Source organism: Nostoc sp. (assembly GCF_036917635.1).
Classification (GTDB): Bacteria; Cyanobacteriota; Cyanobacteriia; order Cyanobacteriales; family Nostocaceae; genus Nostoc.
The window spans coordinates 1-57,671 of record NZ_JBALCW010000070.1; the positions used below are offsets into that span (position 1 = coordinate 1).

A 57,671-nucleotide genomic window follows, 5' to 3' on the forward strand; every position below is an offset into this window, starting at 1 on the left:
TGAAAATGCCTGAATTCCTTTATGAACTGGAACTTAGGCTCTGTAAGACATAATTCCTCCTCGCAAGGTCAAAATCAGCGAACGTACAGTAATTACGCCTACCTACTTATGCCCAAACTAAGTGAGTTATTTGGGTTAGATATATTTATCAGTTAGTGGGTAAGTCTTCTTCAGGCAATAGTTCATCTATGCTGAGTACCCACGGTATACCTTTATCACCTGGAGAACTAACAGTAATTTGACCTCTGTTAGTAAATATTTTTAACATATTGGTGAATTGAGTAACAGTTCTTATGATGTTCTGATAACTTTCTATATCAGGGCAAATCATGATTAACATCAGAATTCCACTATTAATTTTGAAATACCAATGGCAAATTGACAACAAAATCCGTGTGATGCGTAGATGTAGAGCGGCTTGTTGTCAGACATCGCCCGCCAAGAAAAAGTTTTTTTTCGTTGGTTCTTCAAGTTGTCTGAACAGTATTTCACTCAATTTAATTGTCCGATGGGAAGGCAAATCATCGGGAGATAAGTACGGGTGATTTATAAGAGTTTTATGCGTTTTCAGAAATTAGGGACTTCCAAATAAAAAAATACTCAACTACTTCTTGTGGGGTAATTTATTTCTTGGAAGTCCCTTAATATTAGACAAGATTCAAATTTTCATAATTCTTGCTTTTGCGTAACAATCCACTGCAAATCTAACCACAATTGAGGATAATTTTTTTTAATTTGCGATTTAGGATCGTGTAACAATTTTGTAGCATTTACGCAAACAACTTCAACTAGCCCCAGATATTCTGCCACTTCTATCAGTAATTTTTTTTCTGCCACTACAGCAGCAATCAGTCTATCAGGACAGTAAATCCTTATATATTTGGCATGAGCGATATAGGCTCCTTTTGATTTAGAATTTAGCACTTTTACATAGCAGTAGCGGAGTAATTTCCACGCTCTTGGGTGAGCTTGTTCAATAATAAGGGTAAACTGTTGGGCTAAGTCTTCTTCGGTAATCATTACTCTCTCCATTATTATTGTTCTAAAAACTGTAATTTTATCCCATATATGCACAGTAAATGTGACATCCAATTGGGACATTGTGTGTTATGGATACCACTGCTCATCAGCTAAGTTACCAGCAGTTAGATGCACTGCGCCGCATAAGTTGGCAGGCGATCGCTCAGATGCAACTTGTTCAAGAAGTTCGCAACCGCAAACAAGCAGAAATCGAAGGAAGGCAGTTATCCCTAACCGATGAACTAACAGGCTTGCATAACCGACGTGGCTTCTTTCTGATGGCTGAACAACAGTTAAAAATTGCTCACCGGACGAAACTATTGTGCTGGGTTATCTTCATTGATTTAGATGGGCTAAAACAGATTAACGACACCCTTGGTCACGACATAGGAGATACCTTGATTGTTGATGCTACTCAATTACTCAAGCAAAGTTTTCGGAACTCGGATATTGTCGCTCGCTTGGGTGGAGATGAGTTTGTTGTTTTCATCTCTAGCTACTTTAAGGACGCTGACAGCATCCAAGCATGTTTGCAAGCAAATATCGCCAACTTTAATCAACAGCAAAACCGTAGCTATGAACTTTCGATGAGTATCGGCATAGAGCGTTACTCACCAGAAAGCAATATGTCGCTAGAACAATTAATCGCCAAGTCTGATAAATTAATGTACGCTCATAAGCGTCTCAAGCAGCAATCTATTGCCTGAAGGTAACTGCTAATTTACCACTTGGCTGCCATGACTGCGAGGATCGTCTTGATTAGCCGTTGGTGCTACTGGGGCTGAAAATTTAGAAACTTTCCCGCTAGCTTGAGCATAAGGGAGAGACGAACCAGTAACTAAAGCTTCTAAGTTGCTAGCCATAATCGTCCGGGGTTGATCGCCGATCGCTTGGGCTATGGTTTCCCCTTGCTGGCTCAAAAATACAAAATGGGGAATCCCATCTACCCGATATTTCAACATCTCTGGTAGCCACTTAGTATTATCCACATTCAGCATCACAAAATTCATCTTCTCAGCATACTTTGTTTCTAGTTGAGTGATATCTGGTGCCATTTTCTGGCAGACAGTACACCAATCAGCATAAAACTCTACTAAAGATGGTTTGCCGTTGCTGATTGCTACATCTAGCGGTGTGGACGTATCACTTAACTTGGCTAGAGTTGCTGAGGTTGTTTCAGTTCGCAATCCGAAGACGAGGGCAACGCTAAGGGCGATCGCTACCATTACAATTAAAAAGTTTCTCAAACGCTTCCCTAAGTTGGATTCAGACTTATCGGCAGAATTAACAGGTGAATCAGTACTCATAACAAAATTATTAAAACTTATTAAGCAATTTCTTCTTTAGTCTAGCTGACTCCAGCCGCTCTTAAATACGTAATTTCATCTTGTAAATGGGTATTACAAATAAGTACTTTAGATGAAATAGGTTTTCAAAGATGATTTTAAGCTTCAGAAATATCAGTGCGGTGTGTGCCGTATTTTTATTAGTCAGCTTTAGCAGCTTTCACAAGTCAGCCATCGCCACTGTAAATAAGCAGTCTCAATTGATAGCACAGCAGAGTAAAACCCAGCCACACCCAATTTTTAAATCTCTTTTGCCCAAATTAAACCAGAAAACTCAGATTCGTATTTTATTGCCGAGGTTTATTCCTGAATCAGATAGTGAAAATTCAATTTACGCGATTATAGAAGCTGCTACACAAAAAAAGTACGAAATTTTACTGGGTTTCACTCCCGACTGTAATGGTGCTTCTGCCTGTCGTTTGGGCGTTGTTACGGCTGAAGCCATAACCCGCAAAACACCCCGTCTGACTGGGAAAAGTGTATCCTTAGCTAAGGGAATCACTGGCTATTTTGTAGATTTTACTTGTGGTGCTGGTTGCTCAGATGCTACTTTGACTTGGAGACAACAGGGTGTGCAATATGTTGTTGGTTTAAAAGCAGGCGATCGCACTTCTTTGGTAAAAATGGCTAATTCTGCGATTAACTAATTCTGGAAGTTTCAGTAAAAAGATTTTCTAGGAACAGATAGAGGTTGATATTTAAGGAAATCATCATGGTAATATCAACTTTTGTTTGCTCTATTATCTTGTATTAGATGAATAATTGATGGCACTAAAGAAACAACTATAATTAATCCAATAATCGGTAATAAATACTTATCTACCTGTTCAGGTGGCAGAGATTTTCCTAAGAAAAACCCTAAGATGGTGATGCCGAATGTCCAAAGAAAGCCACCGATTAAGTTGTAAGACATAAATGTGCGATAATGCATCGCCCCAATCCCAGCCACAATCGGTGCAAAAGTCCGTACAATAGGTAAGAAACGTGCTAAAACAACCGTCTTTTTACCGTGCTGCTCATAAAAGTTTTGGGTTTTAACAATATGTTTTTTGTGAAATAACCATGAATCTTCCTTATTAAATAGTCTTCTGCCAAATTTATGCCCAGTAAAATAGCCAACATTGTCACCTAAGACTGCACAAACAAAAGCACCAAAAATCAGAACCCAAATGTTCAGTAAATTCTGAGATGCGACAAATCCAGCAGTGAACAATAAACTATCCCCCGGTAGGAAAAAACCAATTAACAAGCCAGATTCAGCAAAGACAATCGCCCAGACTCCAAAATAGCCGAGTGATTTAATCAGTTGTGGTAAATCCAGATGCATAGAATTTTTTACATTTCAACAATAGATCCACAACATCTTAACGTTTAGCAATTTTCCTGAATAAAAAGTAATATTAAATTAACGTAAAGTTATTGTGTAATCTGGGGAAATGTAATTATAGATGGCATATTTTATGTTATATGTGCAGGATGCAAAGGTATTTGAAAGTACTAAGACTATTTTGGAGTGCTGCGATCGCAGCTGAGTTAGAATATCGGATTAACTTTTTCATAGCTACCCTCAGCAGCTTGGGAAATCTTGCGGGCAGCCTCTTTGGACTATTCTTGTTTTACCGGACTGGTTATACTTTTAGGGGCTGGTCATGGGAAGCAGCTTTAGTAGTTCTAGGAATTTTTACCTTACTACAAGGATTTTCTGCTACTTTTCTGGCGTCGAACTTGAATCGCATTGTCCGCCATGTCCAAGAAGGCACTTTGGACTTTATATTATTAAAACCTATCCGCAGTCAGTTTTGGCTTTCCACCCATACCCTTTCACCTTGGGGGCTGCCGGATCTAATTTTTGGTAGTATTATTATTGGCTACGCAGGTAAACGCCTTGGTGTAGGCATAGACGACTATCTACTTGCTGCGCTGCCGTTATTCTTCAGCTTGGTGATTCTCTACAGCCTGTGGTTTATGCTGGGAGCGATGAGTATCTGGTTCGTCAAAATATACAACGCTACCGAAGTATTACGTGGTTTGTTAGAAGCTGGAAGATATCCGATCGCAGCATATCCTACAGCTTACCGTTTTTTCTTCACCTTTATAATGCCAGTAGCCTTTTTAACTACTATACCAGCCCAAGCGCTACTGGGACGGAGTGAAATAAGCTGGTTGATAGGTGCGGCAATATTGGCAGTAGCATTATTTTTCGCTTCCACTTGGTTTTGGCGATTTGCGTTACGGTTTTATACCAGTGCTTCGAGTTAAAAAGCTACAGCAGCGCCTTTCGACTAATGTCGAATAACTAATTATTTGTCGTTATAACTAATTTGGGTATTCTAATTGATTTAAAGTATTAAATATAATAGTTGAAGCAGCCCGAAGCATTAATTCTGATCGAGTCTGCTTAAATGTCAGCTTTAACATAAGTTAGACTTGATTAATAATGGCGCTTCAACCAAATTATTATCGGGGCAATTCATGAATTGCCCCGACGGATATGTTGAAGAAACTTTAATATTATTTCTCTTGGTTTCTCGTCAGAAATAACAAAACTTGCCAAGACGTTTAAATCTAAATTTGGTAGAAATTCACTTTTTGATATGGACTCATATTTATCACCACGCAGAGAATATAATGAAAACTGATTATTCTGCCAAAACCAAACCTCCGGTACTCCTAAACCTTGATAAATAACTAAATCATCAATTCCCCCACTTGTTACAATCACCTCAATAGCAAGATCGAGAACAGGTTTTTCCGAATCAAAACAATAACACTCATCTGGCTCTATTCCTCTAGCGGCTGTTTGTTTTCTAAAAGTAGTCGAGCCTAAAGGATAAAAATCAATACCAGTCTCTAAAAAATAGGCTTCTAGTAATAAAGCAATAATCTTTTTATTAAACTGATGACGACGGCTAGGGGACATTATTTCTAAAGTACCTTCTAAATATTTCAAGCGATAATGAGAATTATTTGGAACCCCTTGTAATAGTGTCTCATATATATCCCAGCTAATCCCATTCATCAGTAAGATTTGGTCAGAATCAAGATTTTTTAATGCTGACTGACTAATTAATTCTTCTAAGCGGCTAAACTTTTCTAGTAAACCTAACATTATCACTGCTCCAAAATTGCCTTAATCTCTGCCATGATTTCAGCTACACGCCTATCTTTCTCTAAGATATCAGCCACTAATTGTTCTGCGGGTAAATGCTCAAAATCTTGCTGATTATTTGGGTTTTTGCGGTCAAGATTATAAATCGCCCAGTAAATTGAAGAGGTGGTTGCTGTCAGCAACCACCTCTTCCGCCTTCATAATGATTATCATTATTGCTTAAATATGTACTCTTGATTTTTGTTGAGTAATTTATTCCTTGGAAGTCCCTAAAGTCATTCACAAACTTGCTAGTTTTGTCAACTCTGTTTGCCAATCTTCATCATGCCGTAGAGTAAGGATATGGTAACTGGTGTTGTGCTTGAGATTATCCCGTTCAATTTGGTCTTGCTTGCGTTTTTCAGGTCTATCATGAACTGAACCGTCGCAGAAAACAGCAATGCCATCTTCTTTATAAAGAAAATCTGGCTTACAATTTGACTCTGGAATCAATTTTTGTGCAGTATCGGGTAATTTATATCCCCCGTGATAAATTTCATCTAAAACTACGCGCTCAAATTCCGAATTTGGATCTGTTTGTTGCAGAAGTTCTTGATACTGTTCATCACGACATATTCCTTCTATCTGCACTGTACTGTTTTGCAGTTCCTCAAGTAAGGGTTTGATGAAATGGCGATTTATCAAAGCATGGTCGAACTGGTTGCGGTAAGAAAGCAAGCATTCATAGCAAGCTTGAACACAGCTATCTTTAGTTACTTGGAAATGACAAATATCTAAAGCTGCATCGGCTATTTTTTGAAAAGAATCAGGTTTTTCTAATAGTTGAGAAAGGATACCTGTACCGCCTTCCGTAGCCTCCGAGAACAGCAAATATTTTCCGTCTCCCAGGCGTTCGGAGTCGAGTTCATCGGCTTCTAATTTGTACACTGCTTGGATGGCAGTTTCCAAGACATATTGCAGAGTGGCAATAAAAGCTTCTCTTTCGTCTGCGGGTAGACCTAATGGTTCAACAACCAGAATATTGCAGGTGTTTTTCACCATTAAATTAACGTCAGTGTGAATGCTATCTTTTGCTGAGTCGTTTTTGGCATCACCCCAAATACCAGTTTTGATATCAAGTTTAAATCCTCGTTCCTCGCTTTTTTTCTTGTTCAGTCCGCGATTAATATGCCAGATATCTGCTGTAGCACCGTAAGTTAAACGCAATAATTCTGTGCCATCGGCGGTTTTTACTGTTGCTGATTGGCATTTTTGCTTATCGTAACGGAAGTGGGTGGTGATGTTGTAACCGTACTTGAGGCGTTCTTCTTCGTCGCAGGTAATGTCCACCACTTCGGCTTTAGCGGTGTAAACAGGGCTATATCCAAGACTTCGTACCAGCGTCACCCACAATTCGCGGGTGACGCTGGTAGCGGTATCATCTGCATCCAACCTATCTAATTGCCGTTGAAATGCTGCCCAATAAGCTTTAGCATCACCCCAAGCGATCGCAATTTCATCTGCTAGTTTGTCGCTTTTACTAAAACCAAAATCCTCTGGTGCTTGCCGTTTCAGATTACCCGCCAGTAATTCAGCAGTCATATCTGCTGCTAACAAATTACCTTCAATCTGAACGCCTGTTAAAGTAATCCTTGCTACACTCATCTCTCACACCTAATCTTCAATATTTTCTAAAAAATTACGAATTACGAATTACGAACTACGAATTTTTCCAGGCTGGAGAATATAAACGCCTAGAATGTCCATCGGTAGCTGGGGTTTAACCTGAATCTGCCCTTCTTGGGTGATGGCTCTGACTCGTCGATGTGATTGGGAGAGAGAATGCGATCGCTCTCTAGCAAATAGTTCTAAATCAGACTCAAACTCTGTAATTTTACTGATTAAGTCTTCAATTTCCGCCTGTTTGATGCCTGGAGGCGCATCACCCACTGGGTTAGCGGTTTCCAGCAAAGATTTTGCTTCCTCTGGTGTCAACCAGATGGGATTAGATGGAGGGCTAGTAAATCCAACTACTGCACACTCTTCCGCCAGCAAACTTTGGTGTTTTGGGCTGTTTAATAAATGCCGTAGCCGCAATAACAGCAAAGTCGTGCGCTTGGTGACAGTATCCGTCGTAGTAAAACCACACCGTGCTGCTATAGGGTCTTGATTATTTGAGAGCGCATCTTCAATAATGTGACGCGCTAACCCTTCTACCAATGGGTGATTCCGTCCTACATATTCCACCCCTTCTGGTGCAGGGGTTGTAAAGCTAAACAAGCGCGGCTTATCCCCTAGTGCTGGCTGGAGAAAATCAGGAATTGTGGACAGTAACCAACCTTGTTTTTTCTTGGTTAACGAACAAGATAGACGATTAGCGGCCGACAACACGAACCGTTGCACATCCTGTTCACTACCTAGAATTTGCTCAGATTCAATTAATTCTTGCTCAACTTCCGCAGGTTTGATTGAGCGTTGAGCGAAGCGAGTACGGCTAATCTTTTCTCGCTCTACTGCTTTGTCCCAATTTTTATGGACTTGCTCAACAGCAGATTCCTGTTCATCTAACAAATCCAATAGAGAGAATTACACCGCATCGTTAGCGCGGTCAAATAAAGATTTAAAAACAGCTTCCGACACCGTAGTGCTGTCCATTGGTACGGGAACAGTAATTCCCAAAGTCTTGTGAATTTGTACAGCTTTGCGAATTAGCACCTCCAAAACTGCGCCATCCACCGGATTATCTGAACCGTAAAGTAACAAGGTTTTTACTTGACTTGCAGTTTGACCATAGCGGTCAATACGTCCTTCCCGTTGTTCCAAACGATTGGGATTCCAGGGTAAATCGTAGTGAATCACCGCACTGAAGTGAGATTGCAGATTTACCCCTTCACTTAAGCAGTCAGTAGCTACTAAGACTCTTTGAGGATATGACTTTAACTCTTGCAGGCGAATTTCTCGTTCATCTTCTGAAAGTTCCCCAGTAATAGCAATGACTCGAATTTGACTGCCTTTCTTCTCTAGCTTTTGCTTGAGAGCATCAGCAACATAATTTGCTGTAGCAATATAGCGACACCAGATAATCGGGTTAAAACCTTCTGAAAGCAGCGTTTGTATGGAAGCAATACATGATTGTAATTTCTCTGTAAAAAATGGGTTGATATGTCCGGGGGTACAGAAAAGCCTGCATAGCCTCTCTCTCCGAAGCAACTGGGCTAAGTCCAAGGACTATAGGTAATTGGGGTTCCAACTTTCAGAAACGCCCAAATTATGTAGCGCATATTTTACGAATGGCGGATAAACTCAACCAAATCAAAAAAATAGTCTTACCTCCTGACTTCCCTCAAGAATAATTTACTCGTGATTCGTGACTAAAATACTTGTGCTAAGAGCAGATATTTCTTAAGTTAAGGTCAATCAAAAAATGCCTCGACCCAGAGTGCGATCGCACTGTTGCCAAGTTTACCCAGGATAAAAATCAGCAATCCAAAATAAAAAAAGGCAAGAAGACCAAAAAAAAGAAAGAAGATTCTTTAGATACTACAGATAAAACACTTTTTGATGGATTATTTGATGCTTACGATAAAACGGATGACTGCCTATCTAAGTGTGCTTTTGCCTATCTGCTAAAAAATAACTGTCAGGTCAATCAAGATGATGAAGACCTCGATAAATATACTAAATTGACTCTAAAAAAGAGCCAACGCGACATTAATTTGCGAATGTACACTATTCGACAACTAAAAATCGGGATGACTGGATTCGAACCAGCGGCCCCTTCGTCCCGAACGAAGTGCGCTACCAAGCTGCGCCACATCCCGGCATAAAAATGCCATTATTTAAGAATATCACAACCCGTGCCAAATTACAGAATTACATCTAAACCGCGTCTATCTTGAAACCTGTAGTTCTTCAGTGATGAAAAGGATTTGCCCTCATCCCCCAACCCCGAATCCCAAAATTGGGATTCGGGGAGCCAGAATTTCAAAGTCCCTCTCCCATATCTGGGAGAGGGATTTAGGGTGAGGGCAAAAACTACGGTTCTCAACTTAGATGAGGTTTATATCTATCCGATCGCTTCACCCAAGGCTTTGCTTGCTACGATTAAATTTGTATAACTCTAGTGATAAAAGCAGATTGTGACTGTAAAACCAGACTGGTTGCGGGTAAAAGCACCTGGGCGTGAGCGCATCGGTAACGTTAAAGATATTTTGCGGGATTTAGCCCTCAATACAGTTTGTGAGGAAGCATCCTGTCCGAATATTGGTGAATGCTTCAATGCTGGGACTGCCACATTTTTAATTATGGGGCCGGCTTGTACACGCGCTTGTCCCTACTGCGATATTGATTTTGAGAAAAAACCCAAACCACTAGACCCCACAGAACCTGAACGACTAGCAGAAGCTGTTCGCCGCATGAAACTTAATCATGTTGTGATCACTTCTGTAAACCGAGATGACTTGCTTGATGGTGGTGCGTCTCAGTTTATAGCGTGTATTAATGCGGTTCGCACTGTTTCACCAAACACCACAATTGAGGTACTAATTCCTGACTTGTGCGGTAGTTGGAATGCTCTAGAGTTGATTCTACAAGCTGCGCCAGAGGTATTAAACCACAATACAGAAACGGTTCCCCGCCTCTATCGCCGGGTGCGTCCCCAAGGAAGCTACGATCGCACATTAGAATTATTGCACCGCTCTCGCCAAGTTTCTCCTAACATATACACTAAATCCGGTATTATGGTTGGACTCGGTGAAACTGATGCCGAAATTCGCCAGGTTATGCAAGACTTGCGAACTGTCGATTGCGACATTTTGACAATTGGGCAATACCTCCAACCCAGTCAAAAACACTTGCAAGTAAATGAATTTATCAACCCAGAACAATTTGCTGCTTGGAAGGCATTCGGCGAAGAAGTCGGATTTTTACAAGTTGTTTCTTCACCATTGACAAGAAGCTCATATCATGCAGAACAAGTCAGAGAATTAATGGAACGTTATCCCCGCACCCAATTTTAGATTTTAGATTTGTTCTTGCGTTTAAATTCGGGCAAAACTCTTGGAGATGCTGTTCGCATTCAGACCTTTTTAAATTTTGGATTTTGAATTATTCAATTCTAAAATCCAAAATTTAAAATCTAAAATTCGGTGAATTAAGACGATGGGGCGATGGGAGACTGTTGATTAATGACTAATCCAAAAATTGTAGCAATTCTTGGTGCAGGTGCTTGGGGTGCATCTCTAGCAAATCTCGCCGCAGCAAATGGTCATCAGGTGCGCGTGTGGTCGCGTCAAGGTTCCCAAATAGAAGCAGTTTTAAAAGATGTCCAAATAGTTTTGTCCGCTATCTCAATGATTGGTGTGAGGGATGTTGCTTCCCAAGTCCAGTCTTTTCCCCTTTCTCCAGAGACAATTTTTGTCACAGCCACGAAAGGCTTAGACCCCCAAACCACCTGTACACCTTCGCAAATTTGGCAAACAGTATTCCCTAACCATGCAGTGGTTGTTTTGTCTGGGCCTAATTTATCTAAAGAAATTCAAATGGAATTACCCGCAGCCACGGTGGTAGCGAGTAATATTCCCACGGCTGCGGAAATAGTGCAGTTAGTATTTTCTTCTGGGCGTTTCCGGGTATATACCAATCCCGATCCTTTGGGGGTGGAATTGGGGGGAACACTGAAAAATGTGATTGCGATCGCAGCCGGTGTGTGCGATGGTTTACAACTAGGAACCAATGCCAAAGCTGCTTTAGTCACCCGTGGGCTTACAGAAATGGTTCGCATCGGTAACAACTGGGGTGCAAAGACAGAAACATTTTATGGTTTATCAGGTCTAGGAGATTTGTTAGCAACATGCAATAGTCCCTTAAGTCGCAATTACCAAGTCGGCTATCAGCTAGCTGGTGGTAAGTCACTTACAGAAACTCTCGAAAATTTACAAGGAACTGCTGAAGGAGTGAACACTTGTCGGGTTTTGATGCAACGAGCCAAGCAACAAAGCATTCCGGTTCCAATTACTGAGCAAGTTTATCGTTTACTTCAGGGTGAAGTCACACCTCGACAAGCGCTTGATGAACTGATGCTGCGAGATATCAAGCCAGAGTACAACTACTAGTAGTCTGTCAAGTTGAAATTGCCAGGTTAAGCCTACTATGCAAGAGGACGCGGGGACACGAGAGAGTATTTAATATACTTCTTTGCGTTTTCTATCTCCGTGTCAAGAGAATTTTTGCCGTTAATACTAATCACTTTCCCAATATCTATTAGCTCTACTTATACCTGAATAATCCTGAGAAAAAATTAGGAAATCGTCAGGATATTACTTTTATAGCCATGTAAATGTGACTATGCCAATTATAAAGATGACATTCACTGAAGGATGTTTATACTGTGTTATAAAAATCACCTTTAAAACCTATCAAGGTTGAAATGTTAACTAAGTAGTTGAAATATTGAAAACCTAGCTGCCGATTTGAATAGCTATTGGTTCAATCAAAAGTTTATCAGCCGATTAACTTCAGTAATGCTGTATCCAATCAAACCCTTACAGTTAATTTCCAAAAAAATTGTAATGGAACGTTCAACCATGTTAGTTCATCGTAAATCACGGGAACAATAGCAACAGTTGAATAGCTGACCGTAATCTAAGCTGACCGTAATCTATTGTTACCTGGAGCCATTGAGACGATCTTTATGCCAGCAACATCTTTTTATGCAGACGCCCCCTACAACACCAAAAAGTCTAGCCAGGCTTTGGACTCGGATCTCACGGTTGATGACAGTGAGTTATCGGTAGATGATTTACAGGAGCTAGAGATGGCTTCTGCTGACAATGCTAACTTTGCTGCTAACACTAACCGTCGGAGTACAGACCTAGTACGTCTATATCTTCAAGAAATTGGTCGGGTTCGCTTGTTAGGGCGGGATGAAGAGGTTTCAGAAGCTCAAAAAGTCCAGCGTTACTTGCGGATGCGGATAGTGCTTGCTAACGCCGCAAAGCAAGGAGATGAAATAATTACGCCCTATCAGAGGTTAATTGAAGTTCAAGAACGTCTGACCTCAGAACTAGGACATCGCCCGTCTTTGGAAAGATGGGCTACGACTGCTGGCGTAATGATATCTGATCTCAGACCGACTTTGGCAGAAGGCAAACGTCGCTGGGCTGAAATTGCCAAGTTGACTGTAGAAGAGTTGGAGCAAGTTCAGTCCCAAGGACTCCAAGCAAAAGAACACATGATTAAGGCTAATCTTCGCCTAGTTGTGTCTGTTGCCAAGAAGTATCAAAATCGCGGTTTGGAATTGTTGGATTTAGTCCAAGAAGGCACACTTGGTTTGGAGCGAGCTGTAGAAAAATTTGACCCCACTAAGGGTTATCGCTTCAGTACTTATGCTTACTGGTGGATTCGTCAGGGAATTACCCGGGCGATCGCTACTTCTAGTCGCACGATCCGCCTCCCTGTCCATATTACCGAAAAGTTAAACAAAATCAAAAAGGCTCAACGCAAAATTGCTCAAGAAAAAGGTCGCACCCCAACTCTAGAAGATTTAGCAACTGAGTTAGAGATGACACCGACCCAAGTTCGAGAAGTTTTGTTGCGGGTGCCTCGCTCCGTTTCTTTGGAAACCAAAGTAGGCAAAGATAAAGACACTGAGTTAGGCGAATTACTCGAAACTGACTGTGTAACCCCAGAAGAAATGTTAATGCGCGAATCTTTACAAAGAGATTTGCATCATCTTTTATCAGATTTGACTAGCCGGGAACGCGATGTAATTTTGATGCGGTTTGGCTTGGCTGATGGTCATCCTTACTCTTTAGCAGAAATTGGCCGCGCTCTCGATTTATCACGCGAACGAGTTCGACAAATTGAATCCAAGGCTTTGCAAAAGCTACGTCAACCCAAACGCCGCAACCTCATCCGCGACTATTTGGAATCTCTAAGTTAACGTGAGCTTTCAACGAAGGGCATTCGTTATGCTTTAAGAGAAACAATCTAGTTTCCTAAAAGTTTGACGAACCTCTTCCTGCTTTGAAGAACAAAAACCTCACCCTGTCCTGACGGACATCCCTCTCCAAAGCATCGGAGAGGGAAAGGTTTTGCATAGCAGAACCAGGGTGAGGTTTCTTTAGGCTATTTGATCCCACATTCCGCACTTCAAAATGTATTATCTATCTTTTCAATAAAAATTCCTAATAATGTTCAAATTATTAAGTATTAATATTGAATACCATTGGCGATTTATGTTGTTGATTTAACCATTTTTTTCCACCTATGGGAAATCTACGCATATTACACGATGAAGTGCGGAAAGTCGGTTTGATAACCTGTAAATTGCCTCAAGAGAGACTTGTAGCAAATTATTTGCATTTAATTGGAGAAAAGTTTCCCTAGACCTTTGCTCAAATATCTTGAAGGCGGGGATCAACTAAGCAATTCAAAATTAACTTATGTAAAATTCAAAGTCAAGGGATGCAATCGTTACAAATATCCTAACTATTAGCTGTATGCAAATTAAATGCAATACAGCTTATTACTTGATTTTTGCTTAACATTTGATGAATTGTTCTTAAATATTTAGGATATATTCTCAATAGACAATGATTGTTGCAAATTGCTCCCAAGATTTGTTATATTCTCAATTAACGAGCTTTGTTGAGAAATATTAGTATGACTGTCTACACAACTACTTCACTCAAGGCAGAACTGAATGAACGAGGCTGGCGATTAACTCCCCAGCGCGAAACAATTTTACACATTTTTCAAGAACTTCCGCAAGGTGAACATCTAAGTGCGGAGGATCTTTATCATCGGCTAGAAACTGATGGTGAAGGGATCAGTCTGTCAACTATTTATCGGACTTTGAAGTTGATGGCAAGAATGGGAATTTTACGGGAACTAGAACTGGGCGAGGGACATAAGCATTATGAAATCAACCAGCCCTATCCCCATCATCACCATCACTTAATTTGTGTTAGATGCAACTCTACTATTGAGTTTAAAAATGACTCAATTTTAAAAATTGGCTCAAAAACCGCTCAAAAAGAAGGTTTTCACCTGCTGGACTGTCAAATGACCATCCATGCAGTGTGTCCCAAGTGCCAACGGGCGCTGATGCCGCTTTAGCACTTGGGTGGGTAATTAAGACGAAACTACTCAAATTAACCAAATAAGGGGAATTTTGAGCAGTTCGTAATTTGTTGTTACTGGAGGCAAGCAACCAGTTGAGGCCTGATACTAACAATGCCAAAGCGGATGTTAAAAGCGTCCGCTCTTAAGATCCTTGAGGCTGATGCCGTAGAATTCTTGGGCTTGTTTAATTGCTTTTTTGGTGTCATCTGCCATCACACCGTTCAGCTTGCCTTTATAAAAACCCCGCTCCCGTAGTCGCGTTTGGATTTCTAAGGTATTAAATTCGCTTTTGCTAGTAGTATTAACTGAGTTATATAACTTAGCTCGGGTAGTTGGGCCAGCAACACCACTTGCTGACAAGTAATTAGCTGCCTGGAATCTCCCTACAGCATCGGCAGTGTAAGGGCCATAGTAGCCATTTGGCTCTCCCTCTAAATATCCTGCCCGGATTAATTGTTCTTGAAGTACTCTAACTGGTTCACCGCGATCGCCTACACGGAATTTATCTCGATTGACCACCTTTGTGGGAGCCTCTTCTCCATCACCAATGCCAGTTCCTGGCAATTTCGCTAATGTTGCTGGGCCAACAACTCCATCAACACTTAATTTGTAAGAATCTTGGAAGCGCTTGACAGATTCTTCGGTAATTGGGCCAAATATTCCTGTGGCGTTCCCGTAATAAAAGCCTGCGACTCTTAAGCGTTCTTGCAAACCTCTGACATCTTGACCTTCATCCCCCTTAGCAAGGTAATTAGGATTGCGGCGCTTGCTGGTGGCTGAACTAGCTGAACTAGTAGTGCTAGGCTTTTTGGCTTGTGTATTTACAGCAGTGGACTTTTTAGTTTGTGTAGCTGTAGTTGTGGGCTTGTTCGCTTGCCAACTTTCTAATTTTTGCAGGGTGTTTGCGCCAACAATGCCGTCCACTGGTAAACCAGCGGCCTTTTGGAAGCGCTGCACAGCTTCTTGTGTGGATGCGTCATATACTTGGGTAACAGAAGATTGGTAAAAACCTGCTGTTTTCAACTTTTGTTGTAGACTTCTGACAGAAGGGCCTTGATCGCCTTTTTCTAGTGCCATGACGCTGCTGACGGCGCCAAGAATAGATAAAGAGAGAGCAAGGGGCAACATATACTTCCAAGCCCTACCTGAAAGCCGTTTCCAGTCTGGTGCAGCTGCGTCCTTAAACAAGGAACTGAGGGAGACCAATTGACTGGGTGTGCTGTCTTCGTAGGCGAAAGCTAGGTGCAAATACGCAAGATTTTCCATATTTGTTTCCTACACCATTGATTTTTCTTCGATCACTGCTTCAGCTTGATGTACTAGGTTCCTCAAAGCTTCTAATGTTCCTATATTTACATCCTCCCACAAATTGCGCTTGTGTGCTTCTAATAATTTTTCTGCAATATCACGCAGTGCATAAGGGTTCTTTTCTTGAATAAATTCCGAGACTACCGGATCGAGCAAGTAAGCTTCTACTATGCCTTGATACATATAATCTTCGACACATTTAGCTGTTGCATCGTAGGCGAATAAAAAATCTACCGTCGCCGCCATTTCAAAGGCTCCTTTATATCCGTGGCGCATGACTCCTGCAATCCACTTGGGATTAACTACGCGAGAACGATACACCCGGGCGATTTCTTCTTTGAGTTGGCGGACTCGTGGTTTAGCGGGTATGGAATTATCACCAAAATAAGTTTCGGGATTTTTCCCCTGTAGAGAACGCACCGCCGCAGTTAAGCCGCCCTGAAATTGGTAATAATCATCAGAATCTAGTAAGTCGTGTTCACGGTTGTCTTGATTATGTAGGACAACTTGCATTTGGGATAAGCGTTGCTTGAAGGCTTCGGGGGATGAGGGAGTAATGGGAGCAATATCTCCCCCTGCTCCCCCTGCTCCCCCTGCTCCCCCTGCTTCTGCTCCCGATGAGTAGGCGTAAGAACTCCAGTTGATGTAGGCGCGGGCTAAATCTTCGTCATCTGCCCAGTTTTGCGATTCGATTAAACCTTGGAGTCCTGCGCCGTAAGCACCTGGGCGAGAACCAAAGATGCGATAGCGCGATCGCACCACGGCTTGTTCTAAAGTTAATCCTTGGCTTGTCCACAAATCAGTTTCTTGGCGAACTGCATCGGCGAGGGGATTTTGTTCTGGCGGTTCATCTAAGTCTGCTACTGCTGACACTGCTTGAGCGAATAAGTCAATTAAGTTAGGAAAAGCATCCCGGAAGAATCCCGAAATTCGCAAGGTAACATCTACACGAGGACGCCCCAAAATCGCTAGGGGCAAAATTTCAAAATCCACTACTCGCCGCGCTGCACCATCCCAGACTGGTTGGACTCCTAGTAAAGCTAAGGCTTCGGCTATATCATCACCGCCTGTTCTCATGGTGGCTGTTCCCCACAATGACAAACCTAGTGTTTTGGGGTACTCACCATGTTCTTGAGTGTAATATTCTACCAGGGTTTCGGCGGCTTTTCTGCCGATATCCCAAGCTGTTTCTGTGGGAATGGCGCGAATATCGACAGAATAAAAGTTTCTCCCTGTTGGTAGAACTTCCGGGCGGCCGCGTGTGGGTGCGCCAGATGGGGCGCTTGGGACGTAACCGCCATCGAGTCCATGTAATAAGTGAGTGATTTCTTGGGGGGTTTGTTGTAAGGCGGGAAGGAGGCGATCGCGTATCCAGTTAAGGACAATGGGGAGTGGGGAGTTGGGAGTTGGGAGTGGGGAGTTAGGAGTTATAAGTTGTTCTACTAGGAGGGCGGCGTGTTCTTCTAGGACTTCGACGATATCACCAAGGGTACGGCATTCTGTGCCATTGACGATTGAGTATTCACCGCTAGGCATTGACAAATCGGCTGTGAGGGGGTCGAAATCTAGTCCCCAATGTTGAGCTATGGCGCGGGTGATACCTGAAGAATGGCGATTGGGGATGCGAGCGATCGCTACTATTAAATCCCTCAATTGCCTTCCTTGGGGACATTGCCCAAAAATATGCAAACCATCGCGGATTTGGGCTTCTTTCAATTCACATAGATAGCCACCGATGGAATTCAAGATTAAAGATTCAGAATTAAAAATTTCTGTTTCATTTTGGATTCCTAAATCTAAATGGAGATTTTCTTTGATTACCAATTCGTGGATGCGATCGCGAATAACTGGTAAACGCGAAGGATCTAAACTATCGGCTTCATAATATTCATCAATTAAATTTTCTAATTGTTGCAAAGAACCGTAGAGTTCCGCACGAGTCATCGGCGGGGTGAGATGATCTATAATCACCGCTTGAGCGCGACGTTTAGCTTGGGAACCTTCCCCAGGATCATTCACAATAAACGGGTATAAGTGGGGAAGTGCGCCGAAAGCCACTTCTGGATAACAATTACTAGATAAAGCCACACTTTTGCCGGGTAGCCATTCTAGATTTCCGTGTTTCCCTACATGAACTACAGCATCAGCACCAAAACATTCTCTTACCCAATAATAGAAAGCTAAATAAGCATGGGTTGGTTCTAAATCCGGTGCATGATAATTCAAACTGGGGTCATTATCATAACCCCTTGCTGGCTGAATTCCCACAAAAACGTTGCCGAGTTGAATTCCAGGAACAGCCCAATTTTGAATTTTAGGTCGCACCAAAGGTGCGCTTCCAGCGCAACTTGGATTTTGGATTGAATCTAAAATTGGTTTATCCCACCGTTGAGTGATACCTTGCTGAACTGCTGGCGGTAATGAAGCGAAATACTTTTGATACTCTTGCCAAGAAACACTTTGGTATACTGGAAGCCATTCTTGACCTTCTGGATCATTGGTTACGCCATCTGTCAAGCGTTGAATCAACTCATCTCCTTGAGCCGGTGGATTTTCTACTTCATACCCAGCCTGATGTAAAGCTTGCAGGATTTCTACACAACTAGCTGGGGTGTCGAGTCCTACACCATTGGCGAGGCGGCCATTGCGGTTGGGGTAGTTTGCCAAAATTAGGGCTATTCGCCGTTCTTGGGGGGGTTTGGAACGCAGACGCGCCCAATTTGCTGCTAGGTTAGCAACAAACTCAATGCGATCGCTAACTGGTTCATAAATTACTACATCTGTCTCTAGATGCGGATTACGAGTTTGTACGGCTTTAAAAGATACAGCACGAGTAATAATCCGCCCATCTACTTCTGGTAGCGCCACATTCATCCCAATATCGCGGGGAGAAAGCCCTTGAAACTGTGACTCCCACTGCTCAATTGATCCGCCACTGAGGATTACTTGCAATACAGGCACATCTAATTTTTCCCATAGTTCAGTTTGGGGTGTTTCGCTTTCTAACCGTGCTAGAGAAAAACTGGTGGTATTTAGCAGCACAGCTATTGAATCCGCATCTTTGGGTTGAAAAAATTCACTCAACTCAACTTGCACATCCGGTTCACGCAATGAAGAAACAAACACTGGCACTGGTTGTAAATTTTTTTGTACCAAAGCTTCGCATAAAGCATCAATTACCTTGGTATTTCCCGCTAAATAATGAGCGCGGTAGAAAAGGATGCCAATTTTTGGCATGGGGCATTGGGCATCGCTTCGGCTTCGCTCAGGGCAAGTGGGTATTGGGCATTGGGCATTAGTTATTCTTTCTCCCCCTGCCTCCCCTGCCTCCCCTGCCTCCCCTGCCTCCCCTGCTTCCTCATCCCCTACTCCCCGCTCCCGAGTCCCCACTCCCCATTCATACAATCCCACACGCCCAACTGGACGGGGTAACGGCGGATTGTATGTAGTTGACAAGCAACTGTCGGAGATAAATTGCAGAGCATTGACGAAATTTTCTACGCCGCCTTCGCTGAAATACTGCCATACTTGATTAACAATATTCACAGGTACGGTAGACTGAGAAATTAAGTCGGGATCAAAAGCGTCGTCCCCTGGCATTACAATAAGGGTTCTACCATTACGTTGCACAATTTCTTGCACTACTTCTAAACCATAACTCCAGTAGGAACGTCCTCCTAACAGGCGCAAAATAATTACTTGGGCAAGTTCCAAAACTTGCTCACCATAAGTATCTATGGTTAACTGTTGCTGTAACTGCAAGACATTGGCGACTCTTAATCCCGGAAAGCTTGTAGGTAATTTTGTCACCGCAACTGCCAAAGTTTGAATGTCGGTATCAGCAGCCGTAATCAACACGAAAGGCGCTGGAGTTTGTTCTATAAAAATTAAACCCTCTGACTGATTCCATCCACCCGATATGCTACTTGTACGATGCATAATGCTGTATTACCGTCTTAAACTATTGGTTATTGCATAATCAAAACAAACTTTTTCCCTCCATTCAGCCCCCTCTTACCAGTAATGATTTAAAATGCTTAGTTCTCCTAATTTGAGCTTTTCTCGAACCTTGCCTATTGTTGTATTTAATCAGCTTGGGGAATTGTTAGAACAGATGGCTCAAACGGTGGGAAGTGCCGCTCTGATACTGACACAAGCTGTGTTAATGCGGATTTGCATACCTGGGGAATGGCAAAGGCAAAGGTTTACGTTGGTGGTTTCTGAGCAGTTTAGTGCGCTGTTGGTAGGAAACTTAGGGCAGGGGGAGCGGGATGAGGGGGAACAAGTACCCACTCAGGACTTAGCACTCAATGCTAGTTTGACATTTAATTTAGAGGCGATCGCAACATTTGTCTACGAATTGAGAGACTTGTTTGAGTGTGATTCCTCTACTTACAAAAATCTCGAAGGCTATCGCCAAATTATTCGCCCTAATGATGCCACGCTCCAAAGTCAGTTCTCACTGTTGTTATTAGAATATCTCCTAACTCAGCCAAACCAAGAAATAATAGCACCTCTAAGCTCAACTGCGCCGACAGTTTATATCTCTGACTCAGTGGAAGATGTCTTAAAAAAACAGATTTCCCAAGAACGGTTGTTAAATCAGGTAACAACGCAGATCCGCAAAAGCCTGGATTTGCCAGTAATTATGGCAACAGCAATTACACAAGTGCGTGAGTTTCTGGAATTATACAGAAGGGGATGAGGGCTATCAAGGTTTTTGCACCTGACGGGATGCTCCCCTAAATTTTTTATTTTGAGGCTAGGCTAATTAGCATTTTTTCAAAAATTCTTAACACATGTTCCTCTCCATTGTCTCTACTGAAAATAGTATAATTTGGGTGAGAATTGATTTCAATTAACCAATATTGGTTATCTCGATCTAAGACTATATCTAAACCACCATAATCAAGGTCTAATTCTTCAAGAATTGGTTTAGCAAAATTAGCAATATCTGACAATATCTGTGGATCGTTGATATACTTTGCTTTTGCACCATTCCAGTGCAGAGGGCTGAGATTCCCTGCAAACTCTGCATTACTTATATCTTTTTCATACAGCAAAAGTAACTCTTTATTTAAGAAAACCGCTCTATATTCAGATTTTATTTGAATAAATTCTTGAGCGATCGCAACGTAATCATACTTTTTATAATTTATATTAAAAATCTCTTTTAAAGCAGTTTCAATTTCATCTGTATTTTGGCATAAAAACACGTTATGTCCACTAGAACCAGAATTTCTTTTAACAATAACAGGTGTTTCAAATTTATCTTTTATTTCTACTATAATATCTGGAAAACTTGGAAATTTTAAATAATTTTTATACTGGAGATCGCAAAAAGGGGAAAGAAAACCTACTGTCCGAGGAAGTTTAACCTTTTGCTTTAAAATATGGTAAGTGTATTCCTTGTCTTTTATAATTTTTGCTACTGCTTGATTAATTAAGGGAGTACTATAGTTACAAAAATAATGGTGTTTATTATTGAGTTTAATTTTGATTAAGTTTTCAGCAGGTTGAATAATTTCATAGCTGATGTTTAAGTTTTCACAAGCTTGGAGCAATAGCGAAACATTATCTAACATAATTACTTGAAGTGAAATGTCAAAATTACGAATTAGGAACTTGTATTGAGCAACTTATGCCAAGCGTTGCCGAGGTAAGCCGAAATATTACGAACTTGTACTGAGCGACTTGTGCCAAGCGTTGCCGAGGTAAGCCGAAGTATTACGAATTATTTTAACTTGCAGTTTGCCGTTTAAAAATTACTATATCAGTACCAACAACTGGGCTACGCGCTATCAGCCTATTTTGGGAGTCGATAATTTCTAAATGGGTAAAATCAAGTTCTTGAGAGCGTTGTAATATTTCAGCAGCTAGTTTGTCCTGCTGAGATTCTTTGAGAGTGTACCAATCGTCACTAATTTTGACTGTAAGATTGCTGGTGCGGAAGTTGGCTTGAATTGACTTTATCAGACCAGAGGCAATGCGATCGCTAATTTCGGCTACCTGATTTTCAATAGCCGCAATCAAGGCTTGTTCTGGTGTTAATTCTATGGCTGGCGTTGGCGTGGGAATTGGTTCTGGTTCCGGCGTTGGTGGCGGAGTTTGTACTTCTGGCGGTGGCTGTGGCGGCTGTGGTTCGGGTGCAACTGACTCAGGGGGAGTAGTTATGGTTGGTGTCGGTGTTGGTGCAGGAACTTCTTCAACGGGTGGAACTGTTGCGATTTCAGTAGGTTTACCAGTAAAAACACTCGCAGTTGTCCAAAGCAGAATTACAGCAATTCCAGTAACAATTCCAGTCATTGCTGTATCTGATAACTTTGTTGACAAATTTGATGGTAAAAACAAACGGATTGTCCTTAACAGTCCACCCCACCACAACTGAAACTGCTGCAAAAAACTGGGTTTTTCCACAGTACCAGGTGGGGGTGCTGTTTCCAGTTTCTCCACGGTGACTTCTAAAACCCCAATTGTCCCTTGAAGAAGTTGGATAATTTTAGCCTTCCAAAATGGCTGAACTCTCTGGTAAGGTTTTTGGGGAGGTTGAGTTACTTGCTTATCCGTCGGTTTTGACTGATTGTCTTGTGACATGGAACTTTCACCAAAAGCAGCGAATCAAAGACAAACAAAGTACATTATTACTGGTGCTGCCTTCTTTTGCCTTAATGTATCACTACATTGCACATTGCTTCAGCTAATCTGACTATTTGTTAAATTTGGTGAGTTATGAACCTAAAACGCCGTCAATTTTTATTTTTAAGTAGCCTCAGCGCCATTGGTGCAGGATTTTTAGGCTGGATGTTAGCTCGTCAAAATCATCAAACTGCTGATATTACTGATTCAACAACAGCTATAGCCGCCAACCCAGCTAAAAAAGACTTGTTATTACGTTTTGTGTCTGTAGCTGATACGGGGACTGGGGCTAAAGGACAGTATGCTGTGGCTGGAGCAATGAACGCATATCACAAGCGAAATCCTTATGATTTAGTTGTTTTAGCTGGAGACAACATTTACAACAACGGCGAAATTGAAAAAATTGGCGAAGTTTTTGAGCGTCCTTATCAAGCTTTGCTCAAGCTTGGTGTGAAATTTCAGGCTTGTTTAGGTAATCACGATATTCGGACTGAAAATGGCGATCCACAAGTCAAGTATGCTGGCTTTAATATGAAGGGACGTTACTATACATTTAAACGTAATCAAGTACAATTTTTCGCTTTAGATACTAATAGTAATGCTGATTGGAAAAACCAGCTAACTTGGTTAGAAAAAGAATTAAGTCTTAGTAATGCTCCTTGGAAAGTTGTATTTGGTCATCATCCCATTTATTCATCGGGACAGTATGGGAGTAATCCAGATTTTATTAAAACTTTCACTCCTCTCTTTCAAAAATACGGCGTTCAACTTTACATCAATGGTCACGAACACAATTATGAACGCACTCGTGCTATTGATGGTACAACTTATTTAATTTGTGGCGCAGGTGCTGGCAATCGTCCTGTAGGGCGTTCTGAGTGGACAAAGTATTCTACGAGTGATTTAAGTTTTGCCTCTTATGAGGTGTATAAAGATAGAATAGAAGTAAGTGCGATCGCTACTGATAATCGCGTTTTTGATAAAGGCATTATTCAATTAAAATCAGCTTAGTTACATGACTACAGTTGAGCAACTAAAACATTACCTTGAGAACCAAAATAAGCCAAATATGTGATAGTCAGGGGGGCTTTTAGCCCCTGGATTCATCCGTGGGGAATGCGTTACATCGGGTTATAACCGACTTTCCGCACTTCATCGTGTAATATGCGTAGATTTCCCATAGGTGGAAAAAAATGGTTAAATCAACAACATAAATCGCCAATGGTATTCAATATTAATACTTAATAATTTGAACATTATTAGGAATTTTTATTGAAAAGATAGATAATACATTTTGAAGTGCGGAATGTGGGTTATAAGCGTATGTTTTCTGAAATTAAAAAATGTCTCGCGTTAGCCGTACCTTTAGCAGCAGCACAACTGGCTCAAGGAGCAACTGGTTTTGTGGATACGGTAATGATGGGCTGGTTGGGAAGTCAGACTATTGCATCTGGAGCATTGGGAGTTACTATATTTAGTTTTTGTCTGTTGATAGTTACTGGTATCGTTTCTGCTGTCAGTCCGTTAGCTGCTCAAGCATACGGGGCCGGAAATAGAGAAAAAGTTGGCACAATTGTTCGCCTGGGACTAGGGATATCTTTAGTAATAGGAATACCAATTACATTGCTGCTTTACAATGGAGGTGCTTTACTACTTCTACTAGGGCAAGATGCTAAGACAGTAGCACTAGCAGAGATTTTTTTAAGAGCGATCGCACTGGGTTTTATTCCTGCTTTAGGCTTTGGAGTCCTTAAAAGCTTTCTTTCTGCTCTATTGCAACCGCAATTAGTGATCGTGACTGTGGTTTTGGGTACTTTGCTCAACGTCACAGCTAACTATATGCTGATGTTTGGCAAACTGGGATTTCCGGCGCTGGGTTTAGCTGGTATCGGTTGGGGAAGCACACTCTCACTTTGGAGTATGTTTGTTGCTTTGATTTATATATGTAATCAGCCTCGCTTTGCAGTTTACGGTATTTTTCGACCTTCATCTAAAAAAGCTTTTCCCCTAGAACATCGCCAAATCATTGGCGAGATTTTTCAGGTTGGATTGCCCATTGGGGGGCTGATTGCGGTCGAAGCGGGACTGTTCACCGTTGTTACTTTCATAATAGGACAGTTAGGAACAAACGCTCTTGCTGCCCATCAAATTGCTTTACAAACAATTTCGATATCATTCCAGCTTGCACTAGGCATTTCTTTAGCGACAACAGTACGTGTTGGGCAGTTAGTTGGACAAAATGATTTGCTTGGTACTCGTCTGGCTGGATATGTAGGCATTGCCATTGCAGCTCTATCTATGGGTGTAATAGGCATTACATTGTGGTTAGTGCCAAAGTCGATTATTTCTCTTTATATTGACATTAACAATCCAAACAATGCAGATGTAGTTGCCCTGGCAGTGAAATTGCTGGGAGTGGCAGCGATTTTTCAAATAGTTGACGGTGTGCAAGTTACTGCGGGCGCAGCATTACGCGGATTAAAAGACACTCGAATTCCGATGTTGATTGGTATTTTTGCTTATTGGTGTGTTGGTTTATTCACTGGTTATACTTTTGGAATCTGGTCGGGGTATGGAGCGATTGGTCTTTGGTGGGGATTGGCTATTGGTTTAGCGATCGCTGCAATAACTATGACTTGGCGGTTTAGCAACAAAACAACTAACCACTGATAAACAAAGTTTAAATTAACTAGGGGTAAAAATTATGAACATCCAACTTAAAGTAGAATACGAGCAATTTATACAAACCCGAATTGCTACAGGTAGGTATGAAAATGCTGAAGATGTGATTGTTAAAGCACTGAAACTGCTGGAAGAATGGGAGAATGGTTATCAGGAATGGGAAGAATCAACCCAGAAAAAACTAGCTGCTGGGCTTACTTCTATTGAACGTGGAGATGTAGTAGATGGTGAAGTGGTCATGGCGCGACTAGAGGAGAAATTACGTCAAGCGCGTGAGACTCAAGGATAATGCAATACTCTATTGCCAAGGAAGCAAGTCAAGATTTAGATGAGATTTTGGATTATTTTTTAGTTCGCAATATCAACGCTGGGTCAAGATTTATTCGAGAATTTAATAAGAAATGCCAAAACATAGCTCAATTCCCGAATATAGGACGAAGTTACGCCAAGTTTGACCCCAGGCTTAGAGGAATACCCTTAGATAGCTACATTATTTTTTATCGAGTTTTTGAAGATAGTATTGTGATTGTGCGGGTAGTTAGCGGTTATCGGGATTTAAACTCTATATTTGCAGATGTGGACGATGAGTAGATTTTAGAGGATGAATGAACAAGTCTAATTTATTACTAACCTTGCCAGTTGGAAACCGCGTTTACAGGAGTGGGTTAAGAACCTCTGATTTTGTATTAGTCCACGGAGGAAGACGAGAGTTTGTGTAGTAGCGAATTCTATTCGCCCAATACTTGTTCATTCATCTTCTTAGAGTTGTCTGAAAATCCAACTCTAAACGTTAACATTAGCTTAATTATCACCGCAAAACTTTATGATTCTTGAGGCAGTTATACTTCATGTTAAACCTCGTCTAGAATCAGATTTTGAAGCTGCTTTCAAAAAAGCTTCTAAAATTATTTCCTCAATAGATGGATATTTATCCCATGAATTGCATAAATGTATAGAAGTCCAAGGCAAATACTTATTACTTGTTAGATGGGAAACTTTAGAATCTCATACTATAGGATTTAGAAATTCTGCTGAGTATCAAGAGTGGAAAAAACTTCTGCATCATTTTTATGATCCATTTCCCACTGTTGAACACTTTGAAGAAATAAAAATATGAAAAATAAGATCCCCGACTTCTCAAAGAAGTCGGGGATCTGCGGGTGTATCACTCCCAATACGGTTTGGTTAAGTCCAAAAAATAACTCCAATATAAGTAAGTGGGCGCAAATAATTATCACTAGCTCGTAGTTGCCCTTTAGCGCTAAAGGGCAACTACGAGCCAAATACAGAGATTTTACTTTTCGTTACATAGTTTGGTTTTATCTTGCCTACCTACTTAGATTGGGTTGAGGAACCATTGGTGTAAACTTAACGTAGAAGCTAGGATTGGCAAGCAATCGATGTTTTGCCCTCACCCCCAACCCCTCTCCCAAAAATTGGGAGAGGGGAGCAAATTCTCCAGTTCCCCGAATCCCAAATTGGGAGAAGGGGTTAGAGGATGAGGGCAAAACCTCTTTTCAAAGCAGATTTTCCCTGATTGTTGACACCAATGGGCACTGCGGTGCCCCCCTACACCTGGTAATGTAATGTTGTACCGCATCTGAATGGGAACCGCTATAAAGGACTTCCAAGAAATAAATTATCCAATCTTGTGGGGTGGGCAACATGAGCGCGTTTGACTATGGGCTCTCGTGTCGCCCACCCCACAATAAATAGTTGTATATTTTTTTATTTGGAAGTCCCTAAGCAACTAAGCAACAGATACCTCGAAGCCATGTTGAGGTACTTGAAAATCGTCTTGAGGTACTCCGAAGTCGTGTTGAGGTACTTGAAAATCGTGTTGAGGTACTCCGAAGTCGTGTTGAAGTACTTGAAAATCGTTTTGAAGTACTCCAAAATCGTGTTGAAGTACTTGAAAATCGTTTTGAGGTACTCCGAAGTCATGTTGAAGTACTTGAAAATCGTTTTGAGGTACTCCGAAGTCGTGTTGGAGTACTTCAAACTTTGCCGCACCGCGATCAAGTACAAAGGTGCGGGCTACGCCTACGCTTAACTTTTAAAACAGTCGCTACAAATATTCTTAACCGAACCGTATTGGTATCACTCTACTCTTTGCAACTGCGCTACTCTTGGATCAACAATTTTTTGTCCCAAGCTGGCAAATTTAATTGCCACAGACATTTTACTACCTGTTCCGAAAACATGAGTAATTTCACCAATTCCAAAAGTTTTATGTAATACTCTATCACCTACTTGCCAATTCTGCTTCGTGTCTTGCTTACTACTAGAAGTAGAGGCACTTTTAGTATACGTTTGACGACTCAGGCGTTGAGTAGTTAATAATTCTTCTGGCAATTCGTCGAGAAATTGCGATCGCATGGCAGGTTCACGAGAGCCATACAAACGCCGTTCCCGCGCGTGTGATAAATACAACCTTTCTTGGGCGCGAGTAATGCCCACATAACACAGGCGGCGTTCTTCTTCCAAAGATGCCGGATCGCCCAACGAACGGTAGCCAGGAAATAGCCCTTGTTCTAATCCCACTAAAAATACTACGGGAAATTCCAAACCTTTGGAAGCGTGCAAAGTCATCAGAGAAACGGCTGTCTGTCCTTCTTTTAAGTTATCCAAATCGGAACTGAGGGCGGCACTACTGAGAAAATCTTGGAGGGAAACCTCTTCGTTTTCTTCTTGAAATTGCAATGCAGCGTTGTAAAGTTCCTGGACGTTTTGTACCCGATCTGTGGCTTCATCTGTGCCTTGACTCATCAAGTCTTGAACGTAACCAGAATCTTCTAATATTCCTTGCAAAACCTCAGTCACAGGAAGCGTACCGATTTGTGCTTGCCAACGGCTAATCATTGTGGCAAAGTTATTTACAGCTTTTGTCGCTCGTCCAGCTAATGTATTAACTGATGTCTCATCGCTGAGTATTTCCCACAAGGTTGTCCCTAATTGTTGGGAGGCGTTCATCAAAGCATCAATGGTGGTTTTGCCAACTCCTCGCCGGGGAGTATTGATGACTCGTAATAAACTGACTGTATCAGATGGGTTAGCGATCGCTCTTAAATATGCGATCACATCTTTAATTTCTTTGCGATCGTAAAATCTCATTCCTCCTACAACTGTGTAAGGAATTTGATATTTCACCAACAATTCTTCAAAGGGTCGAGATTGGGCATTCGTCCGATAAAGTATCGCAAAACTACCCCAGTCCAACTCGGAATTTTGGTTTTTTAAAGTGCTAATCTGACCGATTACAAATGCCGCTTCTGCAAGTTCTTCATCGGCTTTATGACAAGTAATCTGCTCACCCGGACCCCGCGTCGGTTTCAGGATTTTATCAATCCGTTGGGTGTTATTTTCAATCAGTTCATTAGCCGCTTGCAAAATATTTTCACAAGAACGATAGTTTTCTTCTAACTTAACCATCGTTCGGGTATCATCATCTACTAAACCATCACCAAAGTCTTCCTGAAATCCTAGCAAGATGGTAAAATCTGCCATCCGAAAGCTGTAAATTGATTGATCTGCATCGCCAACAACGAAAACTGAGCGATTTTCCCATTCCCATTCGCTCTTTTTGGTTTCAGCATTAGTAACTAATAAATTAATAAGTTGATACTGAGTCCGATTAGTATCTTGATATTCATCTACAAGGATATGGCAAAATTTGCGATGCCAATAACCTAATACTTGCTCGTTTTGCTGAAATAATCTAGTTGGTACTAGAATTAAATCGTCAAAATCGAGGGCGTTATTTTCTGCTAACTTATCTTGATATAAATTATAGACTTGGGCAATTACCCGTCCGCGATAATTAGGTTGCTCTTGCTCAAATTCTTGGGGCGATAAACCTTGGTTTTTAGCGTTACTAATAGCGTAGCGAACAGAACGAGCATCAAATTTTTTATCGTCTAAATTTAGCTGTTTATTAACGATTTCTTTAATCAGAGTCATCACATCTGATTCATCAAAAATAGAAAAATTGCGATTCCACCGCCGTCCTTTTTCATCTACATATTTTTCAATATCAAAACGGAGAATGCGAGAAAATAGACTGTGGAAAGTGCCACACCACAAATTTTTGATCGTGTTTTTGTAAACTTGCGATCGCAGTAGCGTTTGTTCGTATTCCGTCAACAAATCAAAACGCTTACCGTGTTGTTTCATTGCCAGTTGTTCAGCAAACAGCCGTTGAATCCGGTCTTTCATCTCCCGCGCGGCTTTGTTAGTAAAAGTAACCGCCAGGATATTTTCTGGATCAACCCGGTGTTTCAGAATTAGATTGGCAATGCGATAGGTCAGCGCTCGTGTTTTGCCGGAACCTGCGCCAGCAACAACTAGCAACGGGCCGCAGTAGTGTTCGACAGCTTGACGTTGACTAGGGTTAAGGTGACTGAGAAAATCAATTGTTGTTGTCATGGATGTGAAAAAGCGATGTCTACGACGGGTTACGCCTACGCCTGGTGTCACACCAATACAGAGTCACTATTGTCCAGGTTACAATATCTTAACGAAAGTTGGTCAAAGAATTTTGGATTTTAAATTTGGGCTAATAAAGATTGTGTAGCTCAAAATAGGAATTTAGAGTGCATTCAAAAGCAATCGCTAACAAGACTGCTGCTTTCTGGCGTGTAAATGGTATATAAATATCATCAAACAATCTTTCCTGCCACGGATCTTATTGAAATTTGCGAAAACACTCTTTCTTCCTTTGAAGGAAATAGAGTAAATAAACCTCGTCCATGTTGAAACCTGGAGCTACTAGATGGGAGCAAGATGCTCCCACTACTTTTAAAAACTATGGTTCTCAAAATGGATGTGGTTTAGATGGAAAAAATTTTATGTGTCACTGCGAGTTTAACCAAGTGATGCATTTTGCAATGACATGGTTGTGTTTTTAACACAGCTTCAGTACTTTTTTAATAATTTTCATGAACATGGAAAACCACAACAATATCCTACACAACGCTCCTAATCCTTCAACTGGCATACAGGAGCAATTCTGCTCAGATATGAACGACGAAAAATCTTTTGCAGAGGAGATTGGCAAAACTCCCCGACCTCTACCTGAAGAACTGCTTCCCTACCAAGACGATTTGCCTGCTCCTCCCATCCACGATCTGCGGGAGTTTGGTGAGGTAGTCTACCGAAAAGTCACCCTCAAGTCTAGCCGTGTTCGTTTCTCCACACAACTGGGCTTTACCAACGCTTGGGCTTATGATGGCACTGTTCCAGGACCCACGTTCGTAGTCAATCAAGGACAGGTTGTGCATATTAACTGGCACAACAACATTAGCAAAGATACCTTGCTACCGTATCAGGTTGCCGTTTGCCCAGACCCAAAGGACAACGATCCAATCCCCCAAAATTCTCCAGGTGTAGACAAAGCTATCACAAAGTCAACACCCCGCCTTCATGCCACCACTGTCACCCACCTCCACGGCGGTCGGACTGCTGCCGATAGTGATGGCTGGACTGAAAATGTAGCCCTGTACGAGCAATCCCAGCGAGCTACTTATGAGAATAACCAGAGGAGTACAGCACTTTGGTATCATGATCATGCGATCGGCATTACCCGCTTCAACGTCTATGCTGGATTGTTTGGCTTTTGGATCATTCGTGACGAAATCGAGGATGCTCTCGTCAAAAATAAAGTACTACCTAGTGAGAAAGACGAGTTATGTTTGGTGATTCAGGATCGCAACTTCGACACCGATGATGCTGGACGATTGACAGGCGACCTGTTGCACAAAACTGAAAAAAGCACTGCTGAGATGTTCGGACCGTACACCCTTGTTAACGGCAAACTCTGGCCACGCTGTTCAGTGGGCGATCGCCCAGTGCGTCTACGTCTGCTCAATGCCTCTAACGCCCGCGCTTACTGCTTACGATTAGTAGAGGTTATAGAGGTTGACGGCAAAATTAGCTATGGCGAAGACCTTACGCCATTTGTGCCAATCTATCAAATTGGCACAGATGGCGGTCTTTTAGATTTTCCCGTCAAGCTTCCAGACATTGGTTTACTCCTTGCACCTGCTGAACGTGCAGACTTGGTGATCGATTTCACTGGGTTTTCAAACAAAAAATTGGCATTTGTAAACACTGCCTTTGCGCCTTATAACGGTACAACAGTTACTTCTCCTGGCGATGACCCGCAGGGTAATCCAATTCCTCCAGATCCGGCGGGGACATCTAGTGATGACCATCGTCTACCATTTGTCCATGTCTTGCGCTTTGATGTCAAACCAGATGAGGATGCGATCGCCTCTGCACTCGACCAGACAACGCTACTTGACCCAAATTTTGCCCGTTACGTCCATAATCCAGGTGACGCAAAAGGACGCAAGGAACTGGTCTTTGGCAAACATAATCATCGTTGGATTGCTCTGACTGAGTTTCCAATAGGCACCTTGCTCTTTAGAGAGTTAGAAGAGGTGACTAATGACGAAAACACCGCAAATGCTACAGGCTTGCCCTTAATTGCAATTCAAACGCCTATACCTCAAAATCAACAGACTCCCAATGGTCCAATTAAGGAAACTACTTGGTATCGGACAGTAGCAATGCACTTCCACGACACTGTTAACATCCAAGTTCCCTATGATACTTGGGAAGTTTGGAACTTTCTTAACTTGACTGGTGATACTCACCCAATTCACGTACATTTGGTAGAGTTCCAAGCACTAGATCGGCAGAAATACGAAATCAAAGGCTATGTGGAGGGCTGCGGATATACTCAACCCAATCAGCCAATCGCGCTGATAGATGCGCCCTTCTCTCCCGACGCTAATGAGCAGGGATTTAAAGACACAATCCGCGTTAATCCAGAAGAGTCTGTGTCCATCGTTGCCCGTTTTAATGGCTACAGTGGGCGCTATATGTACCACTGCCATGTTCTAGAGCATGAAGACCACGATATGATGCGTCCCTTCGTCGTCGTTCCCCCTGAAGTTTTGGATTTGATGGATGACGGCATGGGTGGTATGGGTATGAAAATGTAAAACTTACACGACTTACGTAAAAAGGTAGCGAAAGCCTTAATTTTCCGTAGGGGTAATTCATGAATTGCCCCTAAAATACGTTAATTTTTTCTACGCTAAATAGGTCGATCGCGAGTTCTTCTGACACTTTCTGTCGTAAGATCAGCGACGGGGAATATAACATCAAAAAACTTTGGTCACGCTCTTACTTTTTTTGTTCTCAGCGCCGTTTAACACCTAACCAATAAGTATTGTCACCAATAGGACAATTTACTCCTTGAGTACCCAATTGACAGAGGGTAACTACAGACAATACATCATGATTCAACAGTTAAGTTTTTAAAGATGAAAAATTTATTTAATTTCAAGTTTAAACAATACAAGGAAGGGTGGATATGGATCTTAGCTTAATTGTATCCAACATTTTGAATCCGCCAATCCTGTTTTTCTTTTTAGGCATGACTGCTGTTTTTGTCAAGTCTGATCTAGAAATTCCTGCACCAGTACCCAAACTGTTTTCGTTGTATCTGCTGATGGCGATTGGTTTTAAAGGGGGAGTAGAACTAATCAAAAGCGGTGTAACTCAAGAAGTAATTCTAACACTCGCGGCAGCAATGATGATGGCTTGTGTTGTTCCAATTTACACCTTTTTTATCCTAAAGTGGAAATTGGATACTTACGATGCAGCGGCGATCGCTGCAACCTACGGCTCTATTAGTGCCGTCACCTTTATCACAGCGAGCGCTTTTTTAACTGAGCTTGGCATTGCTTTTGATGGTTACATGGTGGCAGCCCTCGCCCTGATGGAATCTCCAGCAATTATAGTTGGTCTAATTTTGGTGAATATATTCACCGCCGATGGCAAGCGAGAGTTTTCGTGGCCGGAAGTTTTGCAAGAAGCATTTCTTAATAGTTCAGTCTTTCTATTAGTCGGTAGTCTATTTATAGGTGTCTTAACAGGAGAACGGGGTTGGAAAGTATTAGAACCCTTTACTCAAGGGTTGTTTTATGGAGTTCTCACCTTCTTTTTACTTGATATGGGACTAGTGGCTGCGAGAAGAATTAAAGACTTGCAAAAAACCGGAGTTTTCTTGATTTTATTTGCCATACTAATTCCAATACTCAATGCAGGCATTGGGTTGCTAATTGCCAAATTGATCGGTATGCCTCCGGGAAATTCACTTTTATTCGCCGTATTGTGTGCCAGCGCTTCTTACATTGCTGTCCCAGCAGCGATGCGAATGACTGTTCCCGAAGCAAATCCTAGTCTTTATGTTTCAACCGCTTTAGCGGTGACATTTCCGTTCAATATTATTGTGGGAATTCCGTTATATCTCTACGGAATTAACCTATTTTGGAGGTAATAATATGCACGTAGTTAAAAAGATAGAAATTATCGCTAACTCTTTTGAGCTTGCCAAAATTTTAGATAATTTAGACAAGTCTGGTGTACATAACCATGCAGTAATCCGAAATGTTGCTGGTAAAGGATTACAAGGGACGACAGAAGATTTAGACATGACCATGCTGGATAATGTTTACATCCTCGCGTTTTGTATGCCAGAAGAACTCAAGCGTGTTGTCGAAAATATCAAACCACTTCTTAATAAGTTCGGAGGTACTTGCTACGTTTCCGATGTGATGGAAATTCGCTCTGTAAGATGTGTAGCGTCAATTTAAAAAAGTTATAAATTCAATGAAGCATTTTATGGAACGTCGTGACTTTTTGAAGTTAGGAATGACGGGGGCGTTTGGGATGATGCTATCCGCCAGCGATTTACTTTGGCGGGTAGAACAGGCTAAAGCTGCCGAAATACCCTCAACTTCCCCGGAATCCCTCAGTCCCGATGCCGCATTGCAAAAGCTGATGGAAGGGAATCAGCGATTTATTCAGCATCAACCCCAATACCCCGATCAATCGGCACTGCGGTTGCAAGAAGTTGCTCAAGCTCAACATCCATTTGCCACTATTCTTAGTTGTGCGGATTCACGAGTCCCCGCAGAAATTGTTTTCGATCAAGGCATTGGAGACATTTTTGATGTTCGGATTGCCGGAAATATCGCTACGCCTGAAGCGATCGGTAGTATTGAATATGCGGTTGTCTTGTTAGCCTCTCCGCTATTGATGGTGATGGGGCATGAGCGTTGCGGGGCTGTAACCGCCGCCGTCCAAAACAAATCGTTACTCGGTGATATTAGTACTTTTGTGAAGGCAATTAAGCCAGCAGTAGAAAAGGTCAAGAGTCAGCCGGGTGACGCGGTTGAGAATGCTGTGGTGGCAAATGTGCAACATCAAATTGAACGATTGAAGCGATCGCAACTTTTAACTGAGCAGGTGCGATCGGGCAAATTGAAAATTGTCGGGGGTCGTTATGATTTGGATACAGGGAGGGTGACTATTATTACTTAGTTGGAGTGATTAGGAGGCTGGGGAGGCTGGGGAGGCTGGGGAGGCTGGGGAGGCTGGGGAGGCTGGGGAGGCTGGGGGAGAGGAATTAATAACCAATGCCCAATGCCCAATGCCTAATGCCCAATGCCCCATTCAATCTTGCACAGTCATTGGTAGACGAATGGTGAAAGTAGAACCGACTCCCGGCTGACTTTTGACAATAATCTCACCACCCATCATCTGACAAAAGTGGCGGCTAATTGCTAACCCCAGTCCCGTACCTCCATATTTTTTCGTAGTCGAAGTATCTCCTTGGGTAAAAGGTTGAAATAACTGCTGCTGTTGACCTTGAGACATACCTATGCCTGTATCAGTAACAGTGAAAGTAATCATGCCCAAAGGAGCCTCCGGCCGAAATTCATCCTTTTCTCTGTTGACTGTCAGCGTCACCTTGCCGTTTGTGGTGAATTTACTGGCGTTGCTTAGTAAGTTTAACAACACCTGGCGCATCCTAGTTTGATCGGCGTACATCATGGCAAGTTGTTCATCAAAATGCACTTCTAAAACATTGGCATTTTTTTCTATAGCTGGTTTGACTGTAAGAACAACATTATGAATCAGCGTCGCAATCTCGAATGTCTCAGGATAAAGAGTCATTTTCCCCGCTTCAATTTTTGACAAGTCGAGGATTTCGTTAATCAAGTGCAGTAGATGCTTACCAGCAGCGTTAATTGTTTCTAAGTCTGTGATAAAGTCTGCCGATAAACCAAGATCGGTAGCGTCGTCTTCTAAAAGTTGGCTCAAGCCAATGACAGCATTTAATGGTGTGCGTAATTCGTGGCTGACATTGGCCAAAAATACGCTTTTTGCCTTGCTAGCAGCTTCGGCTAGTTCTTTAGCTTGTTGTAGTTCTTTTGTTCGCTCTGATACTCGCTCAATCAGACGATTTAGAGATTTGGCGAGTAGGCCAATTTCATCTTCAGTGGTGACGGGCGCTCGCAAATCGAAATTAGATTTTCTTGCAACTTGTTCAGCTACTTGGGTGACAGTGATAACTGGTTCAGCGATCGCTCGACTGGTACGCCAAGCTACAATGGCTGCGATCGCCACCGAAACCAGCATACTTATAATCACGATGAATCGCTCAACTATTTTTGCCTGCTCAACGGCTTTTTGCCTTTCTTGCTCTTGTTCTTCGGCGGTTTGCAGGATATTAGTCAAGCTTTCAGAAAGCTGATCTAGCTGCATGGCTGTATCACCACGCATAATTGCCAATAACTGCGAGCGGGCAGAAGAAATCTGCTGAGCCTGCACTTTTTGGGAGTCAATTTTCTGTAAGACTGCCTCGATTTGGTCAACGTAAGCTTTTAAATTAGTCTTGTAATCCTGCAATAACGTTTGTAAAGTCGAACTTGTTGCGGCTAGTCTTTTAGGTTTACTGTCGATAAATACGCCAATTTTTGACTCTAGTTGCTTGGCTTTTTCAACATTATTCAGAAAATCGGCTTTTTTACTTTGTAGCTGTTGTGAATTTTCCAATACAGCAACTAAGTTAGAGCTATGTAATTGCGCCCCGATTACTGCATCTTTATAATTACTCAGTAGTTGCCCTTGTTCATAGGCTTGATTGAATTGCCTAACTTCCCTTCCCCGGTAGTAATTGGCGATCACTAACCCAGTCAGCGAGCCAAAAAAGCCAATTCCGATCGCTACAAAGTACCCATAGCCAATTTTTTGATGGATGCGCCAGGAACTGGCTTTGAGTTTCCCTCGTGAGGGAAATTCTATTGTCGGGAGTTCGTCTGTCGATGGCTCTTCGGCTGACACTTTTTTGCTTTCTGAACTGCTGTCGATAGGGGTTGGCTTTTGAGGAAGGCATGTCTTAAGACTCTTTGCCTTCCCGCAAAAATCACCAAATCAGTTTAGCTTGTGCAAACACTTTAATTGGTGATTAACATTTACATTATCTTCTTTTATAGCAATAGCAAATCGTTACTTACTATATAATTAACATATCCTTATATAGTATTAGTAGTTTTGATAGCAAGCCTGCTAAGTATACTTACTGGGAGCGAATCCAATTCACTTTTTTCAGCAGCAACAAATAATTCCCTGTACTAAAGATTTATCTGAGACTCTCTTCTTCTTACCACAACACTTTCCTCAATATGCGGTTGATAACAATGAGTAGTGCCATCAGCTATGGCACTACTCTACCTTAACTGCTTCGTTATAAAATTAATACAATCAGGAAAAAAACAAAAGCTTTGATATTCGTTGAGCATGGGGCATCCTTTGGGCAACTCTTAGAGATGCACTCGCGTTCGCTCAGGGCAAGTGGGCATTGGTTATTAATTTTCCCCCCTACAACGCCAGCTCCGTCTGCTCCCTTATCTCCAAAACATAAGTATCATAAAATAGCTTAAAAGTCTAGTCTGTGTAAGCACACAAAAATTTTTATTCCGTATTAATATCAATACGAATGCGTTAATTGACGGACACGGCTTAAGATAGCTTTAATATCGGCTAAAATCGAGTTTTAGGCTTATATAAATGAGAGGTGGGCTAATTTTTGCGAGATTTGTACTTAAATTTAGTACGATTATGAGCGAATGACACGCAATGGGATAATTACAATCTGAGGATTCCAGTTGATTCAAAAAAAGAACTCAGAAAGGCGATCGGAAGAAATTCTGCTGCTTTCTTAGTTCTATCCTCATCCTGAGTGTCTACCTTGTAGTTGATGCAGTAGATATTATGGGGCAATTATAGTTATAGGACACTAAAACCCTTTTGTGTCCTTTACGCAATTGTACTAATGCACAAGTGCATTACCTAATCAACACCCTTTTGGTTGTAATTATCCAGATTAGAAAAACTCAACTGTCAAATTTATAGGAGTGAAAATGCCAGAACAAGAATTTACCGAAACCGCATCCAAAGAGACTACAGTGGCAGAGATCAACAGCCAAACAGGAAGCATCACCAAACTCCAGCCTCCCGCACAGTCTCAAGATGAATGGCAAAAATATGGTGAGCAAATTTCTAGCTTTTTAGCAACATTGCCAGAATATCTGGGAAGCTTCTTTAATCAATATAAGCAACCCCTGATCAATGTTGGTTTAATTGTGGGAGGAATTCTTGGGGTTAAAGTACTCTTGGCAATATTAGATGCTTTGAATGATATCCCCTTGGTAGCACCTACTTTTGAGTTAATCGGTATTGGTTACTCTGCTTGGTTTGTTTACCGCTATTTACTCAAAGCCTCAACCAGGAAAGAGTTAAATACTGAAATCACCACTCTTAAATCACAAGTGGTTGGTCAACAAATTCCAGAAGCTTAATAGTGATTATCGCTTCTCTATGTGACCCTTCTCTACATTTATTTGCTCTGAAACCCTTGTGGCAGGGCAAATGAGCGGATCTTTCCCCCAGCAAGAACTGCTCCCTGCTCCCCTCCCTGCCTCTTCGGTCACTTCCTCTGACCTTTGGTTTACGTGAGTTCTAGGAACCTCTCCCAGACTTGAACTAAAGTTCAAGTCTGTCCCTCTCCGATTGGGAGAGGGAAGATTTTGGATAGTAAAACCTCTTAAAGGTCTTTTTATTTACGAATTACGAACGCACAAAGCGTGCCGGAGGCTCTATTACGAATTATAAATTTACGAATTATTGTTGAAACGAGCCTCGTCTGGACAAATTACCTTTTAGGTTCTGCTTTCGAGTGGGCAAGAGTTTTGGAGACACCCTACTCAATCGCACAATGTTTTGAGATGAAATTCCCTCCAACTTGCCCCGTTTTACTAAAGCTTGATGAATCATCGCCGCCACTTCAGCCCTAGTAGCTACTTTATTAGGAGCAAGGATTTGTGGATTTGGATAGTTAACTACTAGACCATTGGCTGTAGCAGCAGCTATTTTGCTAGTAGCATAGGTTGGAATATCTTTAGCATCTTTATAGACACTTAAAATCTGATTTTGGGAAGTGGGTGTTTTCAAATTCAACCCACTAACAAGGGCAACTAAAACTTGCACTCGCGTAATATTTTGTTGGGGTTTGAAGGTTTTTTTCGGGTAGCCTTTGAGAAATCCGGTACTAATGGCTTGGTCAATTGCTGAAGTAGCCCAGAATTTTGCTGATATATCTTGAAATGCGATCGCAGTCTTAGACGGTTCTTGCTCAAAGGCTTTTTGCAGGATAGCAGCAAATTCGGCGCGGTTTACAGGCTGATTTGGTCTAAAAGAATAATCAGGAAACCCCATGAGAATACCACGGGAAGAAAGAACATCTATAAAACGCTTACCCCAAAAGTTATTGGGTACATCGTTAAATGCAATTGGCGGCGGAATAATAGATTTTTGTTTTGTCGGAGTTACTAAAGGCAAGGCTGATGATGTAATTGATGACTCAAGCCCTGCTGAAAAGGATAGAGGTGTCTGTGGTTGTGGGGATTGAGTTGGGATGACCTGAGTCGATGGTAAGACTGCGCCAGAAGAAGTTGCGCTGTTAGTTGGGAATGCAGGTGGGTTGGGTTCAACAACAGCCTCAGGTGGAGATGACGGCAAAACATTGTTGGGGGCTGCATTGGGTTCTACCTTAGGAGTAGGGAAGGGCAATACTTGATTTGGTTGAACACTTCTAGAGGGAGTAGAGGAAGGCGACAGCAACCCGTTTAAGTTCCAGCTAGAATCCCTGCGAGACAATGACCAAAAAAGAATTGCTGCGATAGTGGCGAAGGCAACCAAAATGGCTATAAATTCATCAAAGCCAAGGGCAGTTCTTTGGGATGACTCCGATTCGGAAGGAGGTCTATTTGTCATCGTGATTACCCTGGTAGCAGTAAAGTTTGTGTCTAAACAAATTAACCCACAGATTTAATTCGTAATTCGTAATATTTCGACTGCGCTCAATAGAAGTTCGTAATTCGTAATTCATAGAAAAATATTAGGCTTCTGGTTCAACGCCGAGCGATGTCTAATGACAAGCCGCTTTGCGTCTACGCAATTGGGCAGCTGATCGGCCTTTTGAAGTTCTTGTTCAGCCGTTTGGCATTCTTGTTCGGCTCTTTCATCGCCACTTAACAACAAATTACCTTGTAATTCCACATTCTGATAAACTCCTAGCCATAAACCTAATTGATTTAGTGTAGCTTGCGGCTCTCTAAATATTCTCCTATTTTCACCCTGACAGATCGCTAGTACAGGGGGCGCGGAAATAAACCTACTATGTGATTACAGTTAGAAAGCCCAAAATTAAAGTATGCGTGACTTTTTATTTTTGAGAGCCAGCTGCTTCTCCCAAAGGGAGACGCTGCGCGAACAACGTTCTTAACACGGGCTTTGCGCGTGTTACTTTTGACTTCCATCTTGCGGTAGATATCTAAACCGAAACCGGATTTAGAGCGTGACAGAATGTAAAATATTAACTTATTGTTTACCTAATATTTGTAAAAATCAGGGTGTCTAGTGTCAGAAGAATTCAGTTGCCAAATCTCACCGCCATTTGTGTCTCTTGGTAGCGATCGCGATATTGATTTAGATTCAACCCTCCAAGAACTACCAATGTACAACTTCCCAGTGGAAATCAATCACACTGGCATGGAAGTGGCTAGTTTTTTGGAAAAATACCCCCAGCTACCAGGAGTAATTTTGGTAGAACAGGGAAAGTTCATTGGGATGATTTCGCGGCGGCGACTGCTGGAATTTTTGATCCGCCCATTCGGACAAGAGTTATTTGTTCAGGAACCATTAGGCGTTCTCTACAGCTATGCGCGGATACCAATGTTGCTGCTTGCTGATACAACATCGATTTTAACTGCGATGCAACTTAGCTTGAAGCGATCGCCAGAATTATTAGCAGAACCAATTGTAGTAGAAACAGAATCTGGTGCTTATAGATTGTTAGATGTCCAAGAATTAAATATTATTTCTTGGCAAATTCGAGGAATCGACAATCTGGTTCGGTATGAACGCAGCCAAGCCCAAATGATTCAAAATGATAAAATGGCAAATTTGGGACGTTTGGTAGACGGTGTAGCGCACGAAATTTTAGACCCAGTGGGTTTTATTTGGGGTAACATAACTTATGTTTCAACCTACAGCCAAGATTTGCTCAAGCTGATAGCAGCTTACGATAAAGAGTTACCATCAGCTTACCAGGCAATTAATCAGATTAAAGAAGAGATTGAATTTGATTTTTTAGAACAAGATTTGTTGCGATCGCTTGCTAGTATTCGCACCGGAGCAGAAAGATTAAAAAAGCTCGTCACCAGTTTACAAAACTTCTGTCATATCGATGAACTTTATCCCAAACCAGTAGATTTACACGCTAGTATTGATAGTATTATTTTATTAATTAATAGCCGCCTTCAAGGAGAAATTGAGATTGTAAAATATTACGGACAATTACCTCCAGTATATTGCTTTATGGGGCAGTTAAACCAAGTTTTGATGAATATTTTCAGCGAAATTGTGGATACTTTACTCAATGAAGCAGTGCGACAGCAGTTGCATCGAGAAGATACAAAAACTGTTCAAAAACCCCGAATTGAGATTACTACAGAAGTAATTTCTCAGGAAGCAAGCAAGCCAAATGCACCGGATTCTCGCTGGATATTAATTCGCATTGCTGACAATGGCCCTGGAATGTCTCAAGAATTGCAACAGCAAATTATGGAGTCGTTTTCTCTGGAAACAAAAAATAGTAAAAGTACTAGTTTAGCAGTAAGTTATCGAATTATCACCGTCAGACATGGCGGTAAATTAAGTTTTCATTCACAGATTGGTATAGGTACAAAATTTGAAATTTTATTGCCTTTAGTTTGATTGATTCAGAATTACGAATTACGAATTAACGTTGCGTTAGATTACTTCTCAAACTTGCTGTTGGATAGGAATTTGAACCACAAACTCCGTTCCTTCGATACAAAAACTGCATGAAAATTTTGAGAGCATTTTCTACAAAATCACAAGACTCAGATCCCCGACTTCTTAGAGAAGTCGGGGATCTCGTTATTCACGTAGGGCTATAGTACTTTGTCAAGCTAGAGCAAGCCCCGAACCCTTTTAAGCGTTCGGGGAGGTAAACTCCCCTCTGAGCTTCAAAGAGTTCAATTCACCTGCAATAAACTTTCGCCACGTTGGTAAATTTCCCGTGCGTAATCAGTCCAAGCACCTTGTCCCCAATAACGAAAACAACTGGTTTGCAACAAAAGGTTATGTAAAAGAACGTTACGGTAATGAGATTGTCTGGTAACAGGTTCTGCTAAGTCAACTTGCTGTAATGAATCAAATTTTTGATGGAATAAACTACTTAGTTGATACATGGGAGACAACACATTTTCATATCCTTTCACCCAACTGATATGATTTGTCCACGAAGCTCCATCCAAATGAAAATTAGAGTTTATTTGCTTTAATTCTTGAATGGCATTTTCTACAGCTTCCGGTTGACAATTGTCTGGTGAAACTCGCTCCCAAATCTGATATTGTCCCACTGGTTGACAAGTTGGATAGTCTTCAGGTTTGCATCCAGCAGCTTCGATTAATTCTAAATATTCTGTACCACACATCCCAACTACACCAGATTTTCCTCCGCCATTATTGACCATATCCCACCAAGCTTGTTTAAAAGCGCTAGGAAATTCATTCATCATCACGCCACCATTTTCACCATCTCCAATTTGACTAACTATTGGTGGGACAAATACGCTGCCAATTTGTTGTTTGGATAAGGTTTTTGCTTCATAATAAGGCTGCATTTGGGCAACTAATTTAGTATCAGAACCTTGGGTTTTAATTAAGGCTGTAATGCTAATTGTTTCGCCTTGAGAATTGCGGGCAACTAAACGATGTGGTAAATGTTTGTGGGTAAGAGATTGACCGCTAATTGTTTCTACAGAATGTTCTTGAACGAGTAACCAGCGATATCCACATTCTTTGAGCGCTTTCACAAATTCAAAGAGAGCATCAGGGTGATTAGGTAGGTGCATTTCTGGGGGCGAAAATCCTTTGACTCGCGCTAATGCTTCCCAGCCAAAAATTGCTGCGAAGTGATGTTGCCATGCGATGATATGCAATTTGATATCTGCTATGGGTGTGGAAGGAATAACTGCATGGCCCCACATTGTACCCAGCCATTCTACATAAGGTTGGTAGGTTGGGTCGCAAGTAATCCGTTTGAGATTATCGAGAACATCATCGCGTCCCATTTGCCGCAGTCCCCACAGAAGATTACCTGAGTAATCCAACATCACACGCGGATTGCAACCTTGATTTACAAGTTCGGGGATCAAGTCTCCCATGCGGCTGTAACAATGGGCAAAAGGATCTGCATTGTGATTATCCCCTTGATGAGGATGTTCAAACATATATTGCAGATTGCTGATGAGTGTACCACCATTCCCAGCAGGTATAGTTGGCTGGTGCATGTGTAAGGCGATCGCAAACACAGCATTTACATTTTCTAAGCGAATATTTGTTGTTGGTAAAAATACTGGCTGATCCTGGTTAACTACAGAGATAACCTCTGTTTCCCAACCAGATATATTCGGCAAGCCATCAATGATTTCGGGCAAAGGAGTAAGAGTCGTGGGCAAGGAAAGCATTTTTGGTTGCTCCGAAATAAGTTATATCTATAAAACTTGCTTAAGTATCTAATAGTGCTTGACTCAGTATAAATACATAAAATAAACTGAGCCATGACATTTTTAGTTGATTTTCAGTAACTGCGAACTCAGGCAAGTCTAGTAATCATCAGTGCAGTCTACCCAGATATTCGCATTTTTGTGTTCTACTTTTTGATAAAGTTTGTTTACGCTCTGCGGATGCACCAAGTAAAGCTAGGCTTCACTTGTTGCTTGGTACCCTACGGGAAGGCTCCGCGAACGCAATGACAAACATGTTCTGGCAAAATTGGGATGCTCCCGTTTTGTTGAGTAACGCATTGCCTCAACCCAATCTAAAAACTACAAACATTTTTATTTTTTCAGAGTAATAAAAGAGCGATCGCAACTCTGGTAGAAATTTTGCTGCACGCTAGGCGATCGCCTCAAAAAATTGAGAAATTACGCGCAGACACGCCAGAAATCATCAAAAATTCAGTTTCGGCATCAGCTTTTTCAGTTTTTGACTCGGCTGTTGTTTTCTTGGTGCTGGCGGAGTTGCTATTCGTAAAATTAGCTCTAACAACCAGGGCGCGAGGCGTTGACACCATACAGCTAAATGACTTTGCCATCCGACTAAAATTTCTGGTGAATCATTTTCCATTCCGGTGACAAGTGCTTTAGCCACTTGTTGGGGAGTCATGGGGATCACCCAGCGAAATAATTTTAAGTCGCGCACCATATCTGTGTCTGTCAAAGAAGGCAGTAATGCAATCACTCGGATATTATAATCAGCTAGTTCCTGGCGCAAGGCTTGGGTAAATCCTAAGATAGCAAACTTGGTAGCAGAATAAGTCGCCATTGTCGGTGCAGCGACTTTCCCCATCAGACTTGATACATTGACGATTGTCCCTTGCCTTTGGCTGGCCATGCGTCTAGCAATCAGACTAGTGAGGTTGTACATTCCTAACAAGTTCACGGAGAGTTCTTCTTGAACTTGGGGCAGTTTAGATTGCAAAAACGAGCTTTGGTATGCGACTCCCGCACAATTAACCAGCAGGTGAATTTGTCCGTAATTGCGCCACAGTTGGGCAACAGCGATATTTACTTCAATTGTCTGCGTCAAATCTAAGGCCACGATCGCAGTTTCAGTTCCCATCGCCTCAATTTCGTTAGCTACCTCAACTAACTTTTGGCGATCGCGTGCTACCAATATCAGCCGCTTGATGCCAATTTGCGCTAGTTCGATAGCGATCGCTCGTCCAATCCCACGAGAAGCCCCTGTAATTAGGGCAACTTTACCTTGAATCTCCATTGGTTTTATCCTCCAAAATCTAAGTCTTACCAAACCCTTCGTTATTCCCGAAACACACAATCAAGAGCTACTCGCTTGTCGGCTCAAGGTAAGACAAATAATTAATTGCAATTCAAATCAAACCCAAACTAAGCATGAAAGCAACGAGATATTTCTTGGTTAATCTGCAATCCCTCATAATTGTCTATACGAGGCAGAAATTTATCGTTTTTTACCTGTCAAAGCCTAACAGACTTGGCTGAATGCATATAGCTCATAGATTTTACTTCTCCTAGATCAGAGCGTTCATCAGCATCGTTGTCATACACACGTTAGCAATAAAATCAAGCTATTGCAATATTCTTTAATCAGAATTTCTTAATACTTCTTAACCACTAGTATATATATGGAAAAGATTTTCTTAAATAAGTTTTTATGAATACCTCAGTACAAATATCTTACTTTCCTGACAATTAAGCCCTGTTTTAGAAAATTGTAATATCTCAGTCATAGCTAAGAAACAAAAAAGACATAGAGCTTTTGTTCTATTGTTGTAATACCTCATTTTTTCAGCTATTTTGCAGACTTACAGCAGTATATTTACTGATTTGCTTAAAATCAATGTTGCTGATTTTTATCTTTTAAATAATAGAAGAGAGTTAAATTATTGTCTTTAATGCAAATTAGAATGGCATGTTTATCTGTCAAAACTTTAGTAAAAATGGGAACTTGTTTTGCTTTAGCTTTGAGTCCATCAAAGGAATGCTTGAGACTTGCATGGTGTCTATCTGACAATTCATGCCATCTGGAAAAGCAATACGCTTGGGTTAAAGAGAATTGTAAGTAGCTAGACAACATAAAACCAAACTATGTAACGAAAAGTAAAATCTCTGTATTTGTCTGGTAGTTGCGCTTTAGCGCTAAAGCGCAACTACCAGCCAGTGATGATTATTTGCACCCACTTACTTAGGTTGGGTTAAGCAAACCGCAAGCCAACAAAGCACCCGAAATGTTGGGTTACTCTCCCTTAAGGGACTTCCAAGTAAAAAAATATCCCAAAACTGACACAAAAATCTTCTCTATTCTCTTCTCTCTGTGTTCTCTGGGCCTCTGCGGTTCGTTCATTTGGATAATTATATTTCTTGGAAATCCCTAACCCCCTTTGGGTCTACGTCCCTCAACCCAACCTATCCCCCTGGGATTCGGGGAGCCCTCACCCTAAGTCCCTCTCCCATATATGGGAGAGGGACTTAGGGTGAGGGCAAAAACTACGGTTCTCAACTTATATCAGGTTTAAATTCTTATTTTTATCAAAAAGATTCCTAAAAACTGCCGTAAAAATAGAATGAAATAGCCCTGATACAGAATGGGTATAAATTGATTATTTAGTCCACTAAGCGTGGACTTCAGCTATCAGCCCTGAACTTCAGTTCAGGGCGGGCTATCGGTTACTGCGACTAGATTTTTAAGCACTTCAGTGCTTACTACAAACTCATCAAATTTAATGAGATAGATCAGTAATTAAAACCGACTTTCCGCACTTCATCGTGTAATATGCGTAGATTTCCCATAGGTGGAAAAAAATGGTTAAATCAACAACATAAATCGCCAATGGTATTCAATATTAATACTTAATAATTTGAACATTATTAGGAATTTTTATTGAAAAGATAGATAATACATTTTGAAGTGCGGAATGTGGGTTAAAACTGTAAGTAATTAAGGGGTTAAAAAGTCTAAATGGTTTCCTGGTTGGGCAAGCAAATCTTCTACTGTCCCCTGAATTTGTAACTTGCCTTGATTAAGCAAAACAATCCAATCAGCACGGGTAATTACTCTAGGACGGTGGCTAATCAGGATCGTGGTTTTATCTTTGCGATGCAACAACAGTTGATCTAAAACTTGAGCTTCACTAACTGGATCGAGTCCAGCAGTTGATTCGTCTAAAATCAAGATTGGTGGATCGTTAACAATAGCCCTTGCTAAAGCCAGTCTTTGGCGTTGTCCACCAGAAATATTTGACCCAAATTCACCTAATACAGTTTGATATTTTTCAGGTAGTTTACTAATAAAATCATCTGCCTCAGCAATTTGGCAAGCCTTAACAATTTGATCAAAGGTGAGGTGAGGAGAACCCAAGCGGAAGTTTTCAATAATTGAGCGACTCCAAAAATGAGCATCTTGAGGAACGAGAACAACTTGTTGCCGCAAACAATCAAGAGCTAGGTCTTGCATATTATAAATGCCAAACCGAATATTGCCAGAATTAGGTGCATATAATCCGGCAATCAGTTTAGCAAGAGAACTTTTTCCACACCCGGATGTACCAATTAGGGCAACAACTTTACCGCCAGGAATTGTGATGGAAAAATCTTCCAGTAGCTCTAGCCTGCCGGCGTAGTGAAAGTTTAGATTTTTGCAAATAATATCAGCATCACTAGGAATTTTAGCAAAGGGTTTGCTACTATCGCTTGGAGTTTCAGGTGTAGAATCAATAACTTCTGTTAAACGTTCCGTGGCAGTTTTGGCACGCATGAATTCATCTATAAATCCGATCACAGCACCGATTAATGCCAAAAAATTCCCATTCATCCCGTTAAATGCCAGCAGTTGACCGATGCTGAGTTCTTTACTAATAACTAGGGTGCTGCCGAAACCAATCAAACTAACGCTACCAATAGCATAAACTAACCCAGAAAAGGTGCTATTAATAATTCCAATCTGAACTGTGCGAAATGTAAGGTTTGAGAGCCGACCAAATCTGTTCTGAAATTCTTCCCAAAATTGAGGAGCAGAAGTAGTAGTTTTGAGTGTCAGCGCTCCTTTAAAGCTTTCAACGAGAACACCTTGGTTTTCCGCATCTAAGACCAACATACTTCTGATTTTTTGTTGAAGTGTAGGCAAGAAAACCACCGTAGATGAACTCATGACAATAGCAACAACGACGGCAACAAAGGTGAGCTTCCAGCTATAGAACACCATGAAACTCAAAGAAATCAGTCCGATAAACACTTGGCTAGGCAGACTGATAACTGCTTGAGCAACTAGCTGATTAATTTGTTGAATATCTTGTAATCTGCTAACAATCTCGCCACTGCGACGTGATTCATAGTAAGCCAGAGGCAGACGCAAGATTGCTCTGGCAAATTCCAGAACTAGCCCTAACTCAAGCCGTTGAGCAAAATTGGCAATCAGGTTAGATTGAACTAGTTGCAGACTACTTGCCACCAAATTCATTACCACAACCGCAATAATTACACCAATAAGAAGCTGGGTATCACCTCGAACTAGTACATCATCCGTTAGAATTTGAAGTAGGAAAGGAGACGTTAACGAAAGCAGACCGATAACTAGAGCGCAGAGAAAAGCCTCGAATATTATGCCCCCATAAGGCAATGCCCGCCGCGCAAAGCGCCAAAGACCGTTGACTTTATCATCAGGTTGAGCATAAAAGCGAACCGAATCTGGCTCTAGTAAAAGCATGACTTGATCTGACCAAGCCTCCGTTAATTCTTTTTTAGAGACATAACGGATGTTAAAGGCTGGGTCAGCAATTACATATTTTTTGCCTTTCTGACCATACAAAACAACCCAGTGGTAGCCTTTCCAATGAATAATTGCTGGGAGTGGTGCTTGGTTCATTCGGTCTAATATTTCTTTTGATGCCCTGACCGAACGGGCATTGAAACCAAGTGCTTCCGCTCCTCGCCTCAATCCCAACAATGTTGTTCCAAGTTGGCCGGTGCCTACCGCTTCCCGGATGCGATTTAGTGTAAAGTTACGTCGATAATGTTTGGCAACGGAAGCAAGACAAGCAGCTCCACAATCTTCTTCACTATGTTGTGCAACAACTTGGTATTTCATAAAACCTCGTGAGATACAAAAAACTCAGTCACTTTAGTGCTGACAGGGAAGCGACGCAAGCGACTTTAGTCGCAGTGACAATTAGTCCCGTCGAGCGTCGAATCAACCGAACTTTTTTAGCAGTACACTGACCCAATCTTTTCCAAGATGCGTCACTAACTGAAACTTGTTTCTCGGTGTCTCCACTAACCCAGCCAAAAAAGGTTTTCTTGCCTTGGGTAGCATGAACACAGTCACCTTTCCTAAAACCATGACGTGTCGTAGTTCCACCATATTTACGACGTAACCCACCAATATTCGGAACCATTAAATGCAATTGTCTGCGGCTTATGGGTAGTCGCCGTACAACAGTAAATTGTGATGGGGTGACTGTTACACTACCTACCCATGACGCACCATGATGTTTAGCATCGTTCCATTTCTTATATTCAACAAATTCAGAACAAGCTAGCGTCACGGCATCAACTGCATGAGTCTCTGGGATTTGTAAAGACTTGTCAGATTTTTCCTTGTGTAATCTCAGGTGTTGGCGAAGATTTGATGTTTCCCAACCTTTTTTCAAGCTAATTAATGCAACTTCTGAAAGTCTAGTAATTTGATAACGTTGTCCAACCATTACAGGACTAAAACCTTTATCGCCTCGTGCTTCTACCTCTTCCACAACAATTGTCTTTACTGGATAAAGTTGACACAAAAGACTAATAGTTCTGTATTCAATATCTTTATTGGCTCGAATACTGGGAGGGAGTTTCGATCCTCTGCGATTATCGAATCTAGCTTGACGATGAGCGCGTTGGCTGTAAGGTAATTTGCGATTAATTCTTCTGCCACGTCTACCACTTCGCATCATAGCTCGTTGTTCCATTCGGTCTTTGACTATTTTGAATGGCAGCACTAGATGAAGCATTTGCAGAGTATATTTTTTCGATTGTACTGCTATACCAGAAAAAATTTTACCAGGGTCTAGCCCAATAATGATTTCTTGCGTTTGCACGTCTGATAGTTCAGTTAGTAATTGAACATAAAAAATACCTAATTTGTTAAATTTACCAACTGCCTTACCTTCCTTAATCCATCGTCTAGCACGACTTGATTTAGTTGGCATTAAAGTAACGTTTGTACTTGAAATTACTGGTACTCGCATAAAGAGATAATCCTTGGAGTAAAAGTTTAAGTCCCCTCGCTCACCATATCTAGAATGTCTTGCCCTAACCCACTGCCTTGAGGGTGTTCCGCCCGTTGTAGGAAGTGGCACGCAGCACCGCTAATAAGACGGTTTGAAGATAACCCAAACTGGGGAAGTATTTGGGAGTTCGTATCTAGACATGGCTCAATGAGCTAGTCAGACACGTAAGACTTATTTCTTACAAGCTCAGTGGCTTTAGCCCTGAGTTACTGACTTCACACTCCAGTACCCAATAGCATCGTGAAAAAACATAAAAAAATCGCAGGGTTTTGTCCCTGCGTGGTTAAAAATTTGACCAACAGTTTAGTTTTACTATAGCGCTTCTCGTTTGGACACTTTTACCTCTCTCCAAGCCTCTCGCCTAAAAGGAGAGAGGCTTTGATTCTTGCTCCCCTTCCCTTGCAGGGAAGGGGCTGGGGGTTAGGTCTGTATTTAATGCAATTGAGAACCGCTATATCATTACCATATATGTTGTACTAGGAAAGACAAATCTCTTAATCTTACTAGCTCAACAACTTTTTTAGTTCTATTAGTTGTAATCGCTTTGACTATATTTTGTATATCAACAGAGACAACACTGGCAATTTTCGTATATTTAGTTTGCTTACTGCAACCGAATAGAAATATTTGCTTATTGGTTTGGAGTAAGTGAGGTAAAAAGAGTTTAGTTATTTTTCAAAAATTACTAAATTGTGATGAATATGGCTGATTTTTTAAATAGCAGCGCTTAGTATTTTACTACTCAAGGTGAGCAGTATCTTTAGGAAAAGCATTAAGTAAGTCCATCAACAGTTGCGTGTTAGGAAACGTTGATAGACTTTGTTAACTTTGTTCAACAAAAGTATGCGGTACGAATATACGTAATGCTAGAATAGCTACGATAAGCAACAAAGCTAATGTCTTGCAAAAAGGCAAACTACACTGTTGGAGCAGGTTAGTTTGTTTAAGACATTTTACATGAGTAAAGACGCGGTTAATCGTGTCTTTACGTTTATTCTTTCCCTTCTACTTAACAGCAGCACTGTTAGAAGCTGTTATGTAGTTACTCAAAACAACAATATTGAGTTGTATAATATTGTTCAGGTTCACTAAGGGAGTAGGAAGAAGGGCAGTAGTGGGAGCGGCAGCGGCATCAGATTTTTTCCTATTATGCCAACCACCACCAGACAAAGTAGCTTCTTCGGTAACGGTTAATGTTGTGAACAATGTGCTTTCCATAATCTTAGTTCTCGCTTGATTGGTGAAATTAAAACTGCGTTACTTTCAAGTAATAGATATAAACAAACGTAAAGAGTATATGTCTTTACGTTTGTTCTTTTGGTACTACTTAACCAATAGTAATGGTGTTAGTGGCTTTTGCGTCTTCGCTGTCAGTAATAACATTGACTTGGATAACATTGCTCAGGCTCACTGTAGGTTTGGCAGGGGCAGGAGCGGGGGCAGGAGCGGGCGTGGTGGTAGCGGGCTTGTGCTTCTTGTACCAACCACCAGACAAACTAGCTTCTTCGGTAACGGTTAATGTGGTGAACAATGTGCTTTCCATAATCTTAGTTCTCGCTTGATTGTTGGGGTTAAAATTGCGTTATTTTCAAGTAATAGATATAAACGTAAAGAGTATATGTCTTTACGTTTATTCTTTTGGTTCTACTTAATAGTAATGGTGTTAGAAGCTGTTGCGTATTCGCTCCAATTAATAACATTGACTTGGGTAATATTGCTCAGGCTCACTGTAGGTTTGGCAGGGGCAGGAGCGGGGGCAGGAGCGGGGGTGGTGGTAGCGGGCTTGTGCTTCTTGTACCAACCACCAGACAAACTTGCTTCTTCGGTAACGGTTAATGTTGTGAACAATGTGCTTTCCATAATCTTAGTTCTCGCTTGATTGTTGAGGTTAAAACTGCGTTACTTTCAATTAATAGATATAAACGTAAAGAGTATATTTCTTTACATTTATTCTTTTGGTTCTATCTAACCAATAGTAATGGTGTTAGTAGCTTTTGCGTCTTCGCTGTCAGTAATAACATTGACTTGGGTAATACCGGTCAGGGTCACTGTAGGTTTGGGAGCAGCGGGGGTGGTGGGAGCGGGGGTGGTGGTAGCGGGCTTGTGCTTCTTGTACCAACCACCAGACAAAGTAGCTTCTTCGGTAACGGTTAATGTTGTGAACAATGTGCTTTCCATAATCTTAGTTCTCGCTTGATTGTTGAGGTTAAAATCGCGTCGCTTCAAAGTAATAAATATAAACATTAAAAGAGTATATTTGATTACTTTTTGTTCTGCTAAAAGTATTATACGACTCTTGCTCCAAAGGTCAAGCAATTAATTTTTTAAGAAATATGTATTACACGTCTTCAAAAAAGATACTACATAGTTCTTCTTTATACAAATTTAATTAGAAAAAATTTAATTATCAAAAAGTTGCAGGCGTCAATATTCATAATTCATATAAATATGACGAACTAACTTATGTATTTTTGGGAATAATAAATAAGTTAGTTCTATTAAGTATTAGTACTGAAAAAAAACGTAAATACACGGTGTTTTAAAGATATAGCTAACGAGTAATATTTTTTTTATACATATCCTATTTGAGTGTGTTTACAAGAAGTAAAGCCAGGCTTCTGCATGTTTGAATTAAGTATGCGTAGGTGTAAATATTTTGATCTAATCTTTATATACAAAGCTGGATTAAATAAAGATAAATTAATTTAATATAAAACAGGGAAATTTACTTAATCTTTTATAAATGAGAAATAATTTTAAGAAAGTTGTGTACGCTATACTATTTTTTCTAAATATAATAAAGTTAATATGAAAATTCAGAGAAAAATTATAAAGATTTAATGTTCGGATGAAAAGGCATAATTTTTATTTAGACTTAGCTGTATATAAACCTTGTATTTACATACTAACTATATACAGATAAGGGACTTATCAGTAATAAAAGTAAAAGCTGTCACTTTCGCCCTGAAAGGCAAAAGCGCCAAACTTATAATATTTTTGCCAAAAATACTCTTGAAACTGAAGAGAGCTTTTATTTTTTGGATCTCCCTAAATCTTGATCATCACACTAACGCGAGGGAGATTTTTTTGCTAGATTATTTACGGAACCAAAATGTTTTTTAGCTTTCATGTTCATTGACCCCCAACCAGACTTTCTCCGCCTAGTCCAAAACGACGAATACCTTCCCTCAGTCAGTATATGGACGAGGTTGGGAGGAATATTTTTAATTGGAAGTGTTGGCGCTGCCTTCAGCCTTGCCAGTGTATTTCAATACAACATAATAGTGAAAGCTGATGCTACCGTCCGCCCAACTGGAGAAATCCGGTTAGTGCAAGCAGCAGCTGAGGGAACGGTAACAAATATTAAGGTCAAAGAAAATCAGGTTGTGAAAAAGGGAGATACGATCGCCTTAATCGATAACTCCCAATTGCAAACTAAAAAAAGCCAACTACTCGGAACTATTAAACAGAATCAGTTACAACGATCGCAAATTGATGCACAACTAAAAGCGCTAGAAAATCAGATGGCTGCTGAGTCTAATGCAATGGGACAGGCGATCGCATCTGCCAAAGCAGACTTGAGTCGCAACAAAAGAGATTATCAAGATAAGCAAATCACAAGTAAGGCAGAGGTAGAAGAAATTGAAGCCTCTGTTGAATTAGCTAAAGAGGAACTGAAGCGATATCAGAAGGTGGGAGAAGGGGGGATCGCTTTTCTCGATATTAAAGAAAAAGAACAAGCTTTTAAAGCTGCTACTGCTAGACTTGAACGGGCTAAAGCTGCACTTAATCCTAGTGATGCTAATGTGGCGATCGCACAAGAACGTATTTCCCAAGAACTGACCAAAGGTGAGTCTACTATTGCTCAATTGAACAAAGAGAAAGAAGAACTCATCAGGCGTCAAGTTGAAATCCAAAACCAAATTAGCAGCGCTCAACAAGAACTTAAACAAGTTTTTACCGAACTGCAAAAAACTGTAATTCGTACCTCTGAGTCTGGTACAATCCTCAAACTAGAATTAAGAAATGCTGGACAAGTTGTTCGTGTTGGAGATGCGATCGCCCAAATTGCTCCCAACAATGCCCCTTTCCTAATCAAAGCCCGTGTTCTTTCTTCAGATATTAGCAAAGTGCAGGTGTGTAAATTAGCACAGGTAGCAAAATGTCGAGAGGGGGAAGTACAAATGCGGCTTTCTGCTTATCCGTACCCAGATTATGGCATCCTCAAAGGTGCTGTCAGAAGCATTAGTGCTGATGCCATTACATCTCAAGGTAACGGGAACATTGCAATTGCGCCTTACTATGAGGTGACAATTCAGCCAGAGAGACTTTATTTAAAAAGGGCTGATAAATCCTATCCTATTCAAGCAGGGATGGAAGTTACAGCTGAAATCATTTCCAAAAAAGAAACCCTACTGACATTTATTCTGAGAAAAGCAAGACTGCTAACGGATGTGTAAATTCCTTCCTGTATTCCACCCCATTGAGAAGGACTATAATAATTCAAAATTCACACATTGTCAGCCCAGCGTCTCGTAGAGAAGAAAGTTACATAAGGGAATTTAAACCCCGACTGTAGCTTTCTTCTGGCAGGGTAACTGAGGAAAGTTGGAGCTATCGAAACTCCGAGTTAATAATTGTTTAATATTATATTCTTCAGCAAAATTAACAACTATATCTACCAAGGCTGTAAACAGTTCAAAAATTTTATCAACGAAGGCAGGAGGCAGAAGGCAGGAGGCAGAAAGAAGACTCTTCTCTGCATCCTGCTTTTCTCCATAAATGGGATTAACTTGAAAAGTTCGCCGATATAGTTGATAAATTATTTGTTTACAAATCGCTGTCCGATGGCTCCAATTAAATTTTAAAGAGTCGGCTAAATTTAAAAATAAGTTAAAATCCAAGTTTTTTAAATCTTTTAAAAACCATATCCAATGATTCTCTTCTTCATGGATTTGTTTGTTAACAATATATTGAATTGAGTTAACTGTGGTTTCTTGTAAACAAACAAATTTGTTGAAATTTCCATATCCCATTAAAAAAAGTGCAAAACAAGGAGCAAAAAATAATCTTTGTATAAAAGCAATGCTTTTATCTACCAAAAACTCAAAAAAGGGTGATTGAGCAAATTTGGCTGATTCTTTTTCAATTAATGCAAACACTTTTTTCATGATAAAAAAATCTTGTCTGATAACTGCACAGCGTAGTTTCTGTTGATTTATCAGTTGCCGTTTATAGTTTTATGCAGAGTTAGCCAATTCTTTACAAAAGTTTACAAACTGCGTTAGAGTCAGCTTTTTTTGGTTACGCGTGGTCAGAGTTTTGTTTTGGTCGCTTGGGTATCAATACTGCGTAGGTTTTGAAGATTTGTAGGTTGCGTTGAACTTAAGTGTTACCCAACAAAGCCTTGATAATGTTGGGTTACCCTGCCTTAAGCTAGGGTGTTGACTTGCTCGGAGCATCCCGTGAGGTGCAAAAACCTTGATAGCCCTCATCCCCTAACTCCGAATCCCATCATTTGGGATTCGGGGAACTAGAATTATGTCTCCCCTCTCCCATGTGATGGGGGAGGGGCTGGGGGTGAGGGAAAAGATTTAAGCTAAAATTGGGATATTTTAAGTGATTGACAAAAAAGGCTTTACCTCAACCTCTCAGGGATGGTTAGGGGTAGGTTGAAGATTTGATGGTTTGGCTGACTGGGCAGTTGAGCCATTCCAAATTTGATTGAATTGATCTGCCGACAAGGACTGTAAAATACTGAGATTAAGCGGCTCTTTACTGATAAAAGTTGCGTAGGAAGGCTGCAAATAGGAACGGTATTCAGGGTGGTTGAGGAGATGGGTTTCCAAAAAAGCCACGCTGAGGGCGTTGAGATAGGAATAAACAGGAGCGCGATCGGGGCCTAGCAAGGCAGATGGCACAGGTAAGACATCATTTCCAGAAGTAGTTTCTCCGATCGCCGAAAAGTGGGTGGCGTTTTCAATTAAAGCTAGATACTTATTAGAGTCAGAAAGCCAGGTAAAGGGGCGAATCTGCTCAGATACAGGTGGGGCAAAAATATCTTGACTACCTGCTACCAGCATTACTGGAATTTTAATTTGGCTGACTCCGCCCTCACCCAAAACTAAGCTATCAATTGGATTAATTGCCATGATCACCTTGATGCGATCGTCTTTGAGTTCGTAATTTCTTAGGGGTAATTTATTTGCTTCACACTGCAACAAAAGCGACAAATTAAAGGATGAATAATTAGGATTACAGTTTTGCCTGAGTTCCTCAAAGTTAATATTTGCTCCTGCTAGAGCCAAAACAGTATAACCGCCCAAGGACTGACCGATCGCCCCAACTTGCTGAAAATTGAGTTTTCCTTGGAGGATGGGATCAGATTTTTCTAAACGCTGGAGTTCATCAAGGAGATATTTGATATCCAAAGGTCGATTGATAAATTCTGCTGGATCTGGGGGACCTGCCAAACCCGCAAAATATTGTTGAAAGCGTTCGGCATTACTACCAGGGTGTTCGAGTACAGCAACAGCAAAACCATAGGATGCTAGATGTTGAGCCAGGTAGACAAAGCTAGAGCGGTCTGAGGCGACACCATGAGAAATTACAATCAGGGGAAAGGGAGGCGAGGAAAGTTCTTTAGTGCTTTGTGAAGCTGCTTCCGGCAGATAGATATCCACGGGTAGACGGCGTGAGCGAGAAATGTCATTTAGCTCGAAGCTTTTTTTTTGCCAGCGAAATTTTCCTGGCGATCGCAAATCTGGCTGTTGTGAGAAGTCAATTTTTGAATTGGCTGCTTCTGCGATCGCTTCTTTTTGGAGAGAGGCTACAACTTCATCCCTTTTTTTGAGCAATTGTGACAAGTCATCAACTATCCTTAAGCCCTGTGTGAAATTCACCCGCACAGTATTGCTAGGAAATTTCCGCAGCAAATTGATAAGCGTTAAACCTTCAGGGTCGGCAGCAGCCAAAATCAAAGAGGAACGTATAGCGTAGAAGCCGTTCTGTCGAGACTCAGTGAGAAGTAATTCTCCCAGCTGTTGCACCACTTCTTCGCCTATAGGTGAGTAGGTAACTTGAGATACTAATGTAGGAGTGACATTGAACCTTTGCTGAAGCAGATCCCGCAGTTGAGCGAGTTGTTGCGGCGTAGCACGGCTAGCATAAAATGAAAAATCTTGATCGATTTTGCCAACTTTCGCAAAAGTTTCCAGCGAGTCCACAGACAAGTAGAATTCGCCGAAGGGAGGGTAAGAAAAGCTAAGGCGTTCAGCTCCCAATCCGGGAGTTGCAGTCAAAAACGTAGATAGCAAACCTAAACCCAGGTATCTCAGAAATTTTTTCATTAGAAAAACCCACTGTCTAACCCTGCCAGACAAGTTTGAGCAGGGAGGAAAGCGGGGCGGGATTTATAACCGCTTTCCTGTTTACTTGGTTTAGATATATCAAACAGCTTACAAGCACAAAAAAGCAAGTATTTACAGCACTAGGTTCCCATATACGTTTTAAATCACCCACTTTCAAAGCAAGGGATGTATCAATGACCAATGACTAACACATCAGTAACAAATTTTTCAGCAAAATACCATCAGTAAGGCGATAATAGATATAGAGATCAAAATATTTTATATGTCCTTCTCCTCCTGCCCTTCTTGTGTTGTCGTCCTCAATCAACAACAAGAGCAAAATATCTCTTACCAAAACCAGTGCCAGGATGTGCCAGTTAACCCCAGCAAGAGCAGGGTTAAAAGTTGCACTGTAGTTGAAAATGGTCGGGTTGTCGTTAAACCCTTACAAGCTCCACTCAATCAGACTGTGGAGTAACTTTTAAGCATTTCAACTGTTTTCATCTAAAGGTAAAACATCGTGGAAGCGGTTGTAATCGATGTAGCGATATCCATCGGTTGTGTGATGGAAGATATCGACAAATTGATTATTCCACAAAATCTCATTAGCACTATAAGTATGACGGGCATGGACAACCTGTGCAACCGTTTCATCAATGCCACTCAAAGAGACGATCAGTATAGTATTTGTCTGGGTTAAAGATTCAGGTGTCATTCCATATAGAGGACTAAACTCATCAATGACATGCATCACTGACCAGCTTAACGTGAAGCTAGGTGTTTGGTTTCTCAGCAGT

The 57,671-nt window shown here is 41.2% G+C and carries 47 protein-coding genes and 1 tRNA gene (1 of these 48 running past the window's edge); 21 read left to right on the forward strand and 27 right to left on the reverse strand.

Features of this window, described 5'->3' with window-relative positions; translation table 11 throughout:
• Positions 1-666: 666 nt before the first annotated feature.
• Positions 667-1,020, reverse strand: coding sequence for a hypothetical protein (locus V7K32_RS16945; RefSeq protein WP_334994997.1), 354 nt, complete (start codon positions 1,018-1,020; stop codon positions 667-669).
• A gap of 89 nt (positions 1,021-1,109) precedes the next feature.
• Here V7K32_RS16945 and V7K32_RS16950 point away from each other — a divergent pair, with 89 nt between their 5' ends.
• On the forward strand, positions 1,110-1,727 hold the full coding sequence (locus V7K32_RS16950) for a GGDEF domain-containing protein (protein ID WP_334994998.1): 618 nt from the start codon (positions 1,110-1,112) through the stop codon (positions 1,725-1,727).
• A gap of 9 nt (positions 1,728-1,736) precedes the next feature.
• Here V7K32_RS16950 and V7K32_RS16955 read toward each other — a convergent pair whose 3' ends face one another.
• On the reverse strand, positions 1,737-2,327 hold the full coding sequence (locus tag V7K32_RS16955) for a thioredoxin family protein (protein WP_334994999.1): 591 nt from the start codon (positions 2,325-2,327) through the stop codon (positions 1,737-1,739).
• Positions 2,328-2,458: 131 nt separating this feature from the next.
• Here V7K32_RS16955 and V7K32_RS16960 point away from each other — a divergent pair, with 131 nt between their 5' ends.
• The gene (locus V7K32_RS16960; RefSeq protein ID WP_334995000.1) at positions 2,459-3,013 is read left to right on the forward strand and encodes a hypothetical protein; all 555 of its coding nucleotides are present in this window, start codon (positions 2,459-2,461) and stop codon (positions 3,011-3,013) included.
• A 74-nt stretch (positions 3,014-3,087) separates the two neighbouring features.
• Here the strand turns inward: V7K32_RS16960 and V7K32_RS16965 are convergent, their stop codons facing one another.
• Positions 3,088-3,693, reverse strand: a complete 606-nt coding sequence (locus tag V7K32_RS16965) for a DedA family protein (RefSeq protein ID WP_334995001.1) — start codon at positions 3,691-3,693, stop codon at positions 3,088-3,090.
• A 149-nt stretch (positions 3,694-3,842) separates the two neighbouring features.
• Between V7K32_RS16965 and V7K32_RS16970 the strand changes: the two genes are divergently transcribed.
• Positions 3,843-4,625, forward strand: a complete 783-nt coding sequence (locus tag V7K32_RS16970) for an ABC transporter permease (RefSeq protein ID WP_334995002.1) — start codon at positions 3,843-3,845, stop codon at positions 4,623-4,625.
• Positions 4,626-4,836: 211 nt separating this feature from the next.
• Here the strand turns inward: V7K32_RS16970 and V7K32_RS16975 are convergent, their stop codons facing one another.
• From V7K32_RS16975 to V7K32_RS17000, 6 genes are all read right to left on the reverse strand, one after another.
• Positions 4,837-5,475 carry a Uma2 family endonuclease gene (locus V7K32_RS16975; protein WP_334995003.1) on the reverse strand — a complete coding sequence of 213 codons (639 nt, stop codon included), beginning with the start codon at positions 5,473-5,475 and terminating at the stop codon, positions 4,837-4,839.
• Between the two features lie 2 nt (positions 5,476-5,477).
• Positions 5,478-5,657 carry a hypothetical protein gene (locus tag V7K32_RS16980; protein WP_334995004.1) on the reverse strand — a complete coding sequence of 60 codons (180 nt, stop codon included), beginning with the start codon at positions 5,655-5,657 and terminating at the stop codon, positions 5,478-5,480.
• Positions 5,658-5,754: 97 nt separating this feature from the next.
• Entirely contained in the window at positions 5,755-7,119 is a 1,365-nt protein-coding gene (locus V7K32_RS16985) for a DUF1998 domain-containing protein (RefSeq protein ID WP_334995005.1), read from the reverse strand.
• Between the two features lie 48 nt (positions 7,120-7,167).
• Entirely contained in the window at positions 7,168-8,031 is an 864-nt protein-coding gene (locus V7K32_RS16990) for a hypothetical protein (protein ID WP_334995006.1), read from the reverse strand.
• Between the two features lie 9 nt (positions 8,032-8,040).
• Entirely contained in the window at positions 8,041-8,664 is a 624-nt protein-coding gene (locus V7K32_RS16995; RefSeq protein ID WP_334995007.1) for a helicase-related protein, read from the reverse strand.
• A 537-nt stretch (positions 8,665-9,201) separates the two neighbouring features.
• Positions 9,202-9,275, reverse strand: a tRNA-Pro gene (locus V7K32_RS17000).
• A gap of 318 nt (positions 9,276-9,593) precedes the next feature.
• Here V7K32_RS17000 and lipA point away from each other — a divergent pair.
• The 4 genes from lipA to V7K32_RS17020 all read left to right on the forward strand — a co-directional run bounded on the left by lipA (position 9,594) and on the right by V7K32_RS17020 (position 14,574).
• Positions 9,594-10,472, forward strand: a complete 879-nt coding sequence (lipA, locus tag V7K32_RS17005) for a lipoyl synthase (RefSeq protein ID WP_334995008.1) — start codon at positions 9,594-9,596, stop codon at positions 10,470-10,472.
• A gap of 168 nt (positions 10,473-10,640) precedes the next feature.
• Positions 10,641-11,567 carry an NAD(P)H-dependent glycerol-3-phosphate dehydrogenase gene (locus V7K32_RS17010; protein WP_334995009.1) on the forward strand — a complete coding sequence of 309 codons (927 nt, stop codon included), beginning with the start codon at positions 10,641-10,643 and terminating at the stop codon, positions 11,565-11,567.
• A 578-nt stretch (positions 11,568-12,145) separates the two neighbouring features.
• Entirely contained in the window at positions 12,146-13,396 is a 1,251-nt protein-coding gene (gene sigC / locus V7K32_RS17015; protein ID WP_334995010.1) for an RNA polymerase sigma factor SigC, read from the forward strand.
• Between the two features lie 722 nt (positions 13,397-14,118).
• Positions 14,119-14,574 (forward strand): Fur family transcriptional regulator, encoded by a 456-nt coding sequence (locus V7K32_RS17020; RefSeq protein WP_012407750.1) that lies wholly within the window; start codon positions 14,119-14,121, stop codon positions 14,572-14,574.
• 132 nt (positions 14,575-14,706) lie between these two features.
• Here V7K32_RS17020 and V7K32_RS17025 read toward each other — a convergent pair whose 3' ends face one another.
• Both V7K32_RS17025 and cobN read right to left on the reverse strand, forming a co-directional pair.
• Positions 14,707-15,846, reverse strand: a complete 1,140-nt coding sequence (locus V7K32_RS17025; protein ID WP_334995011.1) for a peptidoglycan-binding domain-containing protein — start codon at positions 15,844-15,846, stop codon at positions 14,707-14,709.
• A 9-nt stretch (positions 15,847-15,855) separates the two neighbouring features.
• Positions 15,856-19,827 carry a cobaltochelatase subunit CobN gene (gene cobN, locus V7K32_RS17030; protein ID WP_334995012.1) on the reverse strand — a complete coding sequence of 1,324 codons (3,972 nt, stop codon included), beginning with the start codon at positions 19,825-19,827 and terminating at the stop codon, positions 15,856-15,858.
• A gap of 94 nt (positions 19,828-19,921) precedes the next feature.
• Here cobN and V7K32_RS17035 point away from each other — a divergent pair, with 94 nt between their 5' ends.
• Positions 19,922-20,593, forward strand: a complete 672-nt coding sequence (locus V7K32_RS17035) for a hypothetical protein (protein ID WP_442938760.1) — start codon at positions 19,922-19,924, stop codon at positions 20,591-20,593.
• 46 nt (positions 20,594-20,639) lie between these two features.
• On the opposite strand, the gene V7K32_RS17040 is transcribed toward V7K32_RS17035, so the two are convergent.
• A complete protein-coding gene (locus tag V7K32_RS17040; protein ID WP_334995013.1) occupies positions 20,640-21,473 on the reverse strand; it encodes an ATP-grasp domain-containing protein in 834 nt (277 codons plus the stop codon).
• 154 nt (positions 21,474-21,627) lie between these two features.
• Complete coding sequence (locus tag V7K32_RS17045) at positions 21,628-22,482, reverse strand: hypothetical protein (protein WP_334995014.1); 855 nt, start codon at positions 22,480-22,482, stop codon at positions 21,628-21,630.
• 135 nt (positions 22,483-22,617) lie between these two features.
• Between V7K32_RS17045 and V7K32_RS17050 the strand changes: the two genes are divergently transcribed.
• The 5 genes from V7K32_RS17050 (at position 22,618) to V7K32_RS17070 (ending at position 26,323) form a co-directional block, all read left to right on the forward strand.
• Positions 22,618-23,535, forward strand: a complete 918-nt coding sequence (locus V7K32_RS17050; RefSeq protein WP_334995015.1) for a metallophosphoesterase family protein — start codon at positions 22,618-22,620, stop codon at positions 23,533-23,535.
• A 312-nt stretch (positions 23,536-23,847) separates the two neighbouring features.
• Positions 23,848-25,194, forward strand: a complete 1,347-nt coding sequence (locus tag V7K32_RS17055; RefSeq protein WP_334995016.1) for an MATE family efflux transporter — start codon at positions 23,848-23,850, stop codon at positions 25,192-25,194.
• A 34-nt stretch (positions 25,195-25,228) separates the two neighbouring features.
• On the forward strand, positions 25,229-25,495 hold the full coding sequence (locus tag V7K32_RS17060; protein WP_334995017.1) for a ribbon-helix-helix domain-containing protein: 267 nt from the start codon (positions 25,229-25,231) through the stop codon (positions 25,493-25,495).
• Positions 25,495-25,797 (forward strand): type II toxin-antitoxin system RelE/ParE family toxin, encoded by a 303-nt coding sequence (locus tag V7K32_RS17065; RefSeq protein WP_334995018.1) that lies wholly within the window; start codon positions 25,495-25,497, stop codon positions 25,795-25,797. The genes V7K32_RS17060 and V7K32_RS17065 overlap by 1 nt, the downstream gene beginning before the upstream one ends.
• Before the next feature lie 232 nt (positions 25,798-26,029).
• Positions 26,030-26,323 carry an antibiotic biosynthesis monooxygenase family protein gene (locus V7K32_RS17070; RefSeq protein ID WP_334995019.1) on the forward strand — a complete coding sequence of 98 codons (294 nt, stop codon included), beginning with the start codon at positions 26,030-26,032 and terminating at the stop codon, positions 26,321-26,323.
• A 983-nt stretch (positions 26,324-27,306) separates the two neighbouring features.
• Here the strand turns inward: V7K32_RS17070 and pcrA are convergent.
• On the reverse strand, positions 27,307-29,631 hold the full coding sequence (pcrA, locus tag V7K32_RS17075; protein ID WP_334995020.1) for a DNA helicase PcrA: 2,325 nt from the start codon (positions 29,629-29,631) through the stop codon (positions 27,307-27,309).
• 512 nt (positions 29,632-30,143) lie between these two features.
• Here pcrA and V7K32_RS17080 point away from each other — a divergent pair.
• From V7K32_RS17080 to V7K32_RS17095, 4 genes are all read left to right on the forward strand, one after another.
• Positions 30,144-32,213 carry a multicopper oxidase family protein gene (locus V7K32_RS17080; protein ID WP_334995021.1) on the forward strand — a complete coding sequence of 690 codons (2,070 nt, stop codon included), beginning with the start codon at positions 30,144-30,146 and terminating at the stop codon, positions 32,211-32,213.
• Between the two features lie 374 nt (positions 32,214-32,587).
• Positions 32,588-33,556 (forward strand): sodium-dependent bicarbonate transport family permease, encoded by a 969-nt coding sequence (locus V7K32_RS17085; RefSeq protein WP_334995022.1) that lies wholly within the window; start codon positions 32,588-32,590, stop codon positions 33,554-33,556.
• A 4-nt stretch (positions 33,557-33,560) separates the two neighbouring features.
• Positions 33,561-33,872 carry a P-II family nitrogen regulator gene (locus V7K32_RS17090; protein ID WP_334995023.1) on the forward strand — a complete coding sequence of 104 codons (312 nt, stop codon included), beginning with the start codon at positions 33,561-33,563 and terminating at the stop codon, positions 33,870-33,872.
• A 28-nt stretch (positions 33,873-33,900) separates the two neighbouring features.
• On the forward strand, positions 33,901-34,602 hold the full coding sequence (locus tag V7K32_RS17095; protein ID WP_334995024.1) for a carbonic anhydrase: 702 nt from the start codon (positions 33,901-33,903) through the stop codon (positions 34,600-34,602).
• A 132-nt stretch (positions 34,603-34,734) separates the two neighbouring features.
• On the opposite strand, the gene V7K32_RS17100 is transcribed toward V7K32_RS17095, so the two are convergent.
• On the reverse strand, positions 34,735-36,408 hold the full coding sequence (locus V7K32_RS17100) for a sensor histidine kinase (RefSeq protein WP_334995025.1): 1,674 nt from the start codon (positions 36,406-36,408) through the stop codon (positions 34,735-34,737).
• Positions 36,409-37,487: 1,079 nt separating this feature from the next.
• Between V7K32_RS17100 and V7K32_RS17105 the strand changes: the two genes are divergently transcribed.
• Positions 37,488-37,925: a CAAD domain-containing protein gene (locus V7K32_RS17105; RefSeq protein ID WP_334995026.1), complete on the forward strand. Its 438-nt coding sequence runs from the start codon at positions 37,488-37,490 to the stop codon at positions 37,923-37,925.
• A gap of 322 nt (positions 37,926-38,247) precedes the next feature.
• Here the strand turns inward: V7K32_RS17105 and V7K32_RS17110 are convergent, their stop codons facing one another.
• On the reverse strand, positions 38,248-39,399 hold the full coding sequence (locus V7K32_RS17110) for an S-layer homology domain-containing protein (RefSeq protein ID WP_334995027.1): 1,152 nt from the start codon (positions 39,397-39,399) through the stop codon (positions 38,248-38,250).
• A 645-nt stretch (positions 39,400-40,044) separates the two neighbouring features.
• Between V7K32_RS17110 and V7K32_RS17115 the strand changes: the two genes are divergently transcribed.
• Positions 40,045-41,403 (forward strand): sensor histidine kinase, encoded by a 1,359-nt coding sequence (locus V7K32_RS17115; RefSeq protein WP_334995028.1) that lies wholly within the window; start codon positions 40,045-40,047, stop codon positions 41,401-41,403.
• Positions 41,404-41,687: 284 nt separating this feature from the next.
• Here V7K32_RS17115 and V7K32_RS17120 read toward each other — a convergent pair whose 3' ends face one another.
• The 8 genes from V7K32_RS17120 to V7K32_RS17155 form a co-directional block, all read right to left on the reverse strand.
• Positions 41,688-43,184 carry a glycosyl hydrolase family 57 gene (locus V7K32_RS17120; RefSeq protein WP_334995029.1) on the reverse strand — a complete coding sequence of 499 codons (1,497 nt, stop codon included), beginning with the start codon at positions 43,182-43,184 and terminating at the stop codon, positions 41,688-41,690.
• 484 nt (positions 43,185-43,668) lie between these two features.
• A complete protein-coding gene (locus V7K32_RS17125) occupies positions 43,669-44,496 on the reverse strand; it encodes an SDR family NAD(P)-dependent oxidoreductase (protein ID WP_334995030.1) in 828 nt (275 codons plus the stop codon).
• 1,698 nt (positions 44,497-46,194) lie between these two features.
• Positions 46,195-48,339 carry a peptidase domain-containing ABC transporter gene (locus tag V7K32_RS17130; protein ID WP_334995031.1) on the reverse strand — a complete coding sequence of 715 codons (2,145 nt, stop codon included), beginning with the start codon at positions 48,337-48,339 and terminating at the stop codon, positions 46,195-46,197.
• Positions 48,340-48,367: 28 nt separating this feature from the next.
• Positions 48,368-49,483 (reverse strand): RRXRR domain-containing protein, encoded by a 1,116-nt coding sequence (locus tag V7K32_RS17135; RefSeq protein ID WP_442938762.1) that lies wholly within the window; start codon positions 49,481-49,483, stop codon positions 48,368-48,370.
• 1,047 nt (positions 49,484-50,530) lie between these two features.
• Positions 50,531-50,743, reverse strand: a complete 213-nt coding sequence (locus tag V7K32_RS17140) for a hypothetical protein (protein WP_334995033.1) — start codon at positions 50,741-50,743, stop codon at positions 50,531-50,533.
• A gap of 109 nt (positions 50,744-50,852) precedes the next feature.
• Positions 50,853-51,068 (reverse strand): hypothetical protein, encoded by a 216-nt coding sequence (locus V7K32_RS17145; RefSeq protein ID WP_334995034.1) that lies wholly within the window; start codon positions 51,066-51,068, stop codon positions 50,853-50,855.
• A 101-nt stretch (positions 51,069-51,169) separates the two neighbouring features.
• Positions 51,170-51,385, reverse strand: coding sequence for a hypothetical protein (locus tag V7K32_RS17150; RefSeq protein ID WP_334995035.1), 216 nt, complete (start codon positions 51,383-51,385; stop codon positions 51,170-51,172).
• 105 nt (positions 51,386-51,490) lie between these two features.
• Positions 51,491-51,841 (reverse strand): hypothetical protein, encoded by a 351-nt coding sequence (locus tag V7K32_RS17155; RefSeq protein ID WP_334995036.1) that lies wholly within the window; start codon positions 51,839-51,841, stop codon positions 51,491-51,493.
• 812 nt (positions 51,842-52,653) lie between these two features.
• Between V7K32_RS17155 and V7K32_RS17160 the strand changes: the two genes are divergently transcribed.
• On the forward strand, positions 52,654-53,985 hold the full coding sequence (locus V7K32_RS17160; protein ID WP_334995037.1) for an HlyD family secretion protein: 1,332 nt from the start codon (positions 52,654-52,656) through the stop codon (positions 53,983-53,985).
• A gap of 102 nt (positions 53,986-54,087) precedes the next feature.
• On the opposite strand, the gene V7K32_RS17165 is transcribed toward V7K32_RS17160, so the two are convergent.
• Positions 54,088-54,696 carry a hypothetical protein gene (locus V7K32_RS17165; protein WP_334995038.1) on the reverse strand — a complete coding sequence of 203 codons (609 nt, stop codon included), beginning with the start codon at positions 54,694-54,696 and terminating at the stop codon, positions 54,088-54,090.
• Between the two features lie 480 nt (positions 54,697-55,176).
• Positions 55,177-56,874 carry an alpha/beta hydrolase gene (locus V7K32_RS17170; protein ID WP_334995039.1) on the reverse strand — a complete coding sequence of 566 codons (1,698 nt, stop codon included), beginning with the start codon at positions 56,872-56,874 and terminating at the stop codon, positions 55,177-55,179.
• A gap of 283 nt (positions 56,875-57,157) precedes the next feature.
• Between V7K32_RS17170 and V7K32_RS17175 the strand changes: the two genes are divergently transcribed.
• A complete protein-coding gene (locus V7K32_RS17175; protein ID WP_334995040.1) occupies positions 57,158-57,352 on the forward strand; it encodes a hypothetical protein in 195 nt (64 codons plus the stop codon).
• Between the two features lie 12 nt (positions 57,353-57,364).
• Here V7K32_RS17175 and V7K32_RS17180 read toward each other — a convergent pair whose 3' ends face one another.
• A protein-coding gene (locus V7K32_RS17180) for an ion channel (RefSeq protein WP_334995041.1) crosses the window boundary here: on the reverse strand, positions 57,365-57,671 show its 3' end. 617 nt of this gene lie beyond the right edge of the window; 307 of the gene's 924 nt are visible here — the last part of the coding sequence; its start codon lies beyond the right edge, outside the window — the gene reads right to left on this strand; the stop codon is at positions 57,365-57,367.

Coding starts and splice junctions, on each gene's coding strand:
- V7K32_RS17140 (WP_334995033.1), bottom strand. CDS start 50,743: ATGGAAAGCACATTGTTCACAACATTAACCGTTACCGAAGAAGCTACT.
- V7K32_RS17145 (WP_334995034.1), bottom strand. CDS start 51,068: ATGGAAAGCACATTGTTCACCACATTAACCGTTACCGAAGAAGCTAGT.
- V7K32_RS16965 (WP_334995001.1), bottom strand. CDS start 3,693: ATGCATCTGGATTTACCACAACTGATTAAATCACTCGGCTATTTTGGA.
- V7K32_RS17065 (WP_334995018.1), top strand. CDS start 25,495: ATGCAATACTCTATTGCCAAGGAAGCAAGTCAAGATTTAGATGAGATT.
- V7K32_RS17175 (WP_334995040.1), top strand. CDS start 57,158: ATGTCCTTCTCCTCCTGCCCTTCTTGTGTTGTCGTCCTCAATCAACAA.
- V7K32_RS17010 (WP_334995009.1), top strand. CDS start 10,641: ATGACTAATCCAAAAATTGTAGCAATTCTTGGTGCAGGTGCTTGGGGT.
- V7K32_RS17125 (WP_334995030.1), bottom strand. CDS start 44,496: ATGGAGATTCAAGGTAAAGTTGCCCTAATTACAGGGGCTTCTCGTGGG.
- V7K32_RS17130 (WP_334995031.1), bottom strand. CDS start 48,339: ATGAAATACCAAGTTGTTGCACAACATAGTGAAGAAGATTGTGGAGCT.
- V7K32_RS16950 (WP_334994998.1), top strand. CDS start 1,110: ATGGATACCACTGCTCATCAGCTAAGTTACCAGCAGTTAGATGCACTG.
- V7K32_RS16955 (WP_334994999.1), bottom strand. CDS start 2,327: ATGAGTACTGATTCACCTGTTAATTCTGCCGATAAGTCTGAATCCAAC.
- V7K32_RS16975 (WP_334995003.1), bottom strand. CDS start 5,475: ATGTTAGGTTTACTAGAAAAGTTTAGCCGCTTAGAAGAATTAATTAGT.
- V7K32_RS17035 (WP_442938760.1), top strand. CDS start 19,922: ATGCTTAGTTCTCCTAATTTGAGCTTTTCTCGAACCTTGCCTATTGTT.
- V7K32_RS17095 (WP_334995024.1), top strand. CDS start 33,901: ATGGAACGTCGTGACTTTTTGAAGTTAGGAATGACGGGGGCGTTTGGG.
- V7K32_RS17055 (WP_334995016.1), top strand. CDS start 23,848: ATGTTTTCTGAAATTAAAAAATGTCTCGCGTTAGCCGTACCTTTAGCA.
- V7K32_RS17170 (WP_334995039.1), bottom strand. CDS start 56,874: ATGAAAAAATTTCTGAGATACCTGGGTTTAGGTTTGCTATCTACGTTT.
- V7K32_RS17105 (WP_334995026.1), top strand. CDS start 37,488: ATGCCAGAACAAGAATTTACCGAAACCGCATCCAAAGAGACTACAGTG.
- V7K32_RS17090 (WP_334995023.1), top strand. CDS start 33,561: ATGCACGTAGTTAAAAAGATAGAAATTATCGCTAACTCTTTTGAGCTT.
- sigC (WP_334995010.1), top strand. CDS start 12,146: ATGCCAGCAACATCTTTTTATGCAGACGCCCCCTACAACACCAAAAAG.
- V7K32_RS16985 (WP_334995005.1), bottom strand. CDS start 7,119: ATGAGTGTAGCAAGGATTACTTTAACAGGCGTTCAGATTGAAGGTAAT.
- V7K32_RS17060 (WP_334995017.1), top strand. CDS start 25,229: ATGAACATCCAACTTAAAGTAGAATACGAGCAATTTATACAAACCCGA.
- V7K32_RS17070 (WP_334995019.1), top strand. CDS start 26,030: ATGATTCTTGAGGCAGTTATACTTCATGTTAAACCTCGTCTAGAATCA.
- V7K32_RS17160 (WP_334995037.1), top strand. CDS start 52,654: ATGTTCATTGACCCCCAACCAGACTTTCTCCGCCTAGTCCAAAACGAC.
- V7K32_RS17040 (WP_334995013.1), bottom strand. CDS start 21,473: ATGTTAGATAATGTTTCGCTATTGCTCCAAGCTTGTGAAAACTTAAAC.
- V7K32_RS17120 (WP_334995029.1), bottom strand. CDS start 43,184: ATGCTTTCCTTGCCCACGACTCTTACTCCTTTGCCCGAAATCATTGAT.
- V7K32_RS16945 (WP_334994997.1), bottom strand. CDS start 1,020: ATGATTACCGAAGAAGACTTAGCCCAACAGTTTACCCTTATTATTGAA.
- V7K32_RS17020 (WP_012407750.1), top strand. CDS start 14,119: ATGACTGTCTACACAACTACTTCACTCAAGGCAGAACTGAATGAACGA.
- V7K32_RS17045 (WP_334995014.1), bottom strand. CDS start 22,482: ATGTCACAAGACAATCAGTCAAAACCGACGGATAAGCAAGTAACTCAA.
- V7K32_RS17165 (WP_334995038.1), bottom strand. CDS start 54,696: ATGAAAAAAGTGTTTGCATTAATTGAAAAAGAATCAGCCAAATTTGCT.
- V7K32_RS17025 (WP_334995011.1), bottom strand. CDS start 15,846: ATGGAAAATCTTGCGTATTTGCACCTAGCTTTCGCCTACGAAGACAGC.
- V7K32_RS17110 (WP_334995027.1), bottom strand. CDS start 39,399: ATGACAAATAGACCTCCTTCCGAATCGGAGTCATCCCAAAGAACTGCC.
- V7K32_RS17050 (WP_334995015.1), top strand. CDS start 22,618: ATGAACCTAAAACGCCGTCAATTTTTATTTTTAAGTAGCCTCAGCGCC.
- pcrA (WP_334995020.1), bottom strand. CDS start 29,631: ATGACAACAACAATTGATTTTCTCAGTCACCTTAACCCTAGTCAACGT.
- V7K32_RS16960 (WP_334995000.1), top strand. CDS start 2,459: ATGATTTTAAGCTTCAGAAATATCAGTGCGGTGTGTGCCGTATTTTTA.
- cobN (WP_334995012.1), bottom strand. CDS start 19,827: ATGCATCGTACAAGTAGCATATCGGGTGGATGGAATCAGTCAGAGGGT.
- V7K32_RS17085 (WP_334995022.1), top strand. CDS start 32,588: ATGGATCTTAGCTTAATTGTATCCAACATTTTGAATCCGCCAATCCTG.
- V7K32_RS17080 (WP_334995021.1), top strand. CDS start 30,144: ATGAACATGGAAAACCACAACAATATCCTACACAACGCTCCTAATCCT.
- V7K32_RS16970 (WP_334995002.1), top strand. CDS start 3,843: ATGCAAAGGTATTTGAAAGTACTAAGACTATTTTGGAGTGCTGCGATC.
- V7K32_RS17135 (WP_442938762.1), bottom strand. CDS start 49,483: ATGCGAGTACCAGTAATTTCAAGTACAAACGTTACTTTAATGCCAACT.
- V7K32_RS17150 (WP_334995035.1), bottom strand. CDS start 51,385: ATGGAAAGCACATTGTTCACAACATTAACCGTTACCGAAGAAGCAAGT.